The sequence below is a fragment of the Bradyrhizobium sp. SZCCHNRI3052 genome, assembly GCF_032484895.1.
GTDB lineage: Bacteria > Pseudomonadota > Alphaproteobacteria > Rhizobiales > Xanthobacteraceae > Bradyrhizobium.
Genome location: NZ_JAUETW010000010.1, coordinates 1 through 57,671, shown reverse-complemented (window position 1 = coordinate 57,671; position 57,671 = coordinate 1). Strand labels below are relative to the sequence as shown.

Below are 57,671 nucleotides of genomic sequence, written 5' to 3'. Positions count from 1 at the left end.
CGGGTGATGGCGCGGAACTTGTCCGGGTCGAGCGTGTCGAGCGAGACGTTGATGCGACGGACGCCGCAATCGGCGAGCTCGGCGGCATATTTGGCGAGCTGCGTCGCGTTGGTCGTCATCGTCAGCTCGTTGAGCGCGCCGCTCTTCAGATGTCGCGACAGCGAGCGGACCAGGCCCATCACGTTGCGCCGGACCAGCGGCTCCCCGCCGGTGAGCCTGAGCTTCTTGACGCCCTTGTGGATGAACGCCGAGCACAGCCGGTCGAGCTCTTCGAGCGTCAGCAGGTCGGCCTTCGGCAGGAAGGTCATGTCCTCGGACATGCAATAGAAGCAGCGCAAGTCGCAGCGGTCGGTCACCGAGACGCGCAGATAGCTGATGCGGCGACCGAACGGGTCGGTCATCGGGCGCGTCAGGGCGGTGTCACTCAACGTCTCTGCGGTCATGGAAAGCCTTGATGAAAGCCTTGGCTGGTGGCGGCCCAGGTGGCGGCGATGCCACGCGGCGGCCGCGCAAGCGCGGCCGGATGTCGGTCTCACGACAATCTAATCATGATCGCCGCGCCCCACAATCATCGACGTGGATCCGTCGATGCTGCAATGCAGCTTCGCCTTGGCAAGGGGACGCGCGGGACGACGGTCCGCTATTGGCGTCCCGGCGCGGGGGCGGGGAAGGCGGACCCGGTGGCCGCCGGTGCGTCCGGCGCAGCGGCGGACTTCTGCGGCTTCGGCTTCTTCGGCCGCATGCGCTTGACGGCCTTCGGCGGCGCGCCGGGCATCGGCTGCAGCTCGGCGACGACCGGGCTCGGGTCCATCACCACCGGCGGCGAGGTGTTGAAATCGCCGGAGTTGCGGATCACCTGCACCGGGATGGTCGCGGGCTGGTACTTGTCCATCGTGAAGGTGACGCTGAAGCCTGCATCGGGCGCCGGCACCGAGACGGTGCACGGCGTCTTGCAGCCCGGTCCGAGCGAGGTCTTGGCGTCGGCGCCCGGCGGCACGGAGTCGAGCTGCACCGGAACCTCGGGCGCTGCCATCTTGAAGCTGTCCATGGAGAAGGACGAGCAACCGGCCAAGCCGGCTCCCGCAACCGCAATTGCGATGACACGCCGCATCATGATGTCCGCCCCACAACCCTGCGGCCATCGGCCGCAATCCCAGGGCGACCATAGGAGCGTCAGAACAGCGGCGCAACTGCGGTCAACCCTATTCTCAACAGAACGTTAACGCACCGCAAGGTGCGGATTCAGGTCGACAGGGCAGTGGGTTAGGGTGCGATGCGGCAGTGGAATCGCAAGTTGGCTCAGGCGATCCTGAGCGATGGGCTGAGGGCGGCAACGGCGGCTGGCAGCTCGCGCATGTGGTCGATCAGGTGGTCCGGATTGAGCTCCGCGATCGGTACGTCGGTATAGCCGAAGGTGCAGCCGATCACCGGCACGCCGGCGCGGCGGGCGGCGCCGACGTCGGTGCCGGCATCGCCGACCATGATCGCGGCCCCGACCTCGCCGCCGGCCTGCGCGATGGTCTGGCGCAGGATCGCCGGATCCGGCTTGGCGACCCCGAACGTGTCGGCACCGCAGATCGCGGCGAAGCGGGAGGACAGGCCGAGCTGGTCGAGCAGCCGCTTCGACAGCCATTCCAGCTTGTTGGTGCACACCGCGAACTGGCAGCCGCGGCCGGCAAGCTCGTCGAGCGCCGCCTCCAGCCCCTCGAAGGGGCGCGATTCGATGGCGATGTTCTCAGCGTAGAAATCGATGAAATCGGTGGTGAGGCGGCCGATGTCATCGGTGCTGGCGAAGCGACCCTCCGCCTCCAGACCGCGCTCGATCAGCTTGCGGGCGCCGTGGCCGATCATCTTGCGGGCCGAGGCCAGCGGCACCGGCCGCAGACCCTCGCGCTGCAGGACGTGATTGAGCGCGCTGATGAGATCCGGCGCCGTGTCGACCAGGGTGCCGTCGAGATCGAAGACGATGGTGCTGGAGATGGGCATCGGTATCCGCTAGCGGCCGGCTCATGTCCTTGCAAGAGGCCCGCAATGGCATTTTGTCCGATTTCGTGGCCGGCGAGAGCTAGGCCCCGCGTCAAAACATCGCTAGATATGCGCCGGCTTTCGGCCCCCGCCCGTGGGGGCCCTGGGTGCGAAGGGCGGGTTCCTTGGTCGACATGGATGCATTGAAGCGGCAGGCAGCGGCGCGTGCGCTGGAGGAGGTCGAGAGCGGCATGAAGCTCGGTCTCGGCACCGGATCGACTGCCAAGCATTTCGTCGATCTGCTCGGAGAAAAGGTGCGCGCCGGCCTCAAGATCGTGGGCGTGCCGACCTCGGAGGCGACAAGGGCGCAGGCGCAAGCGTGCGGCGTGCCGCTGACCACGCTCAATGAGATCGACCGGCTCGACATCACCATCGACGGCGCAGACGAGATCAATCCGGCGCTCGACCTGATCAAGGGCGGCGGCGGCGCGCTGCTGCGCGAGAAGATCGTCGCCAGCGCTTCGGATCGCATGATCGTGATCGCCGACGACAGTAAATGGGTGGCGCAGCTCGGCCGCTACCCGCTGCCGGTCGAGGTGGTTCCGTTCGGCCTCGCCGCGACTCAGCGCGAGATGAGTGACGCCTTCGCCACGGCCGGCGTGTCCGGGCCGATGAGCCTGCGCAAGTCCGCAGACGGCCACGTTTTCGTCACCGATGGCGGCCACTGGATTATCGACGTCCGCCTTGGGGAGATCATGGATCCCCCGCGCCTGGCGGGTCTTTTGAGCGCAATTCCGGGCGTGGTCGAGCATGGGCTGTTCATCGGCCTCGGCAGCACGGCGATCCTGGCAGGCGCACAGGGAATTCGCGTTATCCAGCGGCCCTGAGCGCGGCACGAGGCTGCGCTCATGGCGGCAACTCACAGGAGACTTGGAATGAAGAGCGTGTTCAGAATCTTGCCGGCCGCCGGAATCGTGCTGGCCTTGGCCTCGGCAAGCCCGGTTGCGGCGCAGGGCCAGGCACCTGCGCTGAAGCCGGCCTCGCCCGCCTGCATGGCCGGCGCGCGCGAGATTCTGGGGATGAAGAACGCGGCTGCGATGTACGCCAATGCCGTCCCCGGCATCGTGCAGCAGACCAAGCAGGCGCTGCTGCAGTCCAATCTCAACTACCAGAAGGACCTCGACGAGGTCGCCGTGGTGGTCGCGCAGACCTACGCCGGCAAGGAGAAGGAGATCGGCGAGAAGATGGCGCAGATCTACTGCAACGAGTTCTCCGACCAGGAGATCGCCAACCTCGTCGCCTTCTACAAGTCTGCCATCGGCCAGAAGCTGCTTGCGGCGGAGCCGAAGGCGATCCAGATGAGCATGCAGGCGATGAACCTGTGGGCGGCGGAATTTTCCGACACTGTCACCGCGCAGTTCCGCGCCGAGATGCGCAAACGCAACAAGCCGATCTGAGGCTTGCGGCCGAAAGGCCAGGTCGGGGGAGAGATGGCTGAATTCGACGTCGACCTGTTCGTGATCGGTGGCGGCTCGGGCGGCGTGCGCGCCGCCCGCATCGCGAGCGGCTATGGCGCCCGCGTGATGGTCGCCGAGGAATATCGCATGGGCGGCACCTGCGTGATCCGCGGCTGTGTCCCTAAGAAGCTGTTCGTGATCGGCTCGCATGTCCGTCAGGAGATCGCCGATGCCGCCGGCTTCGGCTGGACCATCCCGACCGCGACCTTCGACTGGCCGACGCTGATCAGGAACAAGGACAAGGAGATCGCCCGGCTCGAGGCGGCCTACACCAGCAACGTCGAGAAGTCTGGCGCCAGGATCGTCAAGACCCGCGCGGTGCTCGAGGACGCCCACACCGTGCGGCTGATGACCGGCGAGACCGTCTGCGCCAAATACATTCTCATCGCGACCGGCGGCGCGCCCAACCACGGCACGCCGATTCCCGGCATCGAGCACGTCATCTCCTCCAACGAGGCGTTTCATCTCGACGAGCTGCCGCGCCGCATCGTGATCCAGGGCGGCGGCTACATCGCGCTCGAATTCGCCTGCATCTTCGCCAATTTCGGCTCCGACGTGACCGTCGTCTATCGCGGCGACAACATCCTGCGCGGTTTCGACGAGGACGTCCGCAAACATGTCCGCTCCGAGATGGAGAAGGAAGGCATCACCATCCTGACCGGCTGCACGGTCACCAGCGTCGACAGGCACGGCCAGGACTACACCACGCATCTGTCGAACGGCTCCAGCATCGCCTCCGACAAGGTGATGTTCGCGATCGGCCGCCATCCGGCGGTGGCCAATCTCGGCCTGGAGAAGGCCGGGGTCGCCATCAATCCAAGGAACGGCGGCATCGCGGTGGACGCGTTCTCGCAGAGCTCGGTGCCGAGCATCTACGCGATCGGCGACGTCACCCATCGCTTCAACCTGACGCCGGTCGCGATCCGCGAGGGCCACGCTTTTGCCGACACCGTGTTCGGCGGCAAGACCGTGCGCGTCGACCACGCGGACATTCCGACGGCCGTGTTCTGCCAGCCTGAAGTGGGCACGGTCGGTCTCACCGAGACGCAGGCGCGCGAGCTGTACGACCGCGTCGACATCTACAAGACGAATTTCCGCCCGATCAAGGCGACGATGTCCGGCCGCGACACCCGCGTTCTGATGAAGCTCGTCGTCGATGGCGCGACCGACCGCGTGCTCGGCTGCCACATCGTCGGCGACATGGCCGCCGAGATCACGCAAGCGGTGGCGATCGCCATCAAGATGAAGGCGACCAAGGCCGATTTCGACGCCACCATCGCGCTGCATCCCTCCGCCGCCGAGGAGCTGGTGACGATGCGCACGGTGACCGAGCGCCACGTGCGGCCGGCGGCGGAGTAGGGCGTCAACCGCTTTTGGGGCTCGTGCCCGGCCGGCGTCCGTAGCGATTGCGGTGGGCCAGTGCTCACGGTGACGACGGTCCACACCGTGGCCGATCGGACTTGCTGCCGTTGGAACCGTTCAGCGGTTGGAGAGCGACCAGCATGTCCCACGATGATTGCCTTGCGACCTATCCGCCGCTGAACACCCTGAAGCCCGTTGCCGAGAACATCTGGATCGTCGACGGGCCCGTGATCCGCTTCGGCATTCCCGGGCTGAAATTTCCGTTTCCCACCCGCATGACCGTGGTGCGATGCGCCTCCGGCGATCTGTTCATCCACTCGCCCACGCCGTTGACGCCGGCGCTGCGGGCCGAGATCGACCGGGAAGGCCGCGTCCGCGACATCATTGGTCCGAATCGCATCCACTATTGGTGGATCCCCGACTGGCAGGCGGCCTTTCCCCACGCGGCAATCTATCTGGCGCCGGGCATTCGCGCGCAGGCGAAGGGCCGCATCGAATTCCAGGGCAGGCCACTGGATCACAGCGGTGGCTATCCCTGGGATGATGAGATCGCGACCTTGCCCGTCCTCGGCAGCTATATGACGGAGGTCGTGTTCTTCCATCGCCCTTCGCGCACGCTGATCCTGACCGATCTGATGGAGAATTTCGAGCCGGCCAAGATCGGTGCCGGCTTGGCGCGCTACCTGAGTTGGATCGGGGGCGTCGGTCCGCCGCATGGCGGCCTGCCGCGCGATCTCCGGCTGACATTTACCTGGCGGCACCGACCCGAGTTGCGGGCCGCGGTCGAGACCATGCTGGCGTGGCACCCCGAGCGGATCGTGATCGCCCATGGCGCCTGGCACCGGACGAACGGCACTGAGATCCTGCGCGAGGCATTCTGCTGGTTGCTGCGGCCTTGAACCGGCGGCAGGGCTTCACGAGACCGGCCTTCGTGATGCCGTGCTTTTCTCTTCCCGCGACGGACGTATAAGCTCGTGCGATTGAGGTTGGCGCCAGGCATCCCTCGGCCGCGGAGGAGCTGGTGACGATGCGCACGGTGACCGAGCGCCACATGCGGCGGTCGGCGGAGTAGGTGGACGACCGCGACGCGCGGCCGGGTCAGGGGCCGGCTCGCCGGTAAAGCGCAAGGGCGCCGGCAAGGCTCAGCAGCGCGCCGCCGCAGATGCGATCGAGCCAGAGGGCACCGGAGCGCTTGAGGAAACGCATCGCTTGCGAGCCCGCGCTCGCGTAGGCGAGCATGATCAGGACATCGAGCATCGCGAAGGTGAGGGCCAGCGTGAGATATTGCGGCAGCTGCGGCGCGGACGGCACCACGAACTGCGGCAGGAATGCCGAGAAGAACAGATAGCCCTTTGGATTGGTGATCGCGACGAGGAAGCTTTTCAGAAACAGCGCGTGCGGCTGTCGTGACCCGTCCTTGCCGTCTGCGGACGCCGCAAGGTCGATCGACCCGCTGGACCGCAGCAGCATCAGCCCGAGATAGGCGAGGTAGGCCACGCCGATCCACTTCACGACCGAGAACCAGAATTCTGAAGCGGCCAGCAGCGCGCCCAGACCGACCGCGACGGCGCCGATGAGGATGAAGTCCGAAGCCACCGCGCCGGCGATGCCGGCCCAGGCGCGGCGTACACCGACACGCGAGCCGTTGGTGAGGGCCAGCAGCACCGTCGGACCGGGGGTCGCGATCCCGATGAAGGCGACGATGGCGAAGCTGAAGAGCGTAAGAGCGTTCACGTCAGAATAGCCTCGTTGGCGGAAGACGCGCCAGTAGGGCGCGGTTCGGCCGCGAACGCAAGACGGTCCTTGGAGGCGGCCAGCGATCGTCTTCGCTGACGCACGCTCGACCTGCCGGATCGCCAAGAGGCTTGACTCCCTCCCGGAAAACGCCGCTGGGCGCGATTGCCCGTTCAGCGCTCCACCCGCGAGGCGGTCAACTTCGTCGCGACGTAGGGCAGCGCGAACAGATACAGCCCCGTGCCGAGCAGCACGATGAGCGGAATCAGCGCCAGCAGGCCGACCCACAGCGGGGCTTGCGTCTGCGTCATCGCGGCGATGTTGACGATGACGGCGACCGTGAAGGCGATCGATACCCAGCGATGGACCTGCCGGACGGTGTTGTTCCAGTTCAAGTGCTTCTCCCCTGATGACGTCGTGATGCGCACGCCTCAGCCGAGGCGCGCGACGCTCTGTTCGAGCGCATCGAAGAATTTCGGCCAGCCGTAGCGTGCGCCCTGATAGGCGCGGGTCTGGTCGGCTGCGAAGCCGGTCTGCTCCATGCGCAGGTGCGTGCCCAAGGCGGTCGGCGTCAGCGTCCAGGTCACGACGCTGTCGAGGCCGGCCGCCGCCCAGGTGTAGGACAACGTCTTGTGCGGCTCGATGGTCACGACCTGGCAGTCGACGACGCCCCAGTCGGCCTTCAGCTTGAAGCGATGATCGACCGACGGCGCAAAGTCGTTGGTCATCAGCCACTCCGCGATCAGATGCGGCTGCGTCAGCGCGCGCCAGAGTTTTTCGGGCGGATGCGCGAATTCGCGCTCGACGACGACGGTGCGGGTTTCTGGCGCGGGTGAGCTCATTGATCCATCCTGTTGAGCAGAGTGTCGAGCTGGTCGAACCGGCTCTCCCAGAACGCAGCCATCCGGCTCGTCCAGTCGAGCAGCGGCGCCAGCGCCTTGGGTTGCGCGCGGTAATGCGTCTGGCGGCCTTCGTGACGCTCCCGCACCAGGCCCGCCTGCTTGAGCAGGCCGAGATGCTTCGACACCGCCGGCTGCGATACGCCGGCCTTGGCCGTCAGCGCCCCGACGGTCTGCTCGCCATGCCGGCACAGGCCTTCGAAGATGGCGCGCCGCGTCGGGTCGGCAAGCGTTCGGAACAGCATGTCGGGAGAGCGCGGCATTCGATCCATAACTCATTGGTTATGGATTGACGCATAACCGGTTGGTTATGGATTAGTCAAGCGGAATCCTTCGCCGGTCAGGCGCGATGGCGTAGCGCCTCGCACAGAACCGCGAAGGCGGGTGTGGTCTGCCCGACGAGCTCGCTTTCGATCTTCTCGGACCGCGGCCCGATCCGGTGCAGCAGACGCTCGCCGGCCTCGGTGGGAGCGACCGATCGCGTCGTGCGCGACAGCAGCCGCACGGCGAGCAAACAAGACTCCGCCGCCGAACACGCCTTCGTGACGAGCTCCGGGATCACGGCACAAGGGACGGCCAGGGGACGTCGCGGTGCTACCAGCCTGACAGCAGTAGCTGGAGGTGACGGAGATGCAGGCCAACGAGACCCCGCCGCGGCGCAAGCTGTCGATCACGCCGCAGGCGGCGCTGGCGGCGAGCGTCCTCGCCATCTTTCTGCTCCTGCACGTTGTCGCCGGTGCGATCCTGCGAGGTGCTGCCATGCGGGACGGCACGCAGGCGCAGCCGGTTTCGACGCTCCCATCCCACGATTGAAGCTCGCTCATTTCAACCCTCATCAGCCGGAGATATTCATGCCCGGGCTCGCCTCTTTCTTGTTGCTCAGCGCCGCCGTGTTCTCTGGCGCCTTCGTTTCCGGATTGGCCGGATTTGCCTTCTCGGCCGTGGCCGGCGCGATCCTGCTGCATGGTCTGCAGCCGTTGGAGGCGGTGCCGCTGATGATGGCGTGCAGCGTCGGCGTGCAGGCGACGAATCTGTGGGCGTTGCGCAACAGCATCCGATGGAAGGAAAGCCTGGTCCTGATCCTGGGCGGGCTGCTTGGCGTGCCCTTGGCGCTCTGGCTGCTGCGCAACGCCGACGCCCGGCTGTTCCAACAGATGTTCGGACCGACGATCGCGGTCTACGCCGCCACCATGCTGTTCAAGCCCGGCCTCGGCAGCGTTCGACGCATGAGCAGACATCGCACGGCGATCGTCGGATTCGGCGGCGGTCTGATCGGTGGCCTGACCGCGATGCCCGGAGCACTGCCGACCATTTGGTGCGAGATGCACGGCCTGCCGAACACCGACCAGCGCGGCCTGGTGCAGCCCTTCATTGCCGTGATGCAGATCGCCTCGCTGGGGATGATGCTGGCCCGGCAGGACCTGTCGTCGAGGGTGATCGTCGATCTCGCGCTGAGCATTCCGGCTCTGCTCGCCGGCACGGCGCTCGGCATCTTCGCCTTCCGCAGGGTCAACGACACCTTGTTCAGGAGGCTCATCCTGAGCATTCTGCTGCTGTCCGGTGTGCTGCTTGTTGTCTGACCCCCGGCCGGCTCAATCGCGCCGGCGCCAACACGCCCTGCGATGAGGGCCGGCGACGGCCGTCACCCGACCCAGCCGGTCGCGATGGCATTCGCCCAGTCGTGCATGCCCTTGCGTCGTGCGAGTGCCGCCATCCGCGCGGGATCGTACGGCACATAGCGGATTGTCAGCGACCACCGTCCAAGCCGTTGCTCCGCGATCGCATAGCAGGCATCGGGCGTCCCGGTCTCGACGTGGTAGCCGTGCGGAGGGCGGCCGCGATAGCCGGGTAGCCCGACGCTGCCGGGATTGACGACGAGCCGGCCATCGCTGAGCCGGACAATGCGCGGAATGTGGCTGTGTCCGCACAGGATCAGCGAGGCATCGATGCCGGCGGCCCGTGCTTCGATACGCGCAAGGGGGCTCTGACGCAGCGTGCCATAGGCGGTGACCTCATCGAGCCAGAACACGGCGTCGTCGTCCGGCGCGGCATGGCACAGGAAGACGTCGTCGTGATAGATCAGCGTCGCCGGCTGCGCCGCCAACCAGCCGACATGCACCTGATCGAGGGCGCGGACGTCGCTGCGCCCCGTGTCTCCCGCACGATAGAGATCGATCATGTGCCGGTCCTGATCGCCCCGGATCGACGGAAAGTCGCGTGCCATCAGCATCTCCGCCGTTCGAACCGGTTCGAGCGGGCCGCTGAGATGATCACCGAGATTGACGACCTCATCGATGCCGAGCGCCGCAATGTCCTTCAGGACCGCGGCCAGCGCGTCGGAATTTCCGTGAATGTCGGCAATGGCCGCAAACCGCATGGGAGCCTCCGTTCAGAGAACGGCCGGCAGGGATTTTCCATGCGGGACCCGTTCGCTTTAGCTGCATTTTGAGACGCGCCCGCAAGCTGATGGTCAAATCGGCGCTTGACGGTGTTGATAGCATGGGCCGTCGGGGGCGAACAACCTGTAGGCAGCAGTCGTGCAGCTCGAGCCGTGTTGCCGCTGATCTCTGAAACGCTATTCTCCGGCGCCGCCCTTGTTGTCGTGCGGTAGCGACCGCAAAGCGGTTTGGAATATCTCGGCTGCTTCGTTGGAGCGGTTCAGCAAGCACTATTCCAGCCCAAAGATTTCTCTTTACGAATATCAGAAATCATGCTCTATTGTGCGTATCCCGCCTCGGTACGGAGGGGCGTAGCGCGCGATCGTCACGACACGCGGGGCGGGGAGCGATGGCCGTGGTTTTGCCGCAGCGTGTCCCTGGATGCGCGGACGAACGGCGAGGCCGCGGACGCGAAGTCGCAGCGTGCTGGCACCCCGACGCTGGTGCTACGTTCGCGACGGCGCTTGCGCGCCGCGCGGGCAATGGTGGCCAACAAGCCCGGCGCACCAGGCAGACTGCGTATAAGCGTGAAGACCATCGCGCAGGGAAGGCCGGGTGGCGGGCTCAATCGGTGGTCGCAACACCAAGTGTTTTCATTCGTGACAGCAGCTCGTCAAGCGCTTCTGCTGGAGTTTTCCATCCTAGCGTCTTTCTCGGTCGGGAATTGAGCGCTGCGGCCACGGCGGCGATCTCGTCAGCATCGTAGACGCTCAGATCGGTACCTTTCGGGAAGTACTGCCGCAGCAGGCCATTCGTGTTCTCGTTCGTGCCACGTTGCCAGGGGCTTCTTGGATCGCAGAAGTAGATCTGAAGGTCTGTATCGATCTTGAGGTCACTGTGTTGAGCCATTTCGGTCCCCTGATCCCAGGTTAGCGAGCGGCGGAGTTCTTTGGGCAAGGTGACGATGGTGCGCGTGATCGCATCGCGTACCGCTTCAGCTCCGTGTCCGGAGAGCGCAGGCCCACCCTTCGTACGTGGGCCATCGTCAAACCCCGGCAGCCGTGGAAGGTGCAGGAGCATTGTAAACCGCGTGCTGCGTTCGACCAGCGTGCCGATTGCCGAGCTGGCGGAGCCGACGATCAGATCTCCTTCCCAATGTCCCGGCACAGCTCGATCCGCGACTTCGGCCGGACGCTCACTGATCATGATCTCTGGCGATATGAAGCCTTTGCTGCGCTTCCGCGTACGCGCTCGGGGCACGCGCAGCGCACGTCCCGTTCGCAAACAGGACGACAACTCGCGTTTCAGCGCTCCTCGGCCCTGAACAAAAAGCGCCTGGTAAATGGCTTCGTGGCTGATGCGCATCGCCTCGTCATCCGGGAAGTCGATCGGTAAGCGCCGGGCAATCTGCTCGGGACTCCACGCTTTCGTCCACCCCTGATCCTGGCTAGAGCCCGCACGACCGGCCTTCCGCCGAACGCCGCCTGGAGGTGCGACAAACCCTGCAAGCCGCTCTTCAACATAAGCGCGCAAGGCGGCGTTGCTTGCAAGCTTGCTCGGCTTAGGACGCCGGGCCGATCGATCTGCATGCCACTGGGCGGCCGTCGCCCGATAGGCCATCTTGCCGCCGTGCGTGGCCGCATTGCGATCGAGTTCACGGGAGATGGTCGAGGGAGATCGATTGAGACGCCGCGCTATCTCTCGTACAGAATGGCGCTGCGCATTCAGCAGCGCAATCTCTTCGCGCTCAGAAAAAGAGAGGTGCCGTCCGGAGAGCGGCTTCGCTGAAGGTCGGAACATTGCCGGTGCCACGCCGCCCGCTTTTCGAAATAATCGGGGGCCGACAGCATCCGATAATCCAGCAGCCAGCGCAGCATTCTCGCTGTTCAACCCAGCGGCAATCCCACGCCAAAATTTCTGCTGTTCCGCACGCCCCGCAACTGGTGGGCGCCCCAATGATCCCAGCTTGCCCCGCGTTGACCGTTTCTTTCGAATGCCCATCGCAACCTCCTCATCGAGTGTTGCGACGACCAATTGAATCCGCCGGTTGTTCGGCCAGACCTGTGGTGACTGCCGCCTGCATTTTTTTCGCAGGCGGGCCGCAGGCGTCAGCCGACGCCTGGCCTTCCCTGCGCCCTCCGACTTGACGAGGGTGAACGAGATGAGCATGACCCGGGCAGTGTCTGTCGCGGGATTGCGATGGTGTGGCTTGTGCGAGAATCCCACCACGCACTCCGCTGTCATCGCCCGGCTTGAACCGGGCGATCCAGTACGCCGCGGCGTCTCGATCCAATCATTGCGATCCCTGGACGACGGGACGTCCGGTCAGCCGGAGGATGACAGCGTGGGCGCTGTCGCGTGCAACATCGAAATATGTCGCTTGGGTGCGACCATCTCCACCCCGCGGAATATTTTCCACGCTTGCCAAGCTCTATCCAACGGTCCAAAAATTTCCAACCACCCGGGACGAAACGACAGGAAGCGGAGACGGAGTTGACCATCAAGGGCAAGGCCTACATTGCCGGGATCTATGAGCATCCGACCCGGCATGCACCCGACAAATCCACCGCGCAGCTGCATGCCGAGGTCGCCAAGGGCGCGCTCGAGGATGCGGGTCTCAGCGCGAAGGATGTCGACGGCTATTTCTGCGCCGGCGACGCGCCGGGCGGCGCGTGGCCGATGGTCGACTATCTCGGGCTGAAGGTCCGGCACATCGACTCCACCGAGACCGGCGGCTGCTCCTATCTCATCCATGTTGGCCATGCCGCCGAGGCCATCGCCGCCGGTAAATGCTCGATCGCGCTGATCACCTTGGCCGGCAAGCCGCGCACCGGGCCGATGCCGCCGCGTGCCGCTGGCGCCGAGGCCGATTTCGAGATGGCCTATGGCGCCACCACCCACAACGCCTATGGCATGTGCGCGATGCGCCACATGCACGATTACGGCACCACGTCGGAGCAGCTCGCCTGGATCAAGGTCGCGGCCTCGCATCACGCGCAGTACAATCCGCATGCGATGCTGAAGGAGGTCGTCACGGTCGAGGACGTGATCAACTCGCCGATGATTTCCGATCCGCTGCACCGCATGGATTGCTGCGTCGTCACCGACGGCGGCGGCGCGCTGATCGTGACCACGCCGGAGATCGCCAGGAGTCTGAAGAAGCCGCTGGTGCGTCTCATCGGCCATGGCGAGGCGATGAAGGGGCCGCGCGGCGGCAAGAACCTCGATCTCACTTATTCCGCCGGTGTGTGGTCCGGCCCGCGCGCCTTCGCGGAAGCGGGCGTGACCCCCAAGGACATCAAATACGCCTCGATCTATGACAGCTTCACCATCACCGTGCTGATGCAGCTCGAGGATCTCGGCTTCTGCAAGAAGGGTGAGGGCGGCAAGTTCGTCGCCGACGGCAATCTCATCTCCGGTGTCGGCAAGCTGCCGTTCAACACCGATGGCGGCGGCCTCTGCAGCAACCATCCCGTCAACCGCGGCGGCATGACCAAGGTGATCGAGGCCGTGCGCCAGCTGCGCGGCGAAGCCCATCCCAAGGTGCAGGTGCAAAACTGCGATCTCGCCATCGCCCATGGCACCGGCGGCCTGCTCGGCGTGCGCCACGCCGCCTCGACCTGCATTCTGGAGCGCGTCTGATGTCCGAAGCGAAGAAACTGCCGGCCCCCATCACCAATCCCGAGACCAAGGCGTTCTGGGATGCCGCGGCCGAGGGCAAGTTCATGATCAAGCGCTGCACGGCCTGTGGCGAGGCGCATTATTTTCCGCGCTCGATCTGTCCGTTCTGCTTCTCGGACCAGACGGTGTGGGAGCAGAGCGCGGGCGAGGGGGAAATCTACACGTTCTCGATCATGCGGAAGTCGCCGACCGACCCTTACGCGATCGGCTACGTCACCTTGAAGGAGGGCCCGTCGCTGCAGACCAATTTCGTCGATTGCGATTTCGACGCGTTGAAGATCGGCCAGAAGGTGAAGGTGGTGTTCAAGCCGACCGACGGCGCCCCGCTGCCGTTCTTCACGCCGGTTTAGGAGAGGGAGCAAAGATGCATCCACGCGTCATTGCGAGGAGCGAAGCGACGAAGCAATCCAGAGTCCTTGCGCAGCCCTGGATTGCTTCGCTCCGCTCGCAATGACGGATGCGGAACGAGCGGTGTGCTCCACGACGAGTGCGTAGGGTGGGCAAAGGTGCAGAGCGCCGTGCCCACCGTTCTACCAAGAAAGGCGGTGGGCACGCTTCGCTTTCCCCACCCTACAAAGAACGAGGTTTGGGGAGGCAACATGCCGATCAACTACGATGAGCTGATGGCGATGAAGGCGATCGGGCAGAACTACGCCTACACCGATCGCGAGGTGATGCTCTACGCCTACGGCATCGGCATGGGGGCCGATCCGATGGACGAGAAGGAGCTTGCCTTCGTCAACGAGGCCACGGCCGAGCCGCGTCCACTGAAGGTGGTGCCGACCTTTGCCTCCGTCGCCGCCTGGGGCGCAGGCCCCGGCGACATGAAGCTGAACCGCGTGCTGGTCGTCGACGGCGAGCGCGACATCACCTTTCACAAGCCGCTGGCGGTGGCGGCGAAGATCACCGCGGATTCCTCCGTGCTCGCGGTGTCCGACAAGGGCAAGGACAAGGGTGCCGTGATCCGCCACCAGACCATCCTGCGCGACGAGAGCGGCGCGCCGCTGGCGACCCTGGTGGCCTCGCGCTTCGCCCGCGGCGACGGCGGCTTCGGCGGTCCCTCCGGCGGCATCCCCGACCCGCATCCGGTGCCGTCGCGTGCACCCGACCGCAGCGTCGAGATTTCGACGCGGCCCGACCAGGCGCTGATCTACCGCCTCTGCGGCGACCGCAACCCGCTACACTCGGATCCCGAATTCGCGCGCCGCGCGGGCTTCCCGCGGCCGATTCTGCACGGCATGTGCACCTACGGCCTGACCTGCCGCGCCGTGCTGCAGACCTACGCCGACTACGATGCGTCAGCCTTCCGCCAGCACGCCGCGCGATTCTCCTCGCCGGTGTTTCCCGGCGAGACCGTGACGGTCGATCTGTGGAAGGACGGCGACGTGATCTCGTTCGAGGCGCGGGTGAAGGAGCGGAACGTCACCGTGATCAAGAACGGCAAGACCGTGCTGGGTTGATTATTGCCATGTGAGGCACGTCTGTTAGTTGCCGTCATGGCCGGCCATGACGGGCAACAAAAGACACGGCGCAGGAGGAGACATCCATGGGACTGCTCGACGGCAAGGTGGCGCTGATCACCGGCGCAGGTGGCGGTCTCGGCGAGGCCTACGCCAAACTGTTTGCACGCGAGGGCGCGGCGGTGGTCGTGAACGATCTCGGTGGCCCGCGCGACGGCTCCGGCTCGGACCTGTCGATGGCCGAGCAGGTGGTGGCGGCCATCACCGCTGAAGGCGGCCGCGCCGTCGCCAACGGCGCCGACATCTCGACCATGGCCGGCGGCCAGTCGGTGTTCGACGATGCCATCCGCCATTTCGGCCGCGCCGACATCCTGGTCAACAATGCCGGCATCCTGCGCGACCAGACCTTCGCCAAGTCGAGCGAGGCCGACTGGGACAAGGTGATCCAGGTGCACCTCAAGGGCACCTTCTGCTGCACGCTTCCCGTGTTCCGCTGGATGCGCGACAATGGCGGCGGCGTCATCGTCAACACCTCCTCGACCTCGGGCCTGATCGGCAACTTCGGCCAATCCAATTACGGGGCCGCGAAGGGCGGTATCTGGGGCCTGTCGAACGTGCTGGCGATCGAGGGCCGCAAGTACAACATCCGGGTGTGGACGCTCGCGCCGGGCGCGCTGACCCGCATGACCGCGGACCTGCCGCGCTACAAGGAAAACCCGGGCGCGGCGCTGACGCCCGAGGGCATCGCGCCAGCCGTGCTCTACATGGTCAGCAGACTCTCGGGGGATCAGACCGGCAAGGTGCTCGGCGTGTCCGGTCCGCGCGGCGTGCGCGAGTTGCGTATGATGGAAATGGACGGCTGGAAACCGCCGTCGTCGGCGTGGAAAGCGGAGGACATCGCCGCCCATGCAGAGGAGATATTCTTTTCGGAGGCCGATATAGCCAAGTCCGCACGGCGGTTTTGATGTATTCAGGTCGTCATTCCGGGCCTGCGCCTGGCGCGTCCGGAATGACGCCAGAGAGATTGGAGACCAGACGAGATGAAGCTCACCGCCGCCGCCAAAGGCACCTTCGCGATCGCGCCGACGCCGTTCCATGATGACGGTCGCATCGACGAGGCCTCGATCGACCGGCTGGTCGATTTCTATGCCGAGGCCGGCTGCGACGGCATCACCGTGCTGGGCATCATGGGCGAGGCGCCGAAACTGGACGCCGCTGAATCCGAGCAGGTTGCAGTGCGCTTTGCCAAGCGGGCCAAGAACCTGCAGATCATCGTCGGTGTCTCCGCGCCGGGTTTTGCCACCATGCGCGCACTGGCGCGCGCCTCGATGGATGCGGGCGCTGCCGGCGTGATGATCGCGCCGCCGCCGAGCCTGCGCACCGATGATCAGATCACGGGCTATTTCAAGCAGGCCCAGGAGGCCATCGGCGAGGACATTCCGTGGGTGCTGCAGGACTACCCGCTGACGCTGAGCGTCCAGTTCACGCCGGCCGTCATCCGCAAGATCGTCATGGACAGCCCCTCCTGCGTGATGCTCAAGCATGAGGACTGGCCGGGCCTGGAGAAGATCTCGACGCTGCGCGCGTTCCAGAAGGACGGCTCGCTGAGGCCGCTGTCGATCCTGTGCGGCAATGGCGGCCTGTTCCTCGACTTCGAGATGGAGCGCGGCGCCGACGGTGCCATGACCGGCTACGCCTTCCCTGAAATGCTGGTCGACGTGGTCAAGCTGTCGCAGGCGGGCAAGCGCGACGCCGCGCATGACCTGTTCGACGCGCATCTGCCGCTCGTGCGCTACGAGCAGCAGCCGGGGGCAGGGCTCGCCGTGCGCAAATACGTGCTGCAGAAGCGCGGCGCGATCGCCTCCAGCGCGCAGCGCAAGCCGGCCTCCGCGATCACGGCCGCGGCCAGGGCCGAGGTCGACTATCTCTTGTCGCGCGTGGCGCGTTACGACGCGCGTGCCAATCTGCAACCTCGTGCCACCGCCGCGGAGTGACCATGGCTGACGCTGCCGCCGTCCGTCCCGCCTCGACCGTGCTGCTGCTGCGCGACAGCGCAGTCGCACGCGAGATCGAGGTGTTCATGATGGTGCGTCACCATCAGATCGAGTTCAACTCGGGCGCCCTGGTGTTTCCCGGCGGTAGCGTCGACAGAGGCGATCAGGAGATCGCCGGCAGGCCGGAGCTCTATGCCGGCGACGAGGGTCTTGAAGCCGAGGCGCTCGGCTTCCGCATCGCCGGGGTGCGCGAGACCTTCGAGGAGAGCGGCATCCTGCTGGCGCGGCTGCGCCGATCGGACGCGCTGATCGATGCCGCTGCCGCTCGCGACATCGAGGCGGCGCATCGTCTGGCACTGTGCGAGGGCAAGATCAGCTTTCTCCAGGTTCTGGAAGCTCACGGTCTGGTGCTGGCGCTCGATGCGCTCGTTCCCTACGCCCATTGGATCACGCCCGAGGGCATGCCGAAACGCTTCGACACCTGGTTCTTTCTGGCGGCGGCGCCGCCGGACCAACTCGGCGCCCATGACGGCCGGGAATCGACCGACTCCGTCTGGGTCTCGCCGCGCGAGGCGCTGGCCGGCGGCGAGGACGGCCGGTTCAAGCTGCCGTTCCCGACCACGCGCAACCTGATCCGGCTCGGCAAGCAGCGCGCGGTGGCCGACGCCCTGGCGGCGGCGCGGGACATGGACATCGTCACCGTGATGCCGGTCATGACCAAGACCGCCGAGGGCGGTCGCCAGCTGCGCATTCCGCGCGAGGCGGGCTATGATGGGGAGGTGTTCGAGTTCGGTGCGGCCGGTTAACCGCACAGGCTATTTTTCGTCCGGCGGATGATGCGCGGACGAAAATTGTTCTCTATATGTTCATTTGGCCGCCCAGCGGCTCGTATATAGTGCGGTTCCGACCATCGGATCCCATGAGTAGATTACCGGACCTCGACACGGCCTGCAGCAGCCTCCGATCGATGACGATCGGGCGGATGATCTTTGGCAGCTTTTTGCTGCTGCTTGCCGTCATCACCGCGACCAGCATGGCGAGCGTGATCGCCATTCGGCATATCGATTCGACCTTTGCCGAGTTGCAGCGGCTGCAGGGCGTCGGCGATCTCGCCGAGGAGATCGACCAGCGCATGAACGAGCTGCGGCTCGCGGCGCGCGATTTCGTCACCGATCCCGGCTCGCGCTCCGACCGTGCCATGGAGGCGGCGACGGAGCTCAGCGCGCTCCTGAAGAAGACGCGCCTGCAGCTCGCACCGGAGCAGCAGGCGACCATCGACGGCGTTGCCCAGCGGCTCGCCAATTACCGCGAAGGCATCGACCGCATCAGCGCGCTGATCGCGCGGCGTGCCGAGCTGCTGTCGGGTTTGCCGACGGCGCGCGAGAGCTTCGAGGACGCCATCGCCGGCCTGACTGATCGCGCCACGGCGCGGGCCTTGTTCCAGGTGCAGAATCAGGTCGGCGCGGCGCTGCTGGCGCGCGACCCGGCCGGCGCCGAGCAGGCCGCCCGCAGCATGCGCGCAATGCCGATCGAGGACAGCGCGCTTCGTGCGGCCGCGGACCGCTATGCCGAGGCGATCATCGCCATTGCCGGCACCGAGGACGAGATCGCGCGCCTCGACAAGGAGGTGCTGGGCATCGAGGGGCGGCTGATCGGCCGGGTCACCGAGTTGCTGCGCGCCCTGAGCGCAAGCCAGGGCAAGGTACTGTCGCGCGACTTCGCCCGCACCTTGGCGGAGACGAAATGGCAAAGCATCATCTTCGGCACGGCGGGCGTTCTGATCGGCATCTTCGCTGCGTCCTTCGTGGTCCGGCGCACCGTGCGGCCGCTGGCCTCGATCGCGCGCTCGATCAGGGCGCTGGCGGCGGGCGAAAAGGCGGCGTCGATCCCGCAGACCGACGTTCAGAACGAGATCGGCGACATCGCGCGGGCGGCGGAAGTCTTCCGGCAGACTTTGCAGGATGCCGACGCGGCGCGTGAGGCGGCGGTCCGCGCGCTGGCCGAGCAGCGGCTGGCCGAGGAGAGCTATCGCAAGCTGTTCGAAGCTTCGATCGACGGCATCTATGTGACCACACCGAGTGGTCTCGTGCTCAATGCCAATCCGGCGCTCGCGCGCATCATGGGCTACGAATCCGCGAGCGAGCTGATCCAGAGCGTGAACGACATCGCGGATACGATCTATGTCCATCCCCTGGCGCGCGAACGCTATCAGCGGCTGATGCGGCGCGACGGCATGGTGCGCGAGTTCGAATACCAGGTGCGGCGGCGCACCGGCGAGATCCGCTGGCTTTCCGACAGCGGCACGGTGGTGCGGGATGAGAACGGCGAGGTGGTTCGCTACGAAGGCGTGGTCCGCGACATCACGGATCAGAAGCGCGCCGAGGACGCGATCGCTGAAGGCCGGCGATTGCTGCAGCAGGTCATCGACACGGTGCCGGCGGTGATCAACGTCAAGGATCGCGAGCTGCGCTATGTCCTGATGAACCGCTACATGGCCGGCATCTTCAACGTCGAGCCCGAGGATGCGCTCGGCCGCACCACGGGCGAGCTGATGTCGCGCTACGGCGCGAACAAGACGGACTCGAACGACAAGCGCGTGCTGGCGACGAAGGCCGGCCTCGGGTTCTACGAGGAGGAATACCTCGATTCATGCAACGTCATGCGGCAATGGCTGGTCAACAAGCTGCCGCTTCTCGACGCCGACGGCGAGGTCGACAAGATCGTCACGGTGGCGCTCGACATCGGCGAGCGCAAGAAGAGCGAACTGGAGATGCGCAAGGCCAAGGAGGCCGCCGAGACGGCGCTCCGGAACCTGCGCGACACCCAGGCCTCGCTGATCGAAGCCGAGAAGCTCGCGGCGCTCGGGCGCATGGTCGCCGGCGTTGCCCACGAGGTCAACAACCCCGTCGGCATCAGCCTGACGGTCGCCTCCGCGCTCGAGCGCAAGACCGAGCGCTTCAGCGAGGCGGTCACGCGGGGTGAGCTGCGGCGGTCGAGCCTCAACGAGTTCATCGAGATGAGCCGCAGCGCCGCGGGGCAGCTCGTCGCCAATCTCAATCGCGCGGCCGAACTGATCCAGTCGTTCAAGCAGGTCGCAGCGGACCGCAACTACTCCGACCAGCGTACCTTCGATCTCGCCGATCTCACCGAGCAGGTGGTGATGAGCCTGCGCCCGGGTGTGCGCAGACAGAACCTGACGGTGAACGTGGATTGCCAGCCCGATCTGGTGATGAACAGCTACCCCGGGCCTTACGGGCAGGTCCTGACCAATCTGTTCCTCAATGCGGTCGCGCACGCGTTTCCGGACGGCAGGAGCGGTGTGATCGAAATCAGGGCGCGGGAGTCCGGCCGCGACAATGTCGAGATCGTCTTTTCCGACAATGGCTGCGGCATGTCGCTCGACGTCCGCCGCCGCGCCTTCGATCCTTTCTTCACGACGCGCCGCGACCAGGGCGGCACCGGCCTGGGCCTTCACATCGTCTACAGCATCGTGACCAGCCGGCTTGGCGGGCGGCTCGATCTGGACTCCGAGCCTGGCGCGGGCACGCGCATCCAGATCATTCTGCCGCGGGTCGCACCTCTCGAGCAGGCGGCCGAGTAGGGAGATCTGCGTAACCCCCCGGATTGACTCTCACGAAGCCGAGATCGAATCGAAATCTGGCCCGGTTGATGCATTTCCATCCCGCGCACCCTGGGGTGGTGCAGGAGCCAGATGGAAATGAGCAGATGGATCGTGTCCCGCGGCCATGGGCCGCATCGCGCTGATCGTGCCGACATCAGCAACACGGGTTCGAGGCGGCAGGCGGTCGCGCGATGGAAGCCGCCTGTCCAAGTCAGCAGTGCGGCGCTGTTGATCGCACTCGCCGCGCCACCGTCACTGGCGCGTGATCGCGGCCAGTATGCGAACTCGTCGCCGGAGATCAAGGCATGGTTCGACGGTCTGCGCAGCGGCAAGGGCCCATGCTGCTCTGACGCCGACGGCAGCGCCGTCAGCGATGTCGACTGGGAGAGCAGGGGCGGTCACTACCGCGTCCGTATCGAGGGGGAATGGCTCGATGTTCCCGACGACGCAGTCATCACCGAGCCCAACCGTGTCGGCCGCACCATGGTATGGCCGATGCGCGGCTATCAGGGCCTTCAGATTCGCTGCTTCATGCCGGGCAGCATGACGTAGCCGTGCGGGGCGGCGGTCAGACGTATTTCTTGTCGCGCTCCAGGAGCTCGATGGAAATGCCCTGCGGCCCGCGGATGAAGCAGATGCGAACACCGGGGCGGATCGTGGTCGGCTCGGTCGTGAAGGTGACGCCTTTGGCCTTGAGCTCGGCGGCCGCGGCGTCGATGTCCTTCACGGTGAGGCCGAAATGATCGAGGCCCTGGTGCGGCGTCACAGGCGGCGCGTTGACGCCGTCGCCCGGCTCGACCTTGGCGATGAACACGCTGGCACCGCCGAGCCTGACGTCGATGCGGCCGGGATTGCGGATGATCTCGCCGCCGAGAATGTCGCGAAGCCAGCTGGCGGTGGCTTCCGGGTCCGGGCTGCGGAGATGGATGTGGTCCCACGTGACATTCAACATCGTCGAGATCTTTCGAAAGAGTGAACCGCCCGCGGCGGGGCGGCGTTTCTTGAGGTGTCGGCAACTGTGCGGATGTCTACCGGTCTGTCAGCGGCCGCGCCAGCCCGGCCGACCGACCGGTATCCGGGCCTGCCCTCCAATTGTCGGCTTTGCATGCAACCCTATCGATGCTTGCCGATTGAAGCTTCCAGATGCCCCCGCCGGGCAGCCGATGGTGCAGACATGAGCGCGGGTCTCTCTCGTTTATTGGGACGCAAGCCCGATGCCGCGGCGTCGCTGGCCATGCGCCGAAGCGACGGAGCGTCCATCCCTTTGGGGGCCGCCGTGTCGGGGTTGGCGATCTTCGCGCTGGTCATGTTCAGCACAGTCGGGTGGCTGATCATGTCGGTCGAAGAGGAGGAGGTGGCCGACCCCAGCCTCACGCGGGTCGGATCGGCCCCCCCGAGCAGCGGCTACGAAGGAGACGAAGACGGGACTGAGACGTCGCGTCGGCTCTCGCCCGTGGTGCCCAGTCTGGCGGATGCATCCAATCCGCACCCCGATTCGTCCCCCGTGGTCGGCTCCGGCCGGAACGTCATGGACGCGAATGCCAGCCTGTCGCCGACGATGCCGCCTGCGTCATCCCCTGCGCTCGACCCGGCGGCTCTGTCCGGCCTGCGGATCAGTTCCCAGTCCTGGCGGCGCGGCGGTCTTGGATCGAAGGCGCTGGTGACCTTCACGCTACGGAATGCCAACAGTTTCGCAATCAAGGACATCGAAATCACCTGCGCCTTCAGCCGGCGGGACGGTGGTCACGTCACCGACCGCCGACGGATCGTGCCCGGCCAAGTCGGGTCGCGCAGCCGGAAGACCTTCGTGGCGGTCCATGTCGGATTCGTCAACGTTAACGTCAGCGCGGCCAAATGCGCGCTGGTTGCAGCGACGAAAATCTAATTATGTCGCGCTAGTCTCCCGCGGTCTTTGAACCCGAGCGTTCGACGCGGGAACATACTGTCATGATCCTCCGTTAGGTGGATGTCGGCGCAGGTGCCGACGGAGCGGTAAATTATGCCCATTCTGCGTTACTTTATGTTCGTCGGTGGAACTCTGCTGGCGCTGCTCGTCCTGGCGGATGCCGTGCTTCCCAGCGTGCCATTGCCTGCAAGCCTGTCGTCTGCGTCGGATCTTCCCCCGGTGCGCATTCAGTCCACGAGAAAGTGGCCGGAGCGGATCGTGATGGACACCTCGATCGCCACGCCAGCTCCGGTGAAGCTCGCGAAGGCGGAGCAGCCTGCAGCAGAAGTCGCCAAGAGCAGTCCCCGCGACGCCTTCGCGCAGATGAGCGCCGTCGAGGCCAACCCGCAGGTTGCGGCAGTGAAGGCCGCCGAGAAGCCTCGCGCGACGCGGATTGCCGACACAGGCAAGCCGGCTGCAGAGGTGAAGAAGCGAAGGACCGCAAGAGCTCATCCGGGCAGACCGATGATCCTGGTCGCGCAGCAGCCGCGTGTCGGCTCTTTCGATTGGACCTGGTAGTATCGATCGCCCGCAGCCCCTGGTCGATCCAAGCAGTCCCGCTGCAATCGCGCCACGGGGCGGTTGAACTCGCGCGGGCTGTTGCGCCGTTTTTCACGCCGCCACGCTGCCTTGATCTTGCGCAAAGTGCGCTCCTTCCGGAACGCCTAGCGTCTCTGCATGGGACCTGGGAGCGTTTGCCCGGGGACCCAGGAGACGCTGAATGACGACTACCACGCCCACCCTCTCAATCTCGCCGGAGAAGGTCGCCTTCGTCGTGACCAAGATCCACAAGCACGAAATGGAAGCGACCGAACCCGAATTGCTGGCAGATTTGGCAGATGACGACGCGGCGCCCGGTACCGCTGGGCGAGGCCTGAACACTGACAGGTCGGAGCTCGTCAGCTTCATCAGGGGCCTCAATGTCGACGAACAGATCGATCTGGTCACGCTGATGTGGCTGGGCCGGGGCGACGGCTCGCTGGACAATTGGGATGAGCTTCGTGCGCAGGCCGCTCAGGCACACAACAATCGCACCGCGACGTACCTGATCGAAACTCCGATGCTCGGCGACTATCTGGAGGAGGCTCTCTCGGAGTTCGGCCTTTCCTTGGAAGATTTCGAAGAAGGCATATAGCTGGAGCAGTTTCTCCCGATGGGCTCGCCAGCACATTCTTCGCTGCAATTCGGATGATGGAGTAATCTCATGGACAAGATGAAGGTCGGAACCGGTGATTGGATCGTCGTATGCGACGGGCGCAAGGCGCTGATCCTCGAGAACGTCGGTGACAGCATGTTTCCGAACCTGCACACCAAAGAGGTCCGTGAGCAGGAGAACGACCGCACGAGCGCTCAGGGCACCGACGCTCCCGGCTCGGTGCAGCAGTCATTCGGCAATGCTCGGAGTTCAGTGGATCAGACGGATTGGCATGATCAGGCTGAGCGCGCCTTTCTCAAGCAGCTTGCTGATCGCCTGCATCATGCTGTCATTTCAGGCGAAACCAAAGCCGTCACGATGGTGGCGTCGCCGCGCGCGCTCGGGATCATCCGCGCCGACTATTCCGACGCGGTACGAAAGGCGCTGCATGGCGAGGTCCACAAGGATCTGGTCAAGCTTCCGGTCTACGAAATCGAAAAACAACTGCTCGCCTGAGTCGGGCTTTCTCATGCCAATGACTGTCCGGAGACCCTGTTCGCGGTCTCGGTGACCGCGACGGGATCAATGTGTGCTTTCATGCGACGGTGTCGATTCCGGCGCAGCAGGCACCAAGCTTGCGCCCAGGTGCGCAGCTCCTTTTTCGACGATCTCGTAACCGCAATCATCCAGCCAGGCGATCAGGCGATCGGCCATGGCGTAATCCCAGGTCGGGTAGGAGCGTGCGATGACCTGGCGTGGTGTGAGCTTGCGAGACATTGGTAATCCTTCCCTGATCTCATGCTGCTCGATGAAACGTCGAGCGTTGGTCTTGTCATCTTGAACCCCAGAACGGGATGCGCAGTTCCTGCGCCGCCCGAGCGCTGCCACTTGAGGAGCGCTGATCGTTCACAGCGCCCCGGCGGAAGGGGCTCCATTCATCGAGCGCCGATCAGGTGTGGCCGCGCGTCATCGGTCACGAGAGCCGCGGTGCGCTCCGGCTTCTTCTCCACGATCTCGTAACCGCAATGATCGAGCCATGCGATCAACCGGTCCGCCATGGCATAGTCCCAACTGGGATAGGATCTGGCGATGACTTCGCGGACTGAAAGCTTTCGTGTCATGATGTCGATCTATCGCTCCCTGCATTCGCCACGGCCCGTCCGGCACGCATCCGGACGATCCAAGGCTGGCCGGCAGTTCGTGCCGCCGGCTCCTGATGTTGTTTGGCTCGTCACGTTTCTAAGCGCGCGCGCCCCAACGCCTTGATCAACTGGCGTGGAGAGGTGACTTTTTCGCTTCCGGCTCGCCCAGGCTGCGCAATCATCGCCCAACATGGTGAAAACCTTCTCGCTACATGGTTTCCCATTCCCGTGCACGGATATGGCGCAGTCGTGCGCGTAGTAGGGCTGGAGTGTGGTGGCGGCGCGGTGTTTCGTCACAGGCTGGCGGCGACGATCTCCGACGAAATCTCAGCCCGAGCAGGCGGGGACAGTCGGAGGAACGGTTTGGCACCTTCATGGTTTCCGCTGGGGCGCGGTCGCAGGGGCTCGTCGCCTCAGAGCCAATGGAGCGAAGCGATGAGGCTGATGTTTTGGGTTGTGCTGCTGACCGGCCTTGCGGCAGGGGCGGGCCGGTTGGTCGCCAATGAGTCCTGCGGCCCTGGGTGCCACGTCGCGCCGAATGGCGGCTGCGTCGTGAATGGCTGGGAGGTAGGAGCGCCGGTGTGGAACGAATGCCCTGCGGGCGCTCGGCCAAGGCCGCCGTGCGGAACCGCGTTCAAATGGAGCAAACAGGCGAAGGCCTGTGTCAGCAGGTGAACATACGATGGCTGATCATCGGCGCGGGAGCGTGGATCGGACTGCCGGCTGCCGCGAGCCTTGCCGTGCCTTGTATCAGGAGGCAGACGAAGCTGCTGCCGTTGGCGACACGGGCGAGACGTCCAAAGTGAACAGGCGCTGATCCCCAGCGGTCTCCGAATGCGCCAGCACCTGTTCGAGCAGGGCGATGACCGCGACCGCCCGCGCCCGTTCGTTGGTATCGTCGTAGCTCGTTGTCGCAAGGACGGTCCCGTTGGCTTCGCACATCGCCTTGATCTCAACAATCATCGTTGCATCCCTTGCCGTTCCGGAGGCCTGAGATTGGCGGCAATCATGTTAAATTGGTGCAAAATGGTCCGAATAAACCGCTGGTAGAAAGGCACCGCGAAGCACGGGCCGGCCGATGAGCCGGCGCGCTCAGACCGGGCTCGCATGGATCACGTCGCGCGGTGCGCTCGTGCCGAAGGCTCTCCGTAACCATGTTCGCGAGGGCGCCTCGATGAGCATGTAGGTGACCCAGGCCATCGCCGTCGCAATCGCAACGAACAGACCGAGCCGCAGTGCGAGCTCAAGAGCGCCAGGAGCATCTGACTTTCCGATCATCGCAAGCCGAATGAGAAAGGGATGCAGCAGATAGATCGAATAGCTGCATTCGCCACCAATGATCAGGGCTCTGGACGACAGCCAAGCGGCATGACCGTACCGACTGGCTGCGACGAAGACGATCGAAAATCCCGAGATCTCGATGAGACGTACGGCAAGTTCGATCGCGAACGACCAGCCGGGCAGACGAGGCTGCAGAAACAGCAGCACAGGCGCACAGATGAGGCTCGCCAGCGAAAGCCAGAACAGGAGTCTCACGCAGCGTCGCTCCCGATCACCGACGCCGGCATCCGCGCGGTTCCTGTAGATCATGGCGGCAAGGCAGCCGGCCAGGAACTGAGCGATGTGAAGATAGGGAGAGTAGTAGGTGAGCCACTGCATCCCGTTTTGCGTAAGACTCGGCGCGGCGGCCCGTAGCAACGCATCGCCGAAGGTGAAGGCGGCCGCGATCGTCAGCGCGAACGTCACGATGTTCGCCAGCGCGATCCAGATGATCGTGGGCAGCCGGACGACGGCTGCAAACAGCAGGCAGACGAATGGAAACAGCAGGTAGAAGAACAGCTCCACGCTGATGGACCAGAGGTGCTGCAGCGACGGCACGACTGCGACCAGCATGGTGCCGTTCTGCACGGGAAACCAGGCTTGCGTCATCGTGAGGAGGAAGCCGAGCGACGGGGCCGAGAGACCTCGCGCGATCACGACGTATGCGACGACTGCGAGCGTAATCACGGCGTACATGGGGTAGAGCCGGGCGAAGCGCGCGATGGCAAATTCGCGAAGAGCGCTTCCGAGCGGTTGCGACTGGAAGCGCGCGGCATAGTTGAGCCACAGGACGAATCCGCTCAGCACGAAGAACATTGTCATTCCGATGCTGCTGACTTGTGCGATGAGCTCGGGCAGCAGGCCTTGCGCCAACGACGGGGCGCCATGGCCGACGGCGACCGTTGCGGCCGCGACGAAGCGTAAGCCGGTCAGCGAGCCGATGAAGCGTTGCTCGTTCACTTTGAGGGATGGTCCTGATGCTTGGGAGGCGCTCCGGCTGTTGTAGAAACAGCAGGGCCTGGAGGCAACCCGACGCCGGCCGGAGACGGGATTGCCGCCCGCTCGAGCGACGATCTGGCGTTCAGGCCAGAGATGACTCTGCACCGTGATCGCTCCGACGTCCGCCGTGGCGGCGTTGCACTTGCTGTCAACGAACTGAAAAATAAAGAAAAAATAGCCTTGGCATCGGCGGCCAACGGTCGAGGCGTTTCCCGGCGCGGCACGCGATCGGCGAGAGGGCTGGGCAACAGGCCGACAGAGTTTGAAGAAATCCGGGTAGAGCAGCTCCTGCAGCGGATCGTGCCTGTTGCGAAAAGCCGCCGGGACTCCTCGATCCGCGGGAGGTGACGGCCAGGGCCATGGTCGCACCTGCGTGGGATGCGGAGCCCCCGTCCGGGCGGGGGCCGGGACCGGATTGCAAATGGACTCGCAAACCGGCGGCGGCTAGTTATTTGTCACCCTCCGGCTGGTCATTTTGCATGACGCTGAGCGCTTGAATGAGGACGGAAGCCGCCTTGCCCGCTGCGCCATCTCAGCTCACCGATCAAACCGTCAACACCCAGCTGACGACGAATTGCAATGCGCAGGTGGCTGCAACGTTCGACACGAATGACAGCACCTGGGTGACCTTCTTTTTCAACGGTACGATCCCGTGCTGGAGAGCGCTGGTGTCGATTGGCGAAGTAGAGGTCGAACTGACCGAGGACATTGCAATTGCAGGCATTGTCCTGCGCAAGGGGCTGACGGTGACCATGCACCCGATGGGTCGCTACTACACGGTCACGATGAGCGGGGAGATTGTCGATTCCGGAAAGGAGAGCAGCTTTACCGGATTCGTGCTCGGCTCGTTCATCCGGTCCGCAGCGATGAAGCGTGCGATGCAGATGCTTCGGAAACAAGTCAGCCGCTGAGCGGCGCCCGGCTTCGCCTGAAATGTAAACACCAGAATGTGACCGGGCGTTGGGGGAAGACTGTGATCTGGCCCGATTGACCACCGTCGCGAACCCTGTTACACGCCACAACCTCTGATAGATTTCAATCATTGGTAGCTTATTCGATTTTCCATTCGTTTCAGCCGTGCCGGCAGTTGCGTACTGCGGGTTTTGATCTGTGTTTTATAAAAGGAGATAGCCATGGCTCATCATGAAGGCGTTCGTTTTTCGGCTCCTGCTGTCGTTACTACTCCCACAAGCCCCAACACGGAGGTCGTCGCGACGCCGACGGGCGATCAAAACAACACGACGCAGCTCGTGTTCGAGTATCAGGGGCGCATTCCGGTCTGGACGCCGGTGGTCTCGCAGGCACAACCTCAGGTCGTTTTGGCGGCTGACATCACGATCGGCGCAACGACTTGGCGCAAGGGCATTACGATCCAGTATGCGGCGCTGGGATCGACCCAGTACACCGTGACCATCATCTCGGGCGAGATCGTGGACGATCGTGGGCTCTACTTGCTCCAGGGCGTGACGCTCGGCATCTTCCCGATCGGTTTGGATGTCAAGGCAGCGCCATCCGCGACCGCGCGGACCGAGGAATATCCGCGCGCGGCCTTCACGGCGCTGCCGACGGTGAACACCCCGACCAGCCCGAACAGCAACGTGGTGACGACGCCGAGCGGCGACACCAACAACACGACCTACGTCTCATTCCAGTATCAGGGACGAATTCCGGTCTGGACGCCGATCGTCTCGCAGTCCCAGATCACTGCGGTCCTCGCCGCTGATATCACGATCGGCGCGACGACGTGGAAGGCGGGCATCACGGTGCAATATGCTGCGCTGGGCTCGGCGCAATATACGGTGACCATCATCAAGGGCGACATCATCGACGATCGCGCCCTCTATTCACTGGCGGGCACCTTGCTCGGCATTTTCCCGATCGGGTGATACGAGCATGGACGCGTCTGCGTCAGCGCAGTTCGAGCAGGTCGGCTCCTCTGCGATTTACGAGACCAGGGTTGCCGGCTCGGTTGGCTGGGCCGGCTACCTTCTCGGCACGGGCTCGTCTCTGCCACCGTTCATCAATTACGACGACTCGCTGAAGAAGTACGGTGGCAGTTATCTGTTTGCGACACAGCGGCCCGCCGATCTCGATCGGGATCCCGGCGGGTTCGCCGGGCGTGTCCGGGCCTATATCAGCAAGGCGACGCGCAATCGTGCTGTCGTCTGGCTCGCGTCGGCCAACCCGGTCGCGTTCGGCGACTTCGAGCGCTATGGCGTCTCCTTCATCAATCTGCCGCCGGTCTACCAGGTCTCGGGCAACCTGAACCTGTGGTTTGCCAGCAACGCCAAATTCTACATCCTCGACCAGAGCCGGATCGATATCGAGGGTGGGGCGCTGCGCCTGTCGGGCTCGGCGCTGAGTTCACCTCCGTTCATCGGCTTTTCGGGCAAGGGCGACAACCCGCTCGGCATTCGGCTTGCGCCGACCTCCAACAATCGCATCTACGCCTATGTGCCGTTCGGCGGCGCCAACACCGGTTGCGTAACCTTCGATGGGCTGCTCGATTCGAAGCAGGCGTTCGTCAGCCAGGGCTTGGAGCAGGGCATCCGCTACGTCATCAACAACAGCGCGACGACGTCGCTGCAAGCTGCGCAATATGCAGCCATGACGGTGGCGGCGTTGCCGTCGCAGCTTTCGATCGCAGGTGCCTTCGACCTCGGCGATCCGGCCAACCGCGTGATCGGCCGAGAGCAGCTCGAGCAGGGGTATCTGCGTTCGGGGTTCGCCATCAAGGGGGGGCCTGCGCTGACGAGCGAATTCCGCACGACCGGCGGGCGTGTCGTGCAACTGACGCCGCTCGGGGCTAGCAGTACGGATACGGCGCCGGCGCTCGGAGCAGGGGGCTTCGCCTTTGCGACCAGCGCCGCGAAGACGGCCGCGGTCGACACTGGCACGACCTATCTCAGCCTGGCCGGCCACTATGCGCTCGGCGCCGATGGCAGTTCGGCGGGGCAGCTTGCGAAGCTGATGGGTGGACTATTCGGATCGGAGGCGCTCAGCTTCAAGGCGTACGACGCCAGCCAGCCCGCAGCGCAGAACGATCGTCTCAACGCCATTCCCTCGAAGCCCGGCTACGCGCCGGTGTTCCCATTCGAGACGGCGGATCTCAACCGTCCCGCGAGCGGTGCCGTTGCGCCGCGCCTGACCGACGACCACCAGACCTCCTGGGTGACCATCGTCGCCGGCAGCGGGACCGTCGACTATCTGGCCGAGCCCGAGGGCAGCGCGATCTACGGTGCGGCCGCGGCCGGCGCCGCGAATGCGGAGATACTCCAATCCGCGCCGCCGTTCATGCCGCTCGCCCAGGGCAACGACAAGACGTTCCCGCTGGCGCCTTATGGAGCTGCTGCGAGTAGCGGCCTCGATGGCGCGACGCTCGTCCAGTTCGAGAGCCAGATCGTGGCCGCAACCCGCAAGTCGCTGATCTCGAGCTATGGCAGCAAGACGTGGTCGGCGCGGGTGCAGGCGGCGCGGGCTCACGCGTTGCGCGGCACGCTGCCGGACGGCCCGAGCGCCGATGGGACGACGCCGCAGGGCTTCATCATCGAGCGAGATCCGACGACGGGGGCCTATCTGAAGGTCAGTATGGCGCAGTCGATCGACCGCGACGGCAACACCCTGCCATTCGCGCTATCCGCTCCCTCCCAGGCGATGCAGGACGCCTTGCAGACCAACCAGCTCTTTCTGGTCGCCGTCAATCCGGAGCCGTTCGGCACAGGCGCCCAGTTCGCCAACACCGTCAATATTGCGGGCTGGACCATGACCGCGGCGGTCGGCGCCGGCGCCTCGGCCACCGCCTACCGCAACGTGATGATCATGAAGTTCTGCTCTGGCTCGTTGCTGGAGCGGGTCACGAATGCCAATCGCTGGACGTCCGCGGAGCAGTTCTCTTTGTTGCCCGGCACACCGCCGGTGACCGCTGCGCTGTCCTACACCGGCCTGTCGCAATGGCTACAGGACTACATCGCGGACGCCATCGCACGCTCGAAGGGACCGTCCGGCCCATTCTACGAGAATTTCGCGCGCATCGCCCAGGATCCGAACTGGACCGGCGTCATCGTGCTCGCGGCCGACCTCGGCCAGCGCGACATGCCGCCGGAGATTGCGGGGCTTGCCGCCGGCATCGACTTCACCCGCTTCAACGCTCATCATTTCGGCTTCACCGTCAGCCGCGTCACGGTCGACGGCCGGAGCGGTCGGATCACGATGCCCCAGGGCAATTCGAGCCTGTTCGGGCTGATCGACTACGAAGATCCGCGCTATGCGATGAACATCTCCAACGGCGTTGCGCCTGACGTGCCGGTGGCGGTGCAGATGAGCGGCGAGTTCGATTTCACCGTGCTGCAGCTGCAGTCGTTGTTCGAGAACGCCAGGCTGACGCGGTTCGACAGCCACGTCCAGCTCTCGGTCGCGGCGCTGTTCGGCGCGCCGGTGTCGCGGCTGTACTCGCGCGGCAAGCCGCAGCCCTTCACGGGAATCGTGCTCAAGGGCAGCTATGTCGATCAGGGCGGCCGCGGCGCCTATGTCTTCGAGCAGAACACGACCAACGTGCTGACCAGCCCGTCGAACGTGCTGCCGGCCGTGGCCTTCGACCGGGTGCAGTTCAACACGATTGGCACCCAGGACCAGGGCGCCACGGTGGCGAGCAACTTCCTCGTCTGGGGGCAGCTCGATTTCACGGCGCTTCAGAGCACCATCGGAGAGACGCTCGACCTGCTGTCGTTCGGCAGTCCGCCGGATACGCCCGAGGAGGCGCTCGGTGTCGGGCTCGCCTTCTCCGGCCTCGTCATCGGCATGACCTATCCGCAGGCGACGCCCGGAGCCAAGAGGTTTGGGGTCGCGACCGGCAACCTGGCCTGGAATCTCAACGGCTCGACGATGCGCGACACCAGCCTGTTCCGCGGCTTCGCGCTGCAACTGAAGAGCTTCGTCAACGCGACCGGTGATCAGAAGCCGTCCGATCTCGGCTTCCTGCCGGTGACGTCGCAGCTCAACCTCACCGAACTCGAGGGGCCCTGGTTCGGGGTGGTCTACGACATCACGCTGGGCGGTCCGGGGGCGCTCGCCTCTGGCGTCGGCTTCCAGTCGCAGCTGCTCGCGGCATGGTCACCGGTCACCACCGGGTCGGATGCGCAGCACGCGGTCTTCATCGGCATGAGCCTGCCGGGCGCGGCGCCCGGCGCCAGCCTGTTCAGCATCCAGGGCGTCATCAAGGTTGCGGTCGGTGCGATCTCGATCCTGCGCCAGCCGGTTCCGACCGCAAAAGGGCGCATGCTGGCCGAGGACGGTCCGAAGTGGTTCTACTGCCTGCGGATCGACGATATCGCCATCAAGATATTCGGCATCGCCAAGCTGCCGCCGTCCGCCAACATCCAGTTCTTCCTGTTCGGCGATCCCGACAACACCGGCAGCCTCGGCTGGTACGCCGCCTATGTCGCCGACGACAATCCGGGCTGCGAGCAGTCGCTCGCATTCGCCGCACGCAAGCCCGAGCTTCAGGAGCCGTCATCATGACGCGGATCCTGTTCTGGAATATCGAAAACTTCTCGGTCAACAAGATCTTTTCGGCCTCGATCAAGCGACAACGCGGGCATGGCGGTCTCAACGACATGCAGAGCGCGATCCAGCGCCGCGCGGTGATCAATGCCGTGCTGGCGGCCGTGCAGCCGGACATCATCGTCATCATCGAGGTGAGCTCGGGCGACAATGCGCCCAACGCTCTGGCGAGCCAGACCGGCGGCATCAATGCGCTCGCCATGGTGCAGTTCGGGCTCAACAACCCCGCCACGATGGTGGCGGGCGGATGGAACGCCGTGCCGCCGCTCTACACCGGGGTCGGTGGGCGCTCAGAGACGGTCGGCATTCTCTATCGCCGCACCAACACCGCTGGCACCCTCAACCGCTACTTCACCGGGCCCAACATCTGGACCGGCGGGCATGGCGGCGTGTCGGTGCCGCCGGGCGGCGGCGTCGCCATGCCGTACAATGGCATGGTGGTGCCCCTCGGTGCCGTCAACGTCAATGGAATGCTGGTGCCTCCGGGCCTGGGCGGAGTGCGCCAGATCCCTGCGGGTGCCCAGCACAATGGCGGCCTCAACGAGGACGTCGTCGCGGCGCGGATCGCCTTCACGACCACGCTCGGCGCTCCTGTTGCCTTTGCCGGGCTGCGCGAGCCGTTCATGGCGACGTTCACCGAGGCCGATAATCTCGGCGTCGTGCAGCGAGACCTCACCATCTTCGGCATCCATTCCCCGCCGAACAATCCGGCGGCGGCGAACTACATCACCACGCTGTCGACGATCAACGACGTCGTCGGCGCTCTGGGCGTAAACGAGACGCGGGTGATCGGCGGCGATTTCAACGTCAACCTGTTCGCCGTCAATGGTACCGCCTCGGGCCTCTATAATCCGCTCACCGGCGGTCCCGGTGCCTACACGCTGCTCGTCAGTCCGACGGCGGTGGGCGTTCCTGTCAATCTCGACCAGTACAAGGGTTATTTCTCCACCCATATCCGCGGCAAGGACAAGACGGCGGCGTCCAAGTTCCTCTGGTCCAACGGCGGCGGGCCGGGACAGAGCTTCTATCCCGGCTACGGCTATGTCGGCTCGAACTTCGTCGCCGCGCCGTTCTACTCGATCGACAACGTCCTGGTCTGGCCGCACAACGGCATGCACAACTATCAGACCACGATCATGAACACGGTGACCGGCACGCCGATGAACGGGGTCATGGCGCCGCCGGACAATCCTCCCCCCGGTGCGATCGCTTTGGCCAACCAGTTCACCGCGCCGCCGATGGGGTGGCCGGGCGCACCGACGGCGGCGAACTATCCGGGGATCGGCGGTGCCGGAAATCTGACCGGCTGGAGCAACTACGGACGCGTTCGCAACACCAGCGATCACTTCGGCATCTCTGCCGACATCTGAGGGAGCGCCGGCTGATGAGCGCTATCGACAATCTCCGCGCCGCTGTCGAAGCCGCCGCCGGCGACACCGCCTTCGCGCTCGATGCCGCCTTCCTGACGGCGGGCCTCGCCGATCCCGCCGTGAAGGTCCCCGCCGACTACGACGCCTGGCTGAGCCAGGCCTTCTTCCTCAAGGCCGCGGCCGACTTCAAGGTGACGGTGGCAAAATCCGATGTCGGGCCCGTCGAAGGGACGGCGTTCACGGTGCAGTCGGCGACGATCCCGTTCATCGGCGCCGCGACCCCGCTGGCCGCGAAGGCCACGCTTGTGTTCACCGTGGACGGCGACCAACTGATCGTGCAGGCCGAGGCGACGCCGTCGAACTGGACCTGGACCAGCAGCTTCGCCTTCATGGGCGGCTTCCCGTTCAATCAGTTCGGCACCCTGAAGAACGTCAGCTTCGTGTTCTCGACGGCGACCGGCACCTACCCGTATGGCGACTCCGCGGGGCGTGCCGTGAGCGGCGGCGCGGTGCAGAATTTCGTTGCCAAGGTCGCTCTGCCGGATGTCGCCAAGCCGTTCCTGCTGCTGTTTCCCGGCCTCAACGCGCCGACCGGCGATCTGCTGCTGAGCGGCGCGCTCAACATGGGCATCTTCAACGGCGAGACGGTGCTGTTCCCGCCGGGGCAGTTGCGGGCCGCGATCCAGGACGGCACGTTCAAGCTCGCATCGCAGTTCACGGTCAGGGATCCGAGCCTGGCTCTGACCATTCCCGCGCCCGATGGCGCCGATGAGGTCGACGGCGTGCTGGTGCTGGCCGATCCCGCCGATCCGGATGCCGGAGATCAGGCGCCGACGCTCGCGATCTCCTCGCAGTTCGACGTCGGCAGCACCGGCTCCTATCAGCTCGACGTCGAGATCACACCCGGCGCCGATGCCAACTATTCGGTGGCACTTGCCGTCGTCGAAGGCGGCGCGCCGCTGACGCCAGCCACGGTGATCGAGGTGATGGGCGGCAATGGCGGCTATCTCGCCGCGACTCCCGATGTGCTGCAGCAGTTCCTCGCCTTTGTCGGTCTCAACGGCTTCTCGATCGCCGGCACGCTCGGCCGCTCGCCGACGATCACGGCGGTCTCGATCGAGATCGGCAGCTCGAAGGATACGAGCTGGCAGATCCTGCCGCCGACCGGGGTGCTCGACTTCAAGATCACGAGCTTCGCGCTGCAATGGTCGATGGCCTATCCGTTCGACGGCACCAAGCGGCAACAGACCTACGACTTCACGACCGAATTCGTACTGGCGCCGAGCGTCTTCAAGGGGCCCGACGGCGAGGGCGACGGCGTGTTCACCGTCCAGTTCACCTCCGCGAAGCAGTTCTTCGCATCCTTCGCCGGGACCGCGAAGCTGAGCGACTTCCTGACGGCACTGTCCGGCGGTGCCGTCGTGCTCGACGTCGAGAATGTCGGCGATTTCGAACTTGGCGACATCGCGGTCGCGGTCGACTACGGCGCGCAGAGCTTTCAGTTCGACGCCGGCTTCAGCCTCACGCTCAATCTGCTCAAGATCAACAACCAGCCGATCCTTGCCGTGCGAGAGGGGACGGTCTCGATCGCGGCGCAGACTCCGACGCAGACGCCAGACGGGGGCAATGCGACGACGCTGCTGCGGGCGGCGCCGCTGCCGATGCTCCGGACCTCGCGAGGGGGCGCGCTGCAAACCGCCTCGCAGACGCAATGGAAGTCGAGCGTCGGAGGCTTCCTCGATGTCGGCCCGTTGCACACCAAGGTCAGCGTGACCTATGACGGGTTCGAAACGCCGAAGCGGTGGGACCTCGCCGCCTCGCTGGAGGAACCGCTCGAGGTCTCGGACCTGATCAACCAGTTCTTTTCGCCCGGCAGCGCCTACGGTTTCCCGAGCTTCCTGCCCGGCGACCTCATCATCTCCGAATTCGCGATCACCGCGACCATTCCGGCCGAGCAGGGCGAGCTGAAGACGAGCTACGACATCACCGTCGGCTTCAGCTGGACGTTCGCCTTCGGCGATCAGACCGTCGGCATCGATCCGGCGCGGCTCGGCGTCAGCTATGACGGCCAGAAGCCGGCCCAGCAGCAGTTCTCCGGCTTCGCGCAAGGCACCTGGATCTACTCGGCGATCAACCTCAAGCTCACGATGGGCTATGAGTTCAAGACGACGGAGGCGGGCTCCAACAACATTCTGTTCGTCGAGTGGGAGGGTTTTCGAGCGGATTGGGAGAGCGGCAAGGAGCTGGTCACGTTCAGCCTCAAGGGCTGGAGCATCGGCTCGCTGGTGCAGGCGCTGGTGCGTACGCTCGGCAATCCTTACTTCACGCTGGATTCGCCATGGGACCTGCTCAACCAGATCTCGCTCGATGCGCTGCGTGTCAACGTCTCGCTCAAGAGCGGCGAGAGCTTCTCGCAGCGCCTGTCGGCCAGCTACGAGCTGTCGAGCCCGATCAATCTCGGCTTCATCAGCATCACCGCGCTGACCTTCCGTCGCGGCACCGACGGAAAGGTGACGCTCGCCATCGAGGGCTCGAGCCCACTGGTCGCCGACGATCCGGCGTTCAAGAATCTGCTCGATCCCGCCAAGGGGCAGGACGTGCAGAACCTGCCGTCGGTGCCCGGCCGGGGCGAGGAATGGTTCAAGCTCTTCCTGCTGGTGCTTGGGCAGCGCATCGGCATCACCGGCCATTCCAGCTTCAACAGTACCAAGGAGGTGATCTGCGCACTGCAGTCTGTCCCCAGCACGACGGGCAAGATGAATCCGGTCGATCCCAATGCGGACGACGGCGGGACGCCCGGACTGCCCTATTACGACCAGTCCAACAACTGGCTCATTGCCGGGCATCTCGGCCTGATGAAGGTGGCCGGCGCCTGGTCGATCGATGCCATGCTGGTGTTCAATGACCCGAATCTCTACGGCCTGCGGCTGGCACTCGCCGGCGAGAAGATGGGCGGGCTCGCCAACCTCGTCGTCGACATCCTCTACAAGAAGATCACCGACGACATCGGCGTCTACCAGATCGACTTCACCTTCCCGGACATCATCCGCAACCTCAATTTCGGTGCGGTGTCGATCACGCTGCCGCAGCTCGGGATCAAGGTCTACACCAACGGCGATTTCTTCATCGACATCGGCTTCCCGTACAATCTCGATTTCCGTCGCTCCTTCTCGATCTCGGTGATCGTGTACGGCGTGCCGGTGCTGGGCGCGGGCGGCTTCTACATCGGAAAACTGTCTAACGCGACCTCGACCAAGATCCCGAAGACCAACCTCGGCACTTTCGATCCGGTCATCGAGTTCGGCATCGGGTTGCAGCTCGGCCTGGGCTACAATTTCGAGAAGGGGCCGCTGAAGGCGGGCTTTGCGCTCACCGTCTTCGGCATCGTCGAAGGCGTCGTGGCGCCGTGGCATCCCTATGACCCCGCGCGCACGCTGGCATCGCGCGCCAGCAGCAGCGCGCTGCAGAGCGACTATTATTTCAAGCTGTCGGGAACGGTCGGCATCATTGGCCTGCTGTACGGCAGCGTCGATTTCGCGATCATTTCAGCCTCGGTCAATGTCAAGATCGTGCTGTCGATCCAGCTCACCTATGAGAGCTATCGCGAGATTCCGGTGGTCGCCAACGCGAGCGTGACGATCAGCCTCAAGGTCAAGATCAATCTCGGTCTGTTCTCGATCTCCATCAGCCTGTCGTTCTCGGCCCAGGTGTCTGCGACCTTCGTGATCGGACAGACCAGCACGGCGCCATGGGAGATTCAGGGGGCACGCGCCGACGCGCTGCTGATGCAGCGGGCTCACGCGCGCGGACCGGACGCGGCCATGCGGCTGGCGCGCAGCTTGAAGCCGCGACCGAAGCGGCTCGGGCCCGCTACCGCTCGCCGGATGGGCCTTGCCGCCGCAGATGGCAACAAGCCGAAGCTGTCGCTGATGGCGGGCGCGCAGTACACCGTGCTTGCTCCGGAGGCAGCCACAGACGCAGCCTCGAACCAGGGGGCATTCGTGCTCCTGCTCGCAATGGACGCGCCGGATGCCGCGGCGAGCGCGCCGTCCGCCACCAAGACGTCCTTCGACGTGCTGGCCGAGGTCTACTTCCCCTGGATCATCGACGCACTGGGGAACGAGAGCGGGGATGCGGCCGAGCTCGCCGAGACGCTGGCCATGTCGGTGACGCTCACCCAGCTCGAGGCCTATGTCGCGCGTCTCGCTGACACGGCCGATCCGTTCCTGTCGATCAAGGGCCTGCTGCAGTTCCTGGCCGACGGCTTCACGCTCGACATCTTCAATCCGGCGACGGCGCAATCGTCGGGGCTGAAGACCAAGCTCGATGCCGGTTCGGTGCTGTTTCCGGTGTTCGACGGATTGAAGCTGCAGGTCCCCGGCATGTCCGGTGGCCAGACCTCGCCGATCGCGTTCGAGACCTACACCACGGCCACGCCCGGCTACGCGACCGCGGTCAGCAAAATATTCGCGCAGGTCGCCGCGAACATCGAGGCCCAGAACAAGGAAACGCGCCGGCTTGCCGCGGAGACCGATACGAGCTCGGCGGAGTCGATGGCGGCCCTGGTGTTCGTCGACACCTTCACGCTGATCGCGCGCCAACTGCTCCAGGCCGCGGCCGACGCGCTGCAGAGCTATGCCTATCCGCTGACCCCGACGAGCAGCATCGGTGCTATTCTCGATGAGCTCAACGGGATCGCCGGCAACGCCTTGACGATTGCGGATATCGTACAGCCCAACGTCGACCATGCCTTGGGGGCCGGGCTGTCGCTGCATATCGACGGCCTCGAATATGTGGTGCAGAGCGGGGACACCCTGCAGGGCATCGCCGGCCGCTATTCCGATGCGGCGTTGCCGCCGCGCTGGACCACGACGCCAGACCGCCTGATCGTGTCCAACCGGGCCCGTCACATGCTGCAGGGCGGCGTCGTCCTGCTGCTCACCAACAGCCATGGCCAGGAGCAGATCTGTGTGACGCGGCAGGGCGACAGCTTCGACGACATCGCGCTGCAGCTCGGCGCGATCTCGATCGATGCGCTCGCTGCACAGAGCGTGCTCTACGGCGTCGCCGGCCTGCTGCAGCCGACCTTGCCGCTCGCGATCTGGCCGATCGCCTACAGGACCGCAGGGACGTCCGGCCCGTCATCCGATACCTTGTCGACGATCGCGAGCCTGTTCCAGACCACTGCGGTTGCGGTGGCGGACGCCAATCGCGGCGTCGCCGGCCTGTTCTCGGTGCAGGCGGAGCGCGGCCTGCTCACGGTCGGCAATCTTCAGGCCCTGTCGGTCGGCGCGTTGTGGTCGGCCATCGCGGCCACGGGCCAGGTCGGGCAGACCGCCGGCATGGTTTCGCGCTTCCTGGTCTATGGGTTGCGGCTGCCGGTCCGAGATGGACTGACCCTGTCGCCTGCGTTCCTCTATCCGAGGACGCAATCGGGCTACGGCGTCTATCAGCTCACCGGCCAGCAATTCCCGACGCCCAGTTCTGCCACGAGCTACAAGGTCGGCTTCGAACGCGAGACTCAGAGCCACGGCGTCCCGCTCGATTTCATCTTGCTGAACGACACCATCGACCTCAGCATGGACGTCGATCTGAGCCAGGCCTATGCCGCGCTGAACGTCGTCGTCAGCTGGGCCAGGGCGCCGGGCAATTTCGTCCCGAGCCCGACGTTTGCGGCGCTGCCGCTCGCCGTGCGTCAGCCGCGGCCGTTTACCGCCAGCGGCTACGCGCGCTGGTCGAGCGGATCCGTCGCGAGCCTGTTGGCCCTGACGAACCGCAGCGGCGTGGCCGCGGTGGCCGATGCCGGCGCGCAGGTGCAGCCCACGCTGTGGAGCCTGCCGCCGGCGCAGACCAATCTGGTCGCCACGCGGGAGCAGTCGATCCGCGCGGTCATGCCGGATCTCCGCTCGACCTTCGCGCTGCTGCCGAAGTTCCAGCCGCAGACCGGGCGCAGCAATCCCGCGACCGGACGCACCGACTATGCGGACCTGGGGCGCTGGGCCTGGTGCACGCGGCTCGATATTGAGATCAAGCGTCTGCCGGACGCGGCGGCGCTGGCTGCTCAGGGCACCGGCGCAGGCGATCTGCCGAGCGGTCCGGCATCGGCGCCGTCGCTGCCGTTCGTCTATGAGCTCGTCGGACCCAGCTCGGAGGACGCGGTGCGGCTGCAGCGCATCCTGACCGCCATGGATGCGCTGGGCGAAGGCATCGCCTCCGCCGTCTTCCTGCTCTACAACCAGTCCGGACCCGGCGCGCCGATGCTGGTGACGCCTGCGGACGCCGACTTCCTCGCCTTTATCACCCAGACCAACCTGTCGACCGAGACCAATCCTGCGGCGGCGCTGCGCCTGATGCTGAGCGCCGAGGACGCTCCGCCGCGCGGCATTGCCAATTCGCCGGCGCAGTTCATCCGCCTGATGTGGGAGCTCAGCACGGTCCGCAGCGGCGGCTACTATCTCTACTACGAGAACGTCGAAAGCGAGGAAGGCCTGCCGGCGGCCGTCTTCGATTCCTCCGGCTCTGGCATCGTGACAATGGTCGTGACGTTCGCGGCGCAGGGCAGCGAGTCCTTCGGCACCACGCTTCCCGACTTCGTCAACGCCTTCGTGACGACCGACGCTGTCGATCCGCAGAGCGATCTGGTACAGACGGTGTCGCTCGCCTCGACCGCCCAGACGGCACCGGTTGCGGCGGGAGCATCGCTCGATGCGCTCGCGGCGATCTACGGCCCCGGGCCCGGGCGGATCGCCGAGGTCAACGCGACCAAGCCGCTCGCCGCGGGCGCGCTGGTGCCGATCGTGGGCGCGGTGCGCCAACTGACCGACGCGGATCTGGTTCGCGGCACCGGGGGGGCCATCGACGCGCAGGCCACGCTCGACAAGCTCGCCAAACTGTTCTCAGCCGGTGCAGTCCATCCCATCACCGGCCAGGACATCGCCGCCTTCAATCCACAAGTCGCTGTTGCGCTGGCCGCCGTGTTCTACATCCCGCCGCTGGCCTATCAGGTCAGTTCCTCGGCCGCGCCCGGGATGAGCTTTGCCAGCATGGCCTCCTATTACGGGTTGGATGTCGACCTGATCGCCCGTGGCGCCAGCGCAGCGCCCGGGCTGTTCCCGGTCAATGCCGTGCTCGATCTCGATCCGCAGCTGTTCTCCCTGCGCGACCAGTTGCCACCGCAGAACATCGGGTTCTCGTTGACGCGCGACAATCTCGGCCTGCCGCCGGACGATCCAGCGGCGCCGGACTTTGCCAAGAAGACGATGTATCAGCTCTACACCTCGCTGGCCGCGGGGCTCGCGGGCAACGTCTTCTACAAGGCTACTCCGCTGGGCATGCCGTTCGGTCCCCAGGACCATGACGACGATGAGTCCAGTGCGTTCGAGAGCCATGCGCGCTCGGCGCGGACGCGCGGCGACCGCCTAGCGCAGGTTGCGATCGCTGATCTCGACTATCGCCAGTCGATCGGCATTGGTGCGCAGTTCGCGCTGGTCAACGCCGCGCCGGACCCGTCTGATCCGGATCTGCCGCCGAAGGCGGCCAATCCCTATCTCGGCGTCGGCACCATGGCGCAGGTCGCGCTGCAATGGCGCGACATCTTCGGCAACACCACGGTGACACCGTTCGAGGCGCCGCCGCAAGGGTACCGCGGCGCGCTCAACGGGGCTGCGGTGTCGATGCTGTACCGCGATGAGCTGATCGGGCTGGGGTCCTGGATCAATACCAATGCCAGCTACAGCTATGACGCGGCGGGCGGTGCCGCGTTCAAGCTTGCATTGTCCCTCAACGCCGCCGCCTATGCCGGGCCGGACGGTGCGGCGCGGGCCGCCGACGATCTCTCGCTCTACACCCGGATCTACTATCAGCTGCATCAGGATTATTCCGCCGATGTCGCCGTTCCCGTGCCGGGTGTCTCCGGTAACGCGGTGGCGATGCGGCTGTCGAATTCGCTGATGGCAAAGCCCGATGTGGATCTTGGCGATGCGCAGGCGGACATCATTCGCGGCTATGTGCGCGCGTGCGTGCTGTATCTGAAGCTCGTGACGCGCGGCCAGGCGCCCGCAGCTCCGGCTGTGAGCTTGTCGCTTCCGGTCGACGTCAACGCGATCGCCGCCGGCAACATCCTCGAGCTCGATGTCACGCTCACGTTCAGCCGCAATCTGCTGCTGGTCGATCCGGCGGTGGCGGCGCTGCAGGGCGGCACCGGCGTGGCCGCGGCGATCCTGCCGCGCGCCGACGGCGACGGCAATGTATCCTACACGGAGTTCAGCAAGGTCGTCGAAACGGTCTTCGTCACCGCCGACTGGTATCTCAAGGTCGGGCAGGGCCTGTCCCGCGACGGCGAGGATGCGGCCGACGGCGCTCAGCAGCTCTGGGCCGTCCGCTTCGGCAAGGCGGCCGGGCAGGGCATCCATTTCAAGCTGGGCACGTCACCGAGCTATTTCGCGCCGAAGCCGATCGCCAAGGCGCTTGCCAGCGGCGATGCGACGATCACGCGCTATGACAGCGGCGACACCGACACGCTGCATCTCGACGGTGTCGATCTGAACCAGTGGTTCCAGAGCGCGCTGGATGCCATCGATCAGTTCCTGTCGGCCGACTACGCGCCGCACGCGTTCATCCTCGACCGGATCGACGGCGTGACCGATCCGCTCAAGGACGGTTCGCTGGGAAGCGTGCTGTCGACCAAGGAATCGCTGGCCGATACGATCAGCCTGAAGACGCTGCCGGTGCTGTCGACCAGCGCGGGCGATCCTTCAACCGGATTCGCCGCCAGCGAGAAGCTGCGCCAGCAGCTGCTCAATCAGCTTGGCGCAGCCTATCGGGCAGGTGCGGCCGTCGTGTTCGGAGTGACCGAGGTGACCGGCGGAGGCGATAGCAACCCGGCCGGTCCGCCGAACCTCTACGGTCAGCCGGGCGGCAGCATCAAGGGCGCCGCGGACAATCAGAATTTCACGCTGACGCCGACGCGCATCCCGCTCGGCGAAGTCTACGATCCCGCCAGCAAGACCTGGTACGATCCGCGGCTGGCCTTCGTGTTCGCCACCAAGAACGTCGTCGACCAGGCCTATGTGCCGCTCGAGCTCACGCTCTCGCTCACTCATCTCGAATTCGAGCGGCGCACCGTCCCCGGAATCGACGGCTATGTCGATTCGCGATGGCTCGCCTTCGTCAACGGGCCGTTCAGCTATCCGCTGGGGACGCAGGTCACCAACATTCCCGTGGTCAACCGCGATCTGCCGACGCCGCCGACGGTCTCCGCGCAGCAGGCGCGGCAGCTCACCGGCGAGGGCACGACCGATCCATCGAAGCTGAATGCCTGGGGTTATTCGTTCGACTACCTCTATCAGCAGGCGGCAGCCGACGCAGTGTCCTGCACGATGGAGTTCAACCGGCCGACCGAGCCGACGCTGCGCGGCTCGGCCAGGTTGAGCGGCGAGCCCGACCTGTTCACCGCGCTCGCGCAATTCGTCACCAACTATCCGGCGATCCTGCGCGACCTCAACCAGTATCTGGTCGGCATCGATGGCGCCGAGCCGGATCCGGCCACGCTGGCTGCCGCGCGCAAGGCGACCGCCGCCTTTGCGCTGGAGACCAGGCAGATCGCGGATGCCTATGCGCGGGAGACGGTCGGGCCTGCAAGGCTGGCGGTCGCACCGGCGCATGTGATCGTGAAGTTTCTGTCGACGCTCGACAGCACCAGCGACGGGCACGCGCGCACCAATCTCGTCAACATCACCATCGATGGAACGGCGGCGAGCTGGAATGCAGCGGCCAACACGATCTCGAACGGCACGACCACGCTTCCGGCGCCCGCGATCGCGATTGCACCCGAGCTCTATACGCCCCAGGCCGTGCCTCCGGCAGAGCTGCCCGTCGGCGTGCAGATCGCCTACGTCTATGCGCGTCAGGTCGACGGCAAGACGGTTTATCTCGGCGAAGAGGAGGCACGTGGGTTGCCGGCCCGAACCGTTTCGATCGCTCCGCTCGACGTGCTGCTATACCAGAGCGGCTGGGCGTCGGTGTTCGTGCAGCGCAATCTCGCGCTGTTCCCGCTGGCAGATCTCAAGACCACCAGCACCAACCCGGCGTTCCTGTTCCAGACGCCGGAGGTGCGGTTCGCGTCCACAGTGGTTCCGCAGCTGAACTACACGGCGTTCTCGCTCGACGCGATGTCGGGGGCGACCGGTGACCTCGACGCGCGCCTGACGACGTTCTTCGCGGGGCTCTATGCCGGCGGCAATGGCGGCACCAGCGACGAGGTCGCGATGCAGGGCATGTACAGCTACGAGATCGTGGCCGGCCAGCCGGCGATCCCGCGCGTACGGCTGCCGATCAACCTGCTGACGCCGACCCCGTCAGCGGTCGATCCGGGCGTGAAGCCGCCCTTCGTGGCCCCGTTCGCGCAGATGATCGATACGTGGCGGGCGACGACGAAGCCAACGACGTCGGGCCGTGCCCGCGTCGAGATCGAGCTGAAGGTCTTCGGTGGCGTCGGCGATGCGACGCAGCCGTTGATCCAGGTCGGCCGGCTCACTCACGAGGTCACAACCGCTTGAGGCCGTGTCGGTCCCGGCATCGCAACTGCGGCCGCCGTGGGAGGTCATCTGGACAGGCCCAGCCCGCAGAGTCGGATCGCACCGGCTCAGGGCGCCGGAGTTGGGCTGGTCAAAGGCTCTGGCGCGCTCGGAGAGATTCGAACTAAAGTCCTAACATATTGCTGTATCTGCATTATTTCGCATTGATTTCGTTCGAGGGTCAACTTAGTGGACAGGTCGTTGATCCCGCGGTTATCAACAGCTTGTTGCCTCAGGCTATCGCCGTGAGATTCCGACCGGCCCCATCAGGCGGGGTTCTTCGCAACCAAACGCCGTTCGCAGCCGACGCAGAACAGCTGCAGGCCAGACCGGATGGCATATCCCCGATGTGCAACAGGGTGCTATCGGCGCATGCGGCGACCAAAGCGCCGCCATCCTCGGTGCAGTCGAAAAGTTGGTCGAGCCGTACGGTTGTCAGTGTGCGCAACTTGGCGGGGGCTAATGCTCGAGACAACTCCCTGAAGCTTTGCGCCTTATCGCGAACAGCTTAAGATTGTTGAGAAGTGTCAGGATTTGGATCGGGCATGGCGAATCAACCGCGCATCAAAAGCCTTGCGATCAGGAGGTTTCGGGGCATCGAGATTCTGGATTGGCGTCCAAGTGCCGGTATCAATGTTCTGCTTGGTGGTGGGGATTCTGGCAAGAGCACGGTGCTTCACGCCATCGCCCTGCTTTTCAGTCCGACCAACGCCGTCCAGGTGTTCGAGACCGATTATTACAATCGATCGACCGACGATGGGTTCTCCATCGAAGCCGTAGTGGACATCCCGCCTGAGGTGGGGATTGCAGACTTTTCTTCGCTGTGGCCGTGGGAATGGGATGGCAGCGCGGCGGTTCTGCCCGACCCGGAGGCGGAAAAGGAGCCAAATCACCCGGTCTTTCGATTCCGCGTCCGCGGGACTGAAGACCTCGAATTGGTGTGGGAGCTGGTGCAGCCGAATGCTGAAATTGCCGCCTTTTCCACTGGTTTGCGCCGCCGGATCGGTGTCCTGCGCCTGGCGAACGATGACCGGAACGATCGCGATCTCAGGCTGGTCACGGGTTCTGCCCTTGATCGATTGCTGTCCAAGGGGAATCTCAAATCGCGGCTCAACAAACAGGTTGCCGAAACCAATCTTTCGGCTGCGCTGCTCAAGGAAGAAACAAAGGCTTTAGAGGATCTGGGCTCCGCGTTTGAGAGGGCCGGGCTGCCGCACGACCTCGAGCTCGGGCTGACCAGCAGCCAGGGACTTTCGATTGGAGCGCTCATCGGACTTCTGGCAGACAGGGCCGGGGTAAAGCTGCCCCTGGCCAGTTGGGGCGCTGGTACGCGACGTATGTCCGCATTGGAGGTGGCGGGCGTTACGGAAGCGTCATCACGGCTGACAGTTATCGACGAGATCGAACGCGGGCTGGAGCCTTATCGGCTTCGGCAACTCATTGCCAAAATGGTCAAGGATGACGGTCAATGTTTCGTCACGACCCACAGCCCCGTCGCGATCAAGGCGGCAACCAAGGCCGCACTCTGGTTCATCGATGCAAAAGGAGCGATCGGCGAGTTGCCAGCTATTGCCATCGTTCAGCAGCAAGCGCGTGATCCCGAGACGTTCCTCGCGAAGCTGCCTGTCATAGCAGAGGGGGTGACAGAGGTTGGCTTCCTGCGGTTCCTGCTGCGGAATGCTTTCGTCGCCGTGCCTGAAGATCATGGCATTCGCATATGCGACGGCGGTGGCAACGAAGCCATGCTTGGCTTGTTGGTGGCGCTGCGGGACGCGGGATTCATGCTGGGGGCCTTCTGCGACAACGAGGGCAAGTCGATCGGTCGATGGAAAAGCGTGAGTAAGGCACTTGGGCCAAGGTGCTTCCAGTGGCACACCGGTTGTCTCGAAGCAAATGTCATCGCACACGTGGACGACGCGAAATTGTTCTCGCTTGCCCGCAATTCCGAAGGAGCCTCAGGTGAGAGGTTGCGGACTTTGGCGGATCGCCTCGGTCTGCAATCTAAAGATGAAGCCAGCATCCTGGCGGCGTGCGGCCCGCCTGAAGAGCGCTTCGCGAAGCTTCGCTCGCTCGTCGTTGCCGCCGCGACCGGCAGTAAGGAAGGGGCGCCGGACGTCGACACGGCAAAGGATTGGGCCAAACACAGCCGGCACTGGTTCAAATCTGAAGAGGGCGGCTACGAGCTGGGTCTGAAAATGGTGGAACTGAGCGTCTGGCCAAAACTTGAGCCGGAGCTGCTTCCGTTCGTCAACGCGCTACGTGCCGCGCTTGGACAGCCTGCGCTAGCTCCGGGACGGCTCAAGCTGTGAGCGACGCGACCGTCGCTGAGCTGCTGCGATCCGATCTACCACTGGTGACTGTGGAGGCGGCTGCAGGGTGCGGCAAAACCCACCAGGGAGCCCAGTTTGCGACTGATGCCGCCCCGCACCTCGGCGTCGGGCGCGTCCTGATCCTGACACATACGCATGCCGCTCGGTCTGTCTTTGCGCAGCGGACGAAAACCGTATCTGGTAGAGTCGCGATCAGGACGATCGACAGCTTTCTGACTGAGATCGCAAGTATCTATCATCGAGCCATCGATCTTCCCGTTGATGTCGGAACGTGGGCGCGCGAAAACGATCGATACGACGAGGTGGCCAGCCGGTCTCGTCACCTTCTGGAAGGCTCCTCCCTGGTCGCCGAAGCGGCAGCACAGCGCTATCCTGTTATTCTCTGTGATGAGCATCAAGATGCGAGCTCGGATCAGCACCAGGCTATTATGGCGATACACAAAGCGGGGGCTCGCCTTCGCGTTTTCGGCGATCCAATGCAGGTGATCTTTGGCGGCAACGATGCAGGTATCCGAGCAACGCTCGGACGTTGGGAGGATCTCAAGGGCAGAGGCGCATCGGGAGAGCTCCTCACGCCACACCGTTGGTCGAGCTCGTCCGAACTTGGAGCGTGGATCTTGGCGGCACGCAAGGCGCTGAAGGATGGAGGGAGGGTTGATTTGACAGGGCAATTGCCAAAGGGCCTGTCGGTTCATTTCGCCGAGAACTGCGCGCGCGTTCCACACAAGTCGTTCAGCATGACGAGCGCGCACAGGAAGCCGATTGACCATCTCGTACGCCGCAGCGGTCAACTGCTCGTCTTGACCGAAAGCAATGATCGAGTAGGGCATCTCAACGCATTTTTTGACCGCTCGATGAGAATTTGGGAAGGGCACCGGCGCGAAAACCTGGCTCGCCTTATCACATGCATTCGACAGAGTGCCGGTGACGTCGATGCGATCGTTGACGGATTTCTAGGGTTCGTAGAGGCGACAGGAAAGGGCTTTACTCTGCACTCCCACGGAGACCGGCTGAAGAAGGAGGTGAAGGAGCGCTGTTCGAAAGCAACGCGGGGCGTGATGCCGGGCCATCTCCAATCCGTCGCGAGGCTCTTGATCGCAGAGCCGGATCATTGCGGCGTCGCCCAAGCGCTTTCCTATTTGTTTGACGTGGTGGATCGAGGGGTAACCGGCTTCAGCGAGGTCGAATTGGACCTGAAGAGCGAGATCCGTGATGCCATTCGTCTTGGCCAGTTCCCGTCGGTCGACGCTGGGTTTGCGGAAATCACTCGGCGAAGGACTTTTTCGCATCCCCAACCGCCGCGTAGATGCTTGAGCACGATTCACAAGTCCAAGGGCCTTGAGTGCGATAACGCGCTGATGTTGCTCTGCGATCGCGGCGCTTTCTCGGACACGCTGTACAAACGGCGATTGTTCTATGTGGGCATGAGTCGTGCCAAGAAAGAACTGACTCTCGTACTTTCCAGGGATAATCCGTCGCCTCTGCTGAAGTTCTAAACGGTCTTGCTCGGCAAGGTCGCTGCAGCAGACTTCGCATGCGGGGCATAATGAGGCCCGAATCTAATCCACCACCCGGCCTTTCATTTAGCGCCGGGGAGCTCTTGAACTCTGGCAGCGAGACTGGGGGATCTCCGGCATTGCCTTGCTGGCGATTGCCCGCAGGTCGCCGACCATGCCGACCGTGGGCTCGATCACGGACAGGTTCTGAGTCTCGCGTTTGGCCCACTTCGAGCAGGCCGCGCTCAGCGGACAGACGGCTGGAAACCTGTTCCTCGACTTGCTCCCGGTCCTTGGCCGGCTGTTCCCGTTCAACTCGCAAGGTCTCCGTGTTGCGCGGCACCTCGGCGTCTTCGCTGGCCAACTGCTCTTGAAAGCGTTGGCGCGCCTCGACGAGAAGGGGCGCCGCGAGCTACCGGTCAGGCGAGTAAAGGAACGCAATATCGCGGCGCTTGGCAGATGATAGTTGCATTGACACTCTGTAACAACTTTGAAATGATGAAGTCGGATATTGCCTTTACCCGTTGCTCTTCGACCCATTCCAGGTGCGACATGATTGTAAGTCGCCGAACCTCCCTGAAACTTGCCGGTACCGCTCTGGTCGGTCTTGTGGCTCTGCCAGTGAGAGCAGGCGACCTCACCACAGACAAGATCCCGCCGCGCATTCCGCTCGACGAGTTTGTGAAGGATCACCAGCTCCTTGACGCGCTTCGCCGGGGCGTACGGGCCATGAAGGCGCGGAAGCCGTCGGACCCGCTAAGCTGGTTCTTTCAGGCAGCCATCCATGGCGTCACGATCGAGCTGATTCAGAACGCCGCCGCAGGCGATCCGAACCTGATCAATGTCGATCAGAAAAAATTCTGGAATCAATGCCCGCACTTCGGTCAGGCATCCGCAAATTTCCTGCCGTGGCACCGTGCCTATACCCACTATTTCGAGCGCATTCTGCGAGCGCACACGGGGGAACCGCGGTTCGCGCTGCCGTATTGGGATTATTTTAGGCCCGAGAACTACAGGTTTCCACGGGAGTTCGGCGTCAGGAAACTTGACCAGCCGCTCGACGGGGACAGCACAAATCCACTCTACCACCAGGAACGCAACATCTACTTCACCGACTGGGAGCATTGGTCGGGAAACAATCTGCCCTATTCTCAGCTCACACCGGAGGCCGTCGATTGGTCGCTGGCGCGAGACGCCACCATCTTCTTTGGTCAGACTGAAAGAGAAGGGCTCGCCGGCGGGATTGCGGACGAGGATGCGAGCACGCGCGGTCGCCTGGAGAGTTTTCCCCATGATCCGATCCATCGTCTTGTTGGCGGCCTCATACCCCGCCCTCCTTTACCCAACCCCGCCGATCCCGCCAATCCGATTCCGCAGGAGCCGATCGCTGGCGGCATGGCGTTCCCTCCGACAGCCGGCTTCGATCCGATCTTCTGCGTGCATCATTCCAATCTGGACCGATTGTGGGCCGAGTGGTCGCTGATGCCTGGCAAGAGCTGGGGTCATTTTCCGCCGCAGGATTGGTTCGACGATCAACCCTGGCACTTCTACGACGTTGTTCTGGACAACGGGCAACTCAAAGCCGTCGAAGTTAGCCGATCGCGGAAGGAGTATTTCGATTATCGGGCTCTCGGCATTTCCTTCAAATCGGAAGATTTGACTAAGACGCCGCTGCAACTGCCCGATCCAACTCCTGCTCCTCCGGCCGCTTTAGCGAGTCTGATGACGTCGCTTGCCAGGATCGATGGCTTCACGGCGGTCAATGGTCTTATGCCGGAGCGCTTTGCGGTGAACTCAGTCGCAGACCGGCTTCGCACGCCGTTTGCTGCGGCGCGAACCACGGCGATTGCTGTCGGTCCGCCGAAGCGGTTCCTGATGCGGATCAATGGCATCGACTTGAACAACGTCGCATCGACCGGCTTCGATGTGCATCTCGTGGGCGATACGTCCACTAAGCCGGAACGAAGTGATGCAAGCTTTCTCGGGTCGATCGCCCTTTTCCGGCATGACGGTCAGCAAGCGGTCGCCGCCGGCCCGCACGTAGGCCATGGGAAAAATATCCGCAACGCCTCCGATACTTTCGACATCACCGGCGCGCTTGCCGCATCGGGGCAGGCGGATCCGTCGAAGCTCCACGTCGTGATTGTGCCGTACAGCCTGGCGGCTACCGTCAGCGATCAGAAGTCGATTGTCGAAACGAATGCACTGAGGTTCGACAGCATCGAATTCCTGGTGAGCGGTTGAGATTGCGGACCTATTAACAGACATGAAAAGCGCTCCAACGATCGTCCGCCAGGACCAGCTCGGGTAACGGATACGCTCCCAATGTCATTCCTTTAAGAACTTCGTCGTGCCTTCGTAGATGTCGAGTTTCTGCTTGGTTCCGACGGTGACCCTAGCTGGGCTGAGAGACTCGATGGTTAATCCCTCGAACGACAGGGGCGAGGACCCCACGACCTTGATCAGCGCCTCGTCGGCCTGCAGCGTCGCGACCTCGATGGGCGCCTGATCAGGTGTCGGCGTAACGATCTGACCATAAGTGACCCCTGCCTTGGCGAGCTCAGCCACGACCCGCAACATGCGGAGCGAGCCAAGTCGGAGACGATCCAGATAATTTCTCTCGCGTACGTCGTTTGTCGGCAACAGAATGAAAACAAGCTTCGCGGTTGGCTTCAGCGTCTTCTTGATGGCACTGCCCAGCTTCGCAGGCTCAACGATTTCTGCGGCTCCGGGAAGAAATCGGACCACAACCTGATCCTTGGTATCGACTAGCCTTGCCGTATCACCGTCAATGGGTGTGAAGTAGATATCGGATTTCGAAGCAGGCTTTTGCACCTTCGACGACGAGACGAACCCGCTGTCGAGCTGTATCGGAAACTTGGAGATCGTCGTGAACGTTCCTGCCTGGGTCACATCGATCGGCAACGCTACGGAGTTCGTCGTCAGCCAGGTCCCGGGCTTGGCGCGATCCTCGGAGACATAATTGGGAGGCGCTCCGGCCGCCGATATGCGTATCGACGTCTTTGCAATGTGCGCGAGGGGAGGGAGCGTAACGGGGGCCGATGCTTCCTTCAGCGACAGAATATCGGGGCAGGGCGAGCCCTTGTCTTTCATCGTCTGCAGCAGCTTGTCGAGACGCTGTTCGAGCTGAGCCACGGTCGTTTGCGCGCCCGCGGGGTCCGAGGCCGCCTTCCAATCGTCCTTGATTTGAAGTACCATCCGGCAAGCGATCGCAACGGCTGCCGGTCCACTTTCGACCATCGCTTCGAGCGCGATCACGGCTCCCATCACCGAGTCCAGATTTGCGGCCGTGGCGCCATCGAAGATCTGGATTTTCCTCCAATCGTCGGGAAAGGCGACCAAGTTCGGAAACTGCTGATATGTCTTGCCGTCGATCTGAAGGCCATCCGCAAGCTTCTTTCCGACGAAATCGTTGAGCAACTGTTCGGCGGATACCCCCGGCTGGCTTGGGGTCTGATCCAGGAAGACTTTGGCATAGAGGCCGTTAGGCTGTGACGGCAAATCGGCAGCATAGTCGTTCGGGGAGGTCGAGTAGTGCACGAGCAAGCCGGGCACCTTGGAGATCGGCAAATACCCGTCGAGCGGCTTTTCGTTCAGGGCGCGGCGCCCATCGGCGTCGACTATAGACAGTTGAGATCGGCACATGTCGAGAATGGCAATAACCGGTGCGCCCCTCGAACTCAGGCCAGCCAGGATCGACGACTGGCTCAGCGATCCCTGTCTCAGGGATTCCTTCGAATCGTCCTCGGCGCCGTCGCCAACGCTGAACGACTCCGCGCCCATCGCATAACCGTGACCGGCGAAGTAGTAAAACGTCAGCGCATTGATGGAGTCACGCACCGTCGTCGAGGCTGTGATGACCCTGTCGTGGAACTTCGCCGAGACATTAAGAAAGCACGCTACCTTGAACTTCAGCCTGAGCATCAACGCGGCGATCGCAGTCGCGTCCTTGACTGCGTTTGTCAGCTTGGGAACCGCATAGAGAGATCGTCCCAACGCGCCGTTAGGCTGTTGGCGGTCCGGGTAGTCGTTGCCTATCACAATGGCAAGGCGTCGCGCACTGCCGCCTGGTGCAGCGTCGATCATCTTCTTTATGTTAGGGACGGTCGCCTCCTGGCCCATGACATCTCTGCAGAGGAACGCATCCCCGGCTGCGGGCGCATCTGCCCTGGTGGGCAGTGAAGTTAGGTGTAATGCGATCAGAACGCCGGCGAGCAGCCACGTCAGTGTTCGGCGGCGGCCGCGCTTCTGACCCATGACAGTATCTCCGAGGTGAGGGACGTATAGATGGCGCCTTCGCCGCAGCCAGATCCGGTCGATCTGGAAGTGATGCCGACAAGGGCCGCGCGCTTCTGGGATGTTCCCTGCTGGTCGACGAGCATGTATCCTCCGCCGCCGCTATCACCAAAACAGGGGCCGACCGGCCGTGGATCGACTGTCAAAATCTCGCGTCCTGAAGCACATCCGTAGAGTTCGCCATCCGGTATTCCATCAATGCTTCCGCTGCAATCGGGGCTCAGGATCGGCGAGACCGCCAGCGTCTTCTGCTTGGGATCCTGAAGCAGGATCGGTCGCTCCGCACTGGACGACGTGAAGCCGAACCCGACGACCAAGATATTCCTGTTACCAGCTGAAAATTGCTGTTGAGCAAACCCGTCCTCTGGAAGCGCAACCGCCTGTGCGACCTCTCTCGGCACATCAACTGCCAGGTTGACCACTGCGATGTCACGTCCGGCCAGGGAGACCGATGAGTCCGCCCTCGTCACTCCATTCCCAAGGCACTTGACGCCGTCATGGCCCTTCTGCCGAGCGACCGCCGCCCTGTAGTTCCTGACATCTCCCATTTTCGGGCCGAACACCACGTATTCGATCGTACCGAGACATAGACAGTGCGCCGCCGTCAGGACCGTGTGTTGGTCGCCGGCCAGGACGCCGGAGCAAAAGTCCTGCGTTGGCGAGCTGTAGATCAGCGAGACTTCGGCGAGGCAGCGGGGATTGGTGACCGGTTCACCGCCGATCACGCGCACGTCCATCGCCGAGCAACCCGCGATATCAAACGATGAGAGCGGGTGATCGGCCATTGTTTCCAACCACATCGAGTATCGCCGGTCGCGGTCGATCTGCTTTGTAGAGACGACGTTGTTCTCCAGCGGTTTGTCCCTGCCGGTGACGGTGCGATTGGGATCGTAGTCGTTCGAACCGTTACGAAGCGCAATCCCTGCCTCGTATATTTTCTGCCGAAGCGCCGCTGAATACTCCGCCGAACCAGGAGCCCCGGAGAGCGTCGCGGCACCGCGAATGCGCTTGCCAATATCCCACGGTTGGCTCTGAGCCCACGCCGGCGCGGTCAAAGTCGAGGCGATCAGCACGGCGGTTGCGGTGACCCTTGGAGGTTTCATTAACAAGCCCGCGACGGAGTTGTAGGTTCAATGCGACGCGACAGTCTGATTCTGGATCAGGCGGTTCTGCTCGCCGGCATTCGGCCCCAAAGCGATATTTAGAACATGAGTTCGTTGGCCCGCTGCGGCGAACGTCGAGGCTCCCGATGGCGAGGGCCCCTTCCACTGCAGCAACGTCCAGTTCGGCGTCGCGCTCGCGCCGTAAGTCAAGACGAACGAAACCGAATGCAGCAAGGAATCGAGCGGCGGATCAATTCGCTTCAATCCAGCGAGGATCTTGTTTGCTTCCGTCTCGAGATCGTTGACATATTGTTGCTGTGCAACGGCTTCGTTCTTCTTGTCTTCCGTGGGAACGACCTGTTGCTCCGGAACCTGGTCCGGCTTAGGGGTAGCGTAAAGAACGACCTCGTACTCTTTTTGCACCTCATCCGTGCGTTGTTTGGCAATAGCGGCACCAGAGGCCGCCTCGGCCGCGTAGACCTTCAACGAAGCGACATTGCTATTGATCTGCCGCTTGATGTCGGACTCGAGCACGGGCCAGGACGCGTAGACGGCCCGGTTGATCTGTGCCGGATATGCCGCGATCCTCTTGGCAGCCGCCGCTGATGCGTCGGCGGCGGCTCGCGCCGCCGCGCTCGCGGCCTTCAGCCGATCGATCGCCTCGGCGTAAGTCATCTTGCCACCACCGGCGAACGGCGCGCCGGCCTTGCCGGGCCCCGGAGCGGAGCTCGGCTTGACTGTGCTCACGGGGCTCGGGTGATAGCCCGCATGCAAGGCGAAGACATCCGGCCCAACCGGGGCAAGCGCCGAGGCGATCCACTCCTGCAGGCCCAGATTGCCTGTCAGGCCGCCTCCGTCGGCTCCGATGCAAACCCGCTCCTCCGGATGCTCTTGCTCGTATTTCGCCACGCGCGAGCGCCAGCGCTTGAGCTCCTTCAAGGACAGCGTAAAGCTGATGACTTCGGCGCGAACCGCCTGTTCGCCGAGATTTGCGCCCGCGCCGAAGGTGAAGAACTGGTTCACCGCAGAAATCGAATTGCTTGTGAGACTTGTCGATCCAGCGCCGTAGTTGAACGCGTTCTTGTAGAAATGCGTGTAGGTAACGCCGGGCGCTATGCCACCAGCATTATTCGCTTGCAACGTGAGATCAACTTTCGCCGTCCAATCGGCCAACCAGCGGTACCGAGGCGTATCGATGAGGTCGTCGAAGGCATCCGCGACCTCGCAGCGTACCCTCGTGACGACTTTATTCATCAGTACATCGCTCTGGGTAGTCCCAGTGGCTTCTTCGAGCTGTGGGACAGTCGAGCAGCCGGTGAGAAGAGCGAACAATGGAATGAAAAAACGAACACGCAATGAAAAACTACGCATGCAACTCCCCCCCGAAGAGCACGCAAAACCCGAAAAGGTTGTAGTCCAAATTTTATTCTAGCTGCCAGAATTGACTCTGTCGACAGAATTTCGATCTTGGGAAAGTGGATACGAACTCATTTTTGTGGAATGCGCCCCCCGCGGTGTGAACTCCAGCGGTCGCCCAGCTCGAGACCGCTCTCCGCCTTTTCCGTGGCTCAGGTGGGCGTCCGTCGTATATGGCATTGGTTGGGTCGGCTGACCGACGCACAAGGGGGGCAAATGCCTGCAACTGCCTTTTCAGCGAAATTCGGTCGCGAACTGGACGTCGACCAGCTTGCCGTGTTGATAACGGGCCTACAGCCGACGTCGGAACGTGACGGGGCAGAGCTTCTCGGCTCATTTGGCGAGGCGATCCGCGCTGACATTCAATGCTCTTCGTGCGGCAAGCTCGGCGCTCGCGTCCTTCGCTCAGCAAAGTCGCGTGCATCAAGAGCCTTTCTGCGGCAAGCCCATTTCAGGTTCGTCGATCCCGATGGCGGCGATGCCCACCACCCGTTCTGCGAATTCTATGGCGATGATGAGAATCGATCGTCGCAAGCGAGCCTCCTCGACTTCGGCTCGGAAAAAAGCACAGAGACCAGGGCCGTGAGGGTCCTCGTGTGCAAAGGCATTGAGCAAGGCTTGTTTGATCAGCGGCGCATCCGGGCCATGCGCCGGTGGTTTTTCGATGTCAAGTCCGCAAGCCGTTTTACGCTGACAACGACGCGAGAGGCACTTTCTTGGACGCGAGCGCTCCACCGTCATCCCAGCTACCAGCGTTGGCGATTCCACCCAGCTCAGGCGGACATGCCCGCATTTAATTGGAAAGCCGCCGCTAAATATCAGTTTACTGAAGATAACCTGCATTTGTTCGATCTAATAAAAGGTGTCAAGATCGACGATGGGATTTGTCGCCAAGCCGGGGAGCTGCTTCGTAAGCACTATCAGCGCGAGGTCTTCGACCCGACGATACTCCAGTCCAACTACGATGCGGCGGTCTCGCTCTCGGGATTTGTCGCAAGGAATAGCGGCATCGATTTTGGTAGGGTCCGTCCAGAATATTTCAGGCTTAAAGGACCGCCGACTGCATTGCGTGCCCTATGCGCCCTACTGTTGTTCGTCTCGAATTGGGATATCGACGCCGCTATCACGGCCTTCGCCAGGTTGGTGTTGGCGCCGTCGCCGAGTGATCTCGCGCTCGGCAACGTTATCGGCCTAAACCCATTTCACGAGTATGCGGCCTGGCGGCTCGTCATCGTCTCCGCGCAAGTGGCTGCCGAAAGCCCCAACGGATTGGACTACGGTCATCAGCTTGCCCAGGCTGAGGCAGCGCTGCGTCAACAGCATCGGCGGTGGAAAGAGCGGTAGTCGTACACTGCCTTCGGGGCAGAAGCGGGCACGGGGGAGAAAGAGCCGTATTTCGCGCAGGGTGGTCATCCGGAAGTTGGCGGCGGAGCGGCTCTGGTCCGCTTTGGGCCAGCAAGCGATCCTGGGTGCTCAGCCCGATATGACAAAGCGCGTCAATTTAGGAGGCCGGAAATAGTCTATGCTTCGTGAAGTGCTGCGCGACCTTCTTCATTTGTCGATCTTTGCAGATTTCGCTTGCGCTGCTGTACTCGTCCTTTTTGGAACTCAGCAGAATCTCGTTAGCAGCGATGAGAATTTGGATCGCGAGAGCCGTACCTAGCTGTGTCTTAAGAGAGTACTACGGTTTGTGGTGTCGATCAATTCGCCTAGCCGTTGCTTTCTAGTACTGGGAACAGAGGTACTCCGGGTGATGGCTGAGTTTACTGATCCGCAGTCCTACGAACTGGGCATAACGGAGGCTCATTCGAAACACATAGGGATAGGTCGGGGATTCCGCCGGTCTCCGCTCGGAACTCCGGCGTAAGTTCAAGCGGAGTTGAAGTCGGGAGTGGGTTGGCCGCGCCGCCGCGCTCACAAGATCCATAGACGTCGGTGCGGCAAAGGGCTGGGCCAGCCGGAGGCCGGTCAAGGCCGGCCAGACGCTTCGCCGGTCGCCCCGAAGGCGAGCCTTGACTGGGCTCGGGTGGCTCTGTAGCGGCCTTCCATGCGCCTATGGCCGGGTATGTCCCAATTCTGCGAGCCAGTTCGCTAAGCTGCGATTGGTGCCATTCGGAACATTGGTCTCTTTGGTCTTTCTTCCTCGAGCAACACTATGGGTGTGAGAGCAGTGCCGTGCTGCGATAAGTGAGTACAAAGACTTACGACCGCCGGTTCTACGCCGCGGAGAGGCGCTTTTATCTTGCCGTCGAACCCGCTCTTGTAACCGTCCGGTCTCTGCACACCTTCCCCCTCGTGTGTTGTCGTTCCATTTCGAGTTCTCTGCTGCTGTGGAGAATCTCCGGTGGGATCC

The 57,671-nt window shown here is 63.9% G+C and carries 46 protein-coding genes and 1 pseudogene (1 of these 47 running past the window's edge); 29 read left to right on the top strand and 18 right to left on the bottom strand.

Annotated elements, in window-relative coordinates; translation table 11 throughout:
- The 3 genes from moaA to QW887_RS24565 all read right to left on the bottom strand — a co-directional run.
- Window positions 1-443, bottom strand: the start of a protein-coding gene (moaA, locus tag QW887_RS24575; RefSeq protein ID WP_315717648.1) for a GTP 3',8-cyclase MoaA. Its footprint begins 589 nt before the window's first position; only the first 443 of its 1,032 coding nucleotides appear in the window; the start codon lies at window positions 441-443; its stop codon lies off the left edge, out of view.
- Between the two features lie 197 nt (window positions 444-640).
- Window positions 641-1,033 carry a hypothetical protein gene (locus QW887_RS24570; RefSeq protein ID WP_315717649.1) on the bottom strand — a complete coding sequence of 131 codons (393 nt, stop codon included), beginning with the start codon at window positions 1,031-1,033 and terminating at the stop codon, window positions 641-643.
- A gap of 266 nt (window positions 1,034-1,299) precedes the next feature.
- Entirely contained in the window at window positions 1,300-1,986 is a 687-nt protein-coding gene (locus QW887_RS24565) for an HAD family hydrolase (RefSeq protein WP_315717650.1), read from the bottom strand.
- Window positions 1,987-2,159: 173 nt separating this feature from the next.
- On the opposite strand from QW887_RS24565, the gene rpiA reads away from it, so the two are divergent.
- The 4 genes from rpiA to QW887_RS24545 all read left to right on the top strand — a co-directional run bounded on the left by rpiA (window position 2,160) and on the right by QW887_RS24545 (window position 5,743).
- A complete protein-coding gene (gene rpiA, locus QW887_RS24560; RefSeq protein WP_315717743.1) occupies window positions 2,160-2,852 on the top strand; it encodes a ribose-5-phosphate isomerase RpiA in 693 nt (230 codons plus the stop codon).
- A gap of 48 nt (window positions 2,853-2,900) precedes the next feature.
- A complete protein-coding gene (locus tag QW887_RS24555; RefSeq protein ID WP_315717652.1) occupies window positions 2,901-3,422 on the top strand; it encodes a DUF2059 domain-containing protein in 522 nt (173 codons plus the stop codon).
- Window positions 3,423-3,455: 33 nt separating this feature from the next.
- Window positions 3,456-4,841, top strand: a complete 1,386-nt coding sequence (gor, locus tag QW887_RS24550) for a glutathione-disulfide reductase (protein ID WP_315717653.1) — start codon at window positions 3,456-3,458, stop codon at window positions 4,839-4,841.
- Window positions 4,842-4,984: 143 nt separating this feature from the next.
- Window positions 4,985-5,743 (top strand): DUF4336 domain-containing protein, encoded by a 759-nt coding sequence (locus tag QW887_RS24545; RefSeq protein ID WP_315717654.1) that lies wholly within the window; start codon window positions 4,985-4,987, stop codon window positions 5,741-5,743.
- A gap of 199 nt (window positions 5,744-5,942) precedes the next feature.
- On the opposite strand, the gene QW887_RS24540 is transcribed toward QW887_RS24545, so the two are convergent.
- From QW887_RS24540 to QW887_RS24520, 5 genes and pseudogenes are all read right to left on the bottom strand, one after another.
- Window positions 5,943-6,578, bottom strand: a complete 636-nt coding sequence (locus QW887_RS24540) for a LysE family translocator (protein WP_315739638.1) — start codon at window positions 6,576-6,578, stop codon at window positions 5,943-5,945.
- Window positions 6,579-6,751: 173 nt separating this feature from the next.
- Entirely contained in the window at window positions 6,752-6,973 is a 222-nt protein-coding gene (locus tag QW887_RS24535) for a hypothetical protein (RefSeq protein WP_315739639.1), read from the bottom strand.
- 36 nt (window positions 6,974-7,009) lie between these two features.
- Window positions 7,010-7,420, bottom strand: a complete 411-nt coding sequence (locus tag QW887_RS24530) for an SRPBCC domain-containing protein (RefSeq protein WP_315717657.1) — start codon at window positions 7,418-7,420, stop codon at window positions 7,010-7,012.
- Window positions 7,417-7,740: a metalloregulator ArsR/SmtB family transcription factor gene (locus QW887_RS24525; RefSeq protein WP_315717658.1), complete on the bottom strand. Its 324-nt coding sequence runs from the start codon at window positions 7,738-7,740 to the stop codon at window positions 7,417-7,419. The genes QW887_RS24530 and QW887_RS24525 overlap by 4 nt, the downstream gene beginning before the upstream one ends.
- A gap of 134 nt (window positions 7,741-7,874) precedes the next feature.
- Window positions 7,875-7,988, bottom strand: a pseudogene (locus QW887_RS24520) (LysR family transcriptional regulator); the annotation flags it as partial.
- 119 nt (window positions 7,989-8,107) lie between these two features.
- Here QW887_RS24520 and QW887_RS24515 point away from each other — a divergent pair.
- Entirely contained in the window at window positions 8,108-8,290 is a 183-nt protein-coding gene (locus QW887_RS24515) for a hypothetical protein (RefSeq protein WP_316165022.1), read from the top strand.
- A 38-nt stretch (window positions 8,291-8,328) separates the two neighbouring features.
- Window positions 8,329-9,057 carry a TSUP family transporter gene (locus tag QW887_RS24510; protein WP_316184336.1) on the top strand — a complete coding sequence of 243 codons (729 nt, stop codon included), beginning with the start codon at window positions 8,329-8,331 and terminating at the stop codon, window positions 9,055-9,057.
- A 62-nt stretch (window positions 9,058-9,119) separates the two neighbouring features.
- On the opposite strand, the gene QW887_RS24505 is transcribed toward QW887_RS24510, so the two are convergent.
- Both QW887_RS24505 and QW887_RS24500 read right to left on the bottom strand, forming a co-directional pair.
- Window positions 9,120-9,854 (bottom strand): metallophosphoesterase family protein, encoded by a 735-nt coding sequence (locus QW887_RS24505; protein WP_316165023.1) that lies wholly within the window; start codon window positions 9,852-9,854, stop codon window positions 9,120-9,122.
- A gap of 625 nt (window positions 9,855-10,479) precedes the next feature.
- The gene (locus QW887_RS24500; RefSeq protein ID WP_316194128.1) at window positions 10,480-11,856 is read right to left on the bottom strand and encodes an IS30 family transposase; all 1,377 of its coding nucleotides are present in this window, start codon (window positions 11,854-11,856) and stop codon (window positions 10,480-10,482) included.
- 492 nt (window positions 11,857-12,348) lie between these two features.
- Between QW887_RS24500 and QW887_RS24495 the strand changes: the two genes are divergently transcribed.
- From QW887_RS24495 to QW887_RS24460, 8 genes are all read left to right on the top strand, one after another.
- Window positions 12,349-13,497: a thiolase domain-containing protein gene (locus tag QW887_RS24495; protein WP_316175969.1), complete on the top strand. Its 1,149-nt coding sequence runs from the start codon at window positions 12,349-12,351 to the stop codon at window positions 13,495-13,497.
- Entirely contained in the window at window positions 13,497-13,886 is a 390-nt protein-coding gene (locus tag QW887_RS24490) for a Zn-ribbon domain-containing OB-fold protein (RefSeq protein WP_316175968.1), read from the top strand. Before QW887_RS24495 ends, QW887_RS24490 begins: the two co-directional genes overlap by 1 nt.
- A 249-nt stretch (window positions 13,887-14,135) precedes the next feature.
- Entirely contained in the window at window positions 14,136-14,996 is an 861-nt protein-coding gene (locus tag QW887_RS24485; protein WP_316170852.1) for a MaoC family dehydratase, read from the top strand.
- Window positions 14,997-15,082: 86 nt separating this feature from the next.
- Complete coding sequence (locus tag QW887_RS24480) at window positions 15,083-15,961, top strand: SDR family oxidoreductase (RefSeq protein WP_316170851.1); 879 nt, start codon at window positions 15,083-15,085, stop codon at window positions 15,959-15,961.
- Window positions 15,962-16,036: 75 nt separating this feature from the next.
- Window positions 16,037-16,990 carry a dihydrodipicolinate synthase family protein gene (locus QW887_RS24475; protein ID WP_315717666.1) on the top strand — a complete coding sequence of 318 codons (954 nt, stop codon included), beginning with the start codon at window positions 16,037-16,039 and terminating at the stop codon, window positions 16,988-16,990.
- A 2-nt stretch (window positions 16,991-16,992) separates the two neighbouring features.
- Window positions 16,993-17,796 carry an NUDIX hydrolase gene (locus QW887_RS24470; RefSeq protein WP_316175967.1) on the top strand — a complete coding sequence of 268 codons (804 nt, stop codon included), beginning with the start codon at window positions 16,993-16,995 and terminating at the stop codon, window positions 17,794-17,796.
- A gap of 113 nt (window positions 17,797-17,909) precedes the next feature.
- Window positions 17,910-20,591, top strand: a complete 2,682-nt coding sequence (locus QW887_RS24465; RefSeq protein ID WP_316165437.1) for a PAS domain S-box protein — start codon at window positions 17,910-17,912, stop codon at window positions 20,589-20,591.
- Window positions 20,592-20,708: 117 nt separating this feature from the next.
- Window positions 20,709-21,164: a hypothetical protein gene (locus tag QW887_RS24460; RefSeq protein WP_409977965.1), complete on the top strand. Its 456-nt coding sequence runs from the start codon at window positions 20,709-20,711 to the stop codon at window positions 21,162-21,164.
- Between the two features lie 16 nt (window positions 21,165-21,180).
- Here QW887_RS24460 and QW887_RS24455 read toward each other — a convergent pair whose 3' ends face one another.
- Window positions 21,181-21,564, bottom strand: a complete 384-nt coding sequence (locus QW887_RS24455; protein WP_316175966.1) for a VOC family protein — start codon at window positions 21,562-21,564, stop codon at window positions 21,181-21,183.
- Window positions 21,565-21,786: 222 nt separating this feature from the next.
- Between QW887_RS24455 and QW887_RS24450 the strand changes: the two genes are divergently transcribed.
- The 4 genes from QW887_RS24450 (at window position 21,787) to QW887_RS24435 (ending at window position 24,208) form a co-directional block, all read left to right on the top strand.
- A complete protein-coding gene (locus QW887_RS24450) occupies window positions 21,787-22,497 on the top strand; it encodes a hypothetical protein (RefSeq protein WP_316175965.1) in 711 nt (236 codons plus the stop codon).
- A 114-nt stretch (window positions 22,498-22,611) separates the two neighbouring features.
- Window positions 22,612-23,076 (top strand): hypothetical protein, encoded by a 465-nt coding sequence (locus QW887_RS24445; RefSeq protein ID WP_315752591.1) that lies wholly within the window; start codon window positions 22,612-22,614, stop codon window positions 23,074-23,076.
- Window positions 23,077-23,278: 202 nt separating this feature from the next.
- Complete coding sequence (locus QW887_RS24440; RefSeq protein ID WP_315752592.1) at window positions 23,279-23,692, top strand: DUF3775 domain-containing protein; 414 nt, start codon at window positions 23,279-23,281, stop codon at window positions 23,690-23,692.
- Window positions 23,693-23,761: 69 nt separating this feature from the next.
- Entirely contained in the window at window positions 23,762-24,208 is a 447-nt protein-coding gene (locus tag QW887_RS24435) for a host attachment protein (protein WP_315827830.1), read from the top strand.
- A gap of 66 nt (window positions 24,209-24,274) precedes the next feature.
- Here QW887_RS24435 and QW887_RS24430 read toward each other — a convergent pair whose 3' ends face one another.
- Together QW887_RS24430 and QW887_RS24425 are read right to left on the bottom strand one after the other, a co-directional pair.
- Entirely contained in the window at window positions 24,275-24,469 is a 195-nt protein-coding gene (locus QW887_RS24430) for a hypothetical protein (RefSeq protein ID WP_315827831.1), read from the bottom strand.
- Between the two features lie 158 nt (window positions 24,470-24,627).
- Window positions 24,628-24,813, bottom strand: coding sequence for a hypothetical protein (locus tag QW887_RS24425; protein ID WP_315752594.1), 186 nt, complete (start codon window positions 24,811-24,813; stop codon window positions 24,628-24,630).
- Between the two features lie 456 nt (window positions 24,814-25,269).
- Between QW887_RS24425 and QW887_RS34955 the strand changes: the two genes are divergently transcribed.
- A complete protein-coding gene (locus QW887_RS34955; protein WP_409999270.1) occupies window positions 25,270-25,509 on the top strand; it encodes a hypothetical protein in 240 nt (79 codons plus the stop codon).
- 75 nt (window positions 25,510-25,584) lie between these two features.
- On the opposite strand, the gene QW887_RS24420 is transcribed toward QW887_RS34955, so the two are convergent.
- Together QW887_RS24420 and QW887_RS24415 are read right to left on the bottom strand one after the other, a co-directional pair.
- On the bottom strand, window positions 25,585-25,797 hold the full coding sequence (locus QW887_RS24420; RefSeq protein ID WP_315717677.1) for a hypothetical protein: 213 nt from the start codon (window positions 25,795-25,797) through the stop codon (window positions 25,585-25,587).
- 129 nt (window positions 25,798-25,926) lie between these two features.
- Entirely contained in the window at window positions 25,927-27,114 is a 1,188-nt protein-coding gene (locus QW887_RS24415; RefSeq protein WP_316195183.1) for an acyltransferase, read from the bottom strand.
- A gap of 536 nt (window positions 27,115-27,650) precedes the next feature.
- Here QW887_RS24415 and QW887_RS24410 point away from each other — a divergent pair.
- The 9 genes from QW887_RS24410 to QW887_RS24370 all read left to right on the top strand — a co-directional run bounded on the left by QW887_RS24410 (window position 27,651) and on the right by QW887_RS24370 (window position 50,726).
- Complete coding sequence (locus QW887_RS24410) at window positions 27,651-28,064, top strand: hypothetical protein (protein ID WP_316175963.1); 414 nt, start codon at window positions 27,651-27,653, stop codon at window positions 28,062-28,064.
- Between the two features lie 222 nt (window positions 28,065-28,286).
- The gene (locus QW887_RS24405) at window positions 28,287-29,039 is read left to right on the top strand and encodes a hypothetical protein (RefSeq protein ID WP_315717680.1); all 753 of its coding nucleotides are present in this window, start codon (window positions 28,287-28,289) and stop codon (window positions 29,037-29,039) included.
- Between the two features lie 7 nt (window positions 29,040-29,046).
- Window positions 29,047-32,670 (top strand): hypothetical protein, encoded by a 3,624-nt coding sequence (locus tag QW887_RS24400; protein WP_316175962.1) that lies wholly within the window; start codon window positions 29,047-29,049, stop codon window positions 32,668-32,670.
- Complete coding sequence (locus tag QW887_RS24395) at window positions 32,667-34,082, top strand: hypothetical protein (protein ID WP_316188464.1); 1,416 nt, start codon at window positions 32,667-32,669, stop codon at window positions 34,080-34,082. The genes QW887_RS24400 and QW887_RS24395 overlap by 4 nt, the downstream gene beginning before the upstream one ends.
- Before the next feature lie 14 nt (window positions 34,083-34,096).
- On the top strand, window positions 34,097-44,638 hold the full coding sequence (locus QW887_RS24390; RefSeq protein ID WP_316195181.1) for a LysM peptidoglycan-binding domain-containing protein: 10,542 nt from the start codon (window positions 34,097-34,099) through the stop codon (window positions 44,636-44,638).
- A 563-nt stretch (window positions 44,639-45,201) separates the two neighbouring features.
- Entirely contained in the window at window positions 45,202-46,965 is a 1,764-nt protein-coding gene (locus tag QW887_RS24385) for an ATP-dependent nuclease (RefSeq protein WP_316186273.1), read from the top strand.
- The gene (locus QW887_RS24380) at window positions 46,962-48,482 is read left to right on the top strand and encodes a UvrD-helicase domain-containing protein (RefSeq protein WP_316195179.1); all 1,521 of its coding nucleotides are present in this window, start codon (window positions 46,962-46,964) and stop codon (window positions 48,480-48,482) included. The genes QW887_RS24385 and QW887_RS24380 overlap by 4 nt, the downstream gene beginning before the upstream one ends.
- 220 nt (window positions 48,483-48,702) lie before the next feature.
- On the top strand, window positions 48,703-48,945 hold the full coding sequence (locus QW887_RS24375) for a hypothetical protein (protein WP_316186271.1): 243 nt from the start codon (window positions 48,703-48,705) through the stop codon (window positions 48,943-48,945).
- Entirely contained in the window at window positions 48,942-50,726 is a 1,785-nt protein-coding gene (locus QW887_RS24370) for a tyrosinase family protein (protein WP_316186270.1), read from the top strand. Before QW887_RS24375 ends, QW887_RS24370 begins: the two co-directional genes overlap by 4 nt.
- 84 nt (window positions 50,727-50,810) lie before the next feature.
- Here QW887_RS24370 and QW887_RS24365 read toward each other — a convergent pair whose 3' ends face one another.
- Genes QW887_RS24365 through QW887_RS24355 form a run of 3 tightly spaced genes read right to left on the bottom strand, consistent with a single transcriptional unit; the run spans window position 50,811 to window position 55,273 of the window.
- Window positions 50,811-52,760, bottom strand: coding sequence for a caspase domain-containing protein (locus QW887_RS24365; protein ID WP_316186269.1), 1,950 nt, complete (start codon window positions 52,758-52,760; stop codon window positions 50,811-50,813).
- Window positions 52,727-53,872 carry a trypsin-like serine protease gene (locus QW887_RS24360; RefSeq protein WP_316186268.1) on the bottom strand — a complete coding sequence of 382 codons (1,146 nt, stop codon included), beginning with the start codon at window positions 53,870-53,872 and terminating at the stop codon, window positions 52,727-52,729. The genes QW887_RS24365 and QW887_RS24360 overlap by 34 nt, the downstream gene beginning before the upstream one ends.
- 57 nt (window positions 53,873-53,929) lie before the next feature.
- Complete coding sequence (locus QW887_RS24355) at window positions 53,930-55,273, bottom strand: hypothetical protein (RefSeq protein WP_316195176.1); 1,344 nt, start codon at window positions 55,271-55,273, stop codon at window positions 53,930-53,932.
- Between the two features lie 261 nt (window positions 55,274-55,534).
- On the opposite strand from QW887_RS24355, the gene QW887_RS24350 reads away from it, so the two are divergent.
- A complete protein-coding gene (locus tag QW887_RS24350; RefSeq protein WP_316186266.1) occupies window positions 55,535-56,662 on the top strand; it encodes a hypothetical protein in 1,128 nt (375 codons plus the stop codon).
- The last annotated feature ends 1,009 nt before the right edge of the window (window positions 56,663-57,671 follow it).

Bases quoted from the DNA above. Each gene is read 5' to 3' on its own strand.
- QW887_RS24570 (WP_315717649.1), bottom strand. From the start codon at position 1,033: ATGGCAGCGCCCGAGGTTCCGGTGCAGCTCGACTCCGTGCCGCCGGGC.
- QW887_RS24565 (WP_315717650.1), bottom strand. From the start codon at position 1,986: ATGCCCATCTCCAGCACCATCGTCTTCGATCTCGACGGCACCCTGGTC.
- rpiA (WP_315717743.1), top strand. From the start codon at position 2,160: ATGGATGCATTGAAGCGGCAGGCAGCGGCGCGTGCGCTGGAGGAGGTC.
- QW887_RS24555 (WP_315717652.1), top strand. From the start codon at position 2,901: ATGAAGAGCGTGTTCAGAATCTTGCCGGCCGCCGGAATCGTGCTGGCC.
- gor (WP_315717653.1), top strand. From the start codon at position 3,456: ATGGCTGAATTCGACGTCGACCTGTTCGTGATCGGTGGCGGCTCGGGC.
- QW887_RS24545 (WP_315717654.1), top strand. From the start codon at position 4,985: ATGTCCCACGATGATTGCCTTGCGACCTATCCGCCGCTGAACACCCTG.
- QW887_RS24530 (WP_315717657.1), bottom strand. From the start codon at position 7,420: ATGAGCTCACCCGCGCCAGAAACCCGCACCGTCGTCGTCGAGCGCGAA.
- QW887_RS24525 (WP_315717658.1), bottom strand. From the start codon at position 7,740: ATGCCGCGCTCTCCCGACATGCTGTTCCGAACGCTTGCCGACCCGACG.
- QW887_RS24515 (WP_316165022.1), top strand. From the start codon at position 8,108: ATGCAGGCCAACGAGACCCCGCCGCGGCGCAAGCTGTCGATCACGCCG.
- QW887_RS24510 (WP_316184336.1), top strand. From the start codon at position 8,329: ATGCCCGGGCTCGCCTCTTTCTTGTTGCTCAGCGCCGCCGTGTTCTCT.
- QW887_RS24505 (WP_316165023.1), bottom strand. From the start codon at position 9,854: ATGCGGTTTGCGGCCATTGCCGACATTCACGGAAATTCCGACGCGCTG.
- QW887_RS24500 (WP_316194128.1), bottom strand. From the start codon at position 11,856: ATGGGCATTCGAAAGAAACGGTCAACGCGGGGCAAGCTGGGATCATTG.
- QW887_RS24490 (WP_316175968.1), top strand. From the start codon at position 13,497: ATGTCCGAAGCGAAGAAACTGCCGGCCCCCATCACCAATCCCGAGACC.
- QW887_RS24485 (WP_316170852.1), top strand. From the start codon at position 14,136: ATGCCGATCAACTACGATGAGCTGATGGCGATGAAGGCGATCGGGCAG.
- QW887_RS24480 (WP_316170851.1), top strand. From the start codon at position 15,083: ATGGGACTGCTCGACGGCAAGGTGGCGCTGATCACCGGCGCAGGTGGC.
- QW887_RS24475 (WP_315717666.1), top strand. From the start codon at position 16,037: ATGAAGCTCACCGCCGCCGCCAAAGGCACCTTCGCGATCGCGCCGACG.
- QW887_RS24470 (WP_316175967.1), top strand. From the start codon at position 16,993: ATGGCTGACGCTGCCGCCGTCCGTCCCGCCTCGACCGTGCTGCTGCTG.
- QW887_RS24465 (WP_316165437.1), top strand. From the start codon at position 17,910: ATGAGTAGATTACCGGACCTCGACACGGCCTGCAGCAGCCTCCGATCG.
- QW887_RS24460 (WP_409977965.1), top strand. From the start codon at position 20,709: ATGAGCAGATGGATCGTGTCCCGCGGCCATGGGCCGCATCGCGCTGAT.
- QW887_RS24455 (WP_316175966.1), bottom strand. From the start codon at position 21,564: ATGTTGAATGTCACGTGGGACCACATCCATCTCCGCAGCCCGGACCCG.
- QW887_RS24450 (WP_316175965.1), top strand. From the start codon at position 21,787: ATGAGCGCGGGTCTCTCTCGTTTATTGGGACGCAAGCCCGATGCCGCG.
- QW887_RS24445 (WP_315752591.1), top strand. From the start codon at position 22,612: ATGCCCATTCTGCGTTACTTTATGTTCGTCGGTGGAACTCTGCTGGCG.
- QW887_RS24440 (WP_315752592.1), top strand. From the start codon at position 23,279: ATGACGACTACCACGCCCACCCTCTCAATCTCGCCGGAGAAGGTCGCC.
- QW887_RS24435 (WP_315827830.1), top strand. From the start codon at position 23,762: ATGGACAAGATGAAGGTCGGAACCGGTGATTGGATCGTCGTATGCGAC.
- QW887_RS24430 (WP_315827831.1), bottom strand. From the start codon at position 24,469: ATGTCTCGCAAGCTCACACCACGCCAGGTCATCGCACGCTCCTACCCG.
- QW887_RS24425 (WP_315752594.1), bottom strand. From the start codon at position 24,813: ATGACACGAAAGCTTTCAGTCCGCGAAGTCATCGCCAGATCCTATCCC.
- QW887_RS34955 (WP_409999270.1), top strand. From the start codon at position 25,270: ATGAGGCTGATGTTTTGGGTTGTGCTGCTGACCGGCCTTGCGGCAGGG.
- QW887_RS24420 (WP_315717677.1), bottom strand. From the start codon at position 25,797: ATGATTGTTGAGATCAAGGCGATGTGCGAAGCCAACGGGACCGTCCTT.
- QW887_RS24410 (WP_316175963.1), top strand. From the start codon at position 27,651: ATGAGGACGGAAGCCGCCTTGCCCGCTGCGCCATCTCAGCTCACCGAT.
- QW887_RS24405 (WP_315717680.1), top strand. From the start codon at position 28,287: ATGGCTCATCATGAAGGCGTTCGTTTTTCGGCTCCTGCTGTCGTTACT.
- QW887_RS24400 (WP_316175962.1), top strand. From the start codon at position 29,047: ATGGACGCGTCTGCGTCAGCGCAGTTCGAGCAGGTCGGCTCCTCTGCG.
- QW887_RS24395 (WP_316188464.1), top strand. From the start codon at position 32,667: ATGACGCGGATCCTGTTCTGGAATATCGAAAACTTCTCGGTCAACAAG.
- QW887_RS24390 (WP_316195181.1), top strand. From the start codon at position 34,097: ATGAGCGCTATCGACAATCTCCGCGCCGCTGTCGAAGCCGCCGCCGGC.
- QW887_RS24385 (WP_316186273.1), top strand. From the start codon at position 45,202: ATGGCGAATCAACCGCGCATCAAAAGCCTTGCGATCAGGAGGTTTCGG.
- QW887_RS24370 (WP_316186270.1), top strand. From the start codon at position 48,942: ATGATAGTTGCATTGACACTCTGTAACAACTTTGAAATGATGAAGTCG.
- QW887_RS24365 (WP_316186269.1), bottom strand. From the start codon at position 52,760: ATGGGTCAGAAGCGCGGCCGCCGCCGAACACTGACGTGGCTGCTCGCC.
- QW887_RS24355 (WP_316195176.1), bottom strand. From the start codon at position 55,273: ATGCGTAGTTTTTCATTGCGTGTTCGTTTTTTCATTCCATTGTTCGCT.
- QW887_RS24350 (WP_316186266.1), top strand. From the start codon at position 55,535: ATGCCTGCAACTGCCTTTTCAGCGAAATTCGGTCGCGAACTGGACGTC.